This window comes from Zhongshania aquatica, assembly GCF_027257955.1.
Taxonomy (GTDB): Bacteria; Pseudomonadota; Gammaproteobacteria; order Pseudomonadales; family Spongiibacteraceae; genus Spongiibacter; species Spongiibacter aquatica.
This window is the reverse complement of sequence record NZ_JANZNQ010000006.1, coordinates 115,344-173,014: the sequence shown is the minus strand read 5'-3', so window position 1 is coordinate 173,014 and position 57,671 is coordinate 115,344. Positions and strand designations below refer to the sequence as shown.

Annotated in this window: 57 protein-coding genes, 3 tRNA genes and 1 pseudogene (2 of these 61 cut by a window edge); 23 read left to right on the top strand and 38 right to left on the bottom strand. The window is 47.6% G+C overall.

Translation table 11 applies throughout. The features are described from left to right. The 3 genes in view from sdhA to sdhC are tightly spaced (at most 3 nt apart) and all read right to left on the bottom strand, a layout consistent with a single transcriptional unit that may run on beyond the window. Positions 1 to 997, bottom strand: partial view of a succinate dehydrogenase flavoprotein subunit gene (sdhA, locus tag O9X78_RS08305; RefSeq protein WP_269619170.1) — the 5' portion only. 776 nt of this gene lie to the left of the window's left edge; the window shows 997 of its 1,773 coding nt (coding positions 1-997); it begins with the start codon at positions 995 to 997; its stop codon lies off the left edge, out of view. A 3-nt stretch (positions 998 to 1,000) separates the two neighbouring features. Next, on the bottom strand, positions 1,001 to 1,369 hold the full coding sequence (gene sdhD, locus O9X78_RS08300; RefSeq protein WP_269619169.1) for a succinate dehydrogenase, hydrophobic membrane anchor protein: 369 nt from the start codon (positions 1,367 to 1,369) through the stop codon (positions 1,001 to 1,003). Beyond that, positions 1,363 to 1,737 (bottom strand): succinate dehydrogenase, cytochrome b556 subunit, encoded by a 375-nt coding sequence (sdhC, locus tag O9X78_RS08295; protein ID WP_269619168.1) that lies wholly within the window; start codon positions 1,735 to 1,737, stop codon positions 1,363 to 1,365. Before sdhC ends, sdhD begins: the two co-directional genes overlap by 7 nt. Before the next feature lie 526 nt (positions 1,738 to 2,263). On the opposite strand from sdhC, the gene gltA reads away from it, so the two are divergent. Then, positions 2,264 to 3,547, top strand: a complete 1,284-nt coding sequence (gene gltA, locus O9X78_RS08290; protein WP_269619167.1) for a citrate synthase — start codon at positions 2,264 to 2,266, stop codon at positions 3,545 to 3,547. A gap of 86 nt (positions 3,548 to 3,633) precedes the next feature. On the opposite strand, the gene O9X78_RS08285 is transcribed toward gltA, so the two are convergent. After that, positions 3,634 to 4,086 (bottom strand): hypothetical protein, encoded by a 453-nt coding sequence (locus O9X78_RS08285; protein WP_269619166.1) that lies wholly within the window; start codon positions 4,084 to 4,086, stop codon positions 3,634 to 3,636. Between the two features lie 122 nt (positions 4,087 to 4,208). Here O9X78_RS08285 and O9X78_RS08280 point away from each other — a divergent pair, with 122 nt between their 5' ends. Continuing rightward, complete coding sequence (locus tag O9X78_RS08280) at positions 4,209 to 4,982, top strand: glucose 1-dehydrogenase (RefSeq protein ID WP_269619165.1); 774 nt, start codon at positions 4,209 to 4,211, stop codon at positions 4,980 to 4,982. An 89-nt stretch (positions 4,983 to 5,071) separates the two neighbouring features. Next, positions 5,072 to 5,305 (top strand): DUF2789 domain-containing protein, encoded by a 234-nt coding sequence (locus tag O9X78_RS08275; RefSeq protein WP_269619164.1) that lies wholly within the window; start codon positions 5,072 to 5,074, stop codon positions 5,303 to 5,305. 247 nt (positions 5,306 to 5,552) lie between these two features. Here the strand turns inward: O9X78_RS08275 and O9X78_RS08270 are convergent, their stop codons facing one another. After that, positions 5,553 to 5,939, bottom strand: a complete 387-nt coding sequence (locus O9X78_RS08270) for a hypothetical protein (RefSeq protein ID WP_269619163.1) — start codon at positions 5,937 to 5,939, stop codon at positions 5,553 to 5,555. A 149-nt stretch (positions 5,940 to 6,088) separates the two neighbouring features. Between O9X78_RS08270 and O9X78_RS08265 the strand changes: the two genes are divergently transcribed. Next, a complete protein-coding gene (locus O9X78_RS08265; RefSeq protein WP_269619162.1) occupies positions 6,089 to 7,357 on the top strand; it encodes a CinA family nicotinamide mononucleotide deamidase-related protein in 1,269 nt (422 codons plus the stop codon). 39 nt (positions 7,358 to 7,396) lie between these two features. Here O9X78_RS08265 and O9X78_RS08260 read toward each other — a convergent pair whose 3' ends face one another. Further along, positions 7,397 to 7,825 (bottom strand): SRPBCC family protein, encoded by a 429-nt coding sequence (locus tag O9X78_RS08260; RefSeq protein WP_269619161.1) that lies wholly within the window; start codon positions 7,823 to 7,825, stop codon positions 7,397 to 7,399. Positions 7,826 to 8,048: 223 nt separating this feature from the next. Here O9X78_RS08260 and O9X78_RS08255 point away from each other — a divergent pair, with 223 nt between their 5' ends. Continuing rightward, positions 8,049 to 9,971 (top strand): B12-binding domain-containing radical SAM protein, encoded by a 1,923-nt coding sequence (locus O9X78_RS08255; RefSeq protein ID WP_269619160.1) that lies wholly within the window; start codon positions 8,049 to 8,051, stop codon positions 9,969 to 9,971. Between the two features lie 22 nt (positions 9,972 to 9,993). Here the strand turns inward: O9X78_RS08255 and O9X78_RS08250 are convergent, their stop codons facing one another. The 8 genes from O9X78_RS08250 to O9X78_RS08215 all read right to left on the bottom strand — a co-directional run bounded on the left by O9X78_RS08250 (position 9,994) and on the right by O9X78_RS08215 (position 18,404). Next, the gene (locus O9X78_RS08250; RefSeq protein ID WP_269619159.1) at positions 9,994 to 10,386 is read right to left on the bottom strand and encodes an HIT family protein; all 393 of its coding nucleotides are present in this window, start codon (positions 10,384 to 10,386) and stop codon (positions 9,994 to 9,996) included. Continuing rightward, positions 10,383 to 12,467 carry a GNAT family N-acetyltransferase gene (locus O9X78_RS08245; RefSeq protein WP_269619158.1) on the bottom strand — a complete coding sequence of 695 codons (2,085 nt, stop codon included), beginning with the start codon at positions 12,465 to 12,467 and terminating at the stop codon, positions 10,383 to 10,385. The genes O9X78_RS08250 and O9X78_RS08245 overlap by 4 nt, the downstream gene beginning before the upstream one ends. A 33-nt stretch (positions 12,468 to 12,500) precedes the next feature. Continuing rightward, positions 12,501 to 12,809 (bottom strand): hypothetical protein, encoded by a 309-nt coding sequence (locus tag O9X78_RS08240; protein ID WP_269619157.1) that lies wholly within the window; start codon positions 12,807 to 12,809, stop codon positions 12,501 to 12,503. Next, a complete protein-coding gene (locus O9X78_RS08235) occupies positions 12,806 to 13,114 on the bottom strand; it encodes a DUF2288 domain-containing protein (RefSeq protein WP_269619156.1) in 309 nt (102 codons plus the stop codon). The genes O9X78_RS08240 and O9X78_RS08235 overlap by 4 nt, the downstream gene beginning before the upstream one ends. Positions 13,115 to 13,195: 81 nt before the next feature. Then, positions 13,196 to 13,900, bottom strand: coding sequence for a pseudouridine synthase (locus O9X78_RS08230; RefSeq protein WP_269619155.1), 705 nt, complete (start codon positions 13,898 to 13,900; stop codon positions 13,196 to 13,198). Between the two features lie 7 nt (positions 13,901 to 13,907). Continuing rightward, positions 13,908 to 16,064, bottom strand: coding sequence for a FimV/HubP-related protein (locus O9X78_RS08225; RefSeq protein WP_269619154.1), 2,157 nt, complete (start codon positions 16,062 to 16,064; stop codon positions 13,908 to 13,910). A gap of 335 nt (positions 16,065 to 16,399) precedes the next feature. Then, positions 16,400 to 17,671, bottom strand: coding sequence for an MFS transporter (locus O9X78_RS08220; RefSeq protein WP_269619153.1), 1,272 nt, complete (start codon positions 17,669 to 17,671; stop codon positions 16,400 to 16,402). A 451-nt stretch (positions 17,672 to 18,122) separates the two neighbouring features. Continuing rightward, positions 18,123 to 18,404, bottom strand: coding sequence for a fatty acid desaturase family protein (locus tag O9X78_RS08215; protein ID WP_269619152.1), 282 nt, complete (start codon positions 18,402 to 18,404; stop codon positions 18,123 to 18,125). A 515-nt stretch (positions 18,405 to 18,919) separates the two neighbouring features. Here O9X78_RS08215 and O9X78_RS08210 point away from each other — a divergent pair. After that, positions 18,920 to 20,434 carry an AbgT family transporter gene (locus O9X78_RS08210; protein WP_269619151.1) on the top strand — a complete coding sequence of 505 codons (1,515 nt, stop codon included), beginning with the start codon at positions 18,920 to 18,922 and terminating at the stop codon, positions 20,432 to 20,434. Between the two features lie 38 nt (positions 20,435 to 20,472). Here O9X78_RS08210 and phoU read toward each other — a convergent pair whose 3' ends face one another. The 10 genes from phoU to O9X78_RS08160 all read right to left on the bottom strand — a co-directional run bounded on the left by phoU (position 20,473) and on the right by O9X78_RS08160 (position 31,654). Beyond that, a complete protein-coding gene (gene phoU / locus O9X78_RS08205; protein WP_269619150.1) occupies positions 20,473 to 21,189 on the bottom strand; it encodes a phosphate signaling complex protein PhoU in 717 nt (238 codons plus the stop codon). 31 nt (positions 21,190 to 21,220) lie between these two features. Continuing rightward, a complete protein-coding gene (pstB, locus tag O9X78_RS08200) occupies positions 21,221 to 22,063 on the bottom strand; it encodes a phosphate ABC transporter ATP-binding protein PstB (protein ID WP_269619149.1) in 843 nt (280 codons plus the stop codon). A 35-nt stretch (positions 22,064 to 22,098) separates the two neighbouring features. Continuing rightward, entirely contained in the window at positions 22,099 to 23,799 is a 1,701-nt protein-coding gene (pstA, locus tag O9X78_RS08195) for a phosphate ABC transporter permease PstA (RefSeq protein WP_269619148.1), read from the bottom strand. Between the two features lie 56 nt (positions 23,800 to 23,855). Beyond that, positions 23,856 to 26,087 (bottom strand): ABC transporter permease subunit, encoded by a 2,232-nt coding sequence (locus O9X78_RS08190; RefSeq protein WP_269619147.1) that lies wholly within the window; start codon positions 26,085 to 26,087, stop codon positions 23,856 to 23,858. A gap of 125 nt (positions 26,088 to 26,212) precedes the next feature. Then, positions 26,213 to 27,181 (bottom strand): PstS family phosphate ABC transporter substrate-binding protein, encoded by a 969-nt coding sequence (locus O9X78_RS08185; RefSeq protein ID WP_269619146.1) that lies wholly within the window; start codon positions 27,179 to 27,181, stop codon positions 26,213 to 26,215. Between the two features lie 94 nt (positions 27,182 to 27,275). Continuing rightward, positions 27,276 to 28,577, bottom strand: coding sequence for a phosphate regulon sensor histidine kinase PhoR (phoR, locus tag O9X78_RS08180; RefSeq protein ID WP_269619145.1), 1,302 nt, complete (start codon positions 28,575 to 28,577; stop codon positions 27,276 to 27,278). A gap of 13 nt (positions 28,578 to 28,590) precedes the next feature. Then, positions 28,591 to 29,298 carry a phosphate regulon transcriptional regulator PhoB gene (gene phoB, locus O9X78_RS08175; protein WP_269619144.1) on the bottom strand — a complete coding sequence of 236 codons (708 nt, stop codon included), beginning with the start codon at positions 29,296 to 29,298 and terminating at the stop codon, positions 28,591 to 28,593. Positions 29,299 to 29,382: 84 nt separating this feature from the next. Beyond that, complete coding sequence (gene purU / locus O9X78_RS08170; RefSeq protein ID WP_269619143.1) at positions 29,383 to 30,237, bottom strand: formyltetrahydrofolate deformylase; 855 nt, start codon at positions 30,235 to 30,237, stop codon at positions 29,383 to 29,385. A 50-nt stretch (positions 30,238 to 30,287) separates the two neighbouring features. After that, the gene (locus tag O9X78_RS08165; protein ID WP_269619142.1) at positions 30,288 to 31,136 is read right to left on the bottom strand and encodes an SPFH domain-containing protein; all 849 of its coding nucleotides are present in this window, start codon (positions 31,134 to 31,136) and stop codon (positions 30,288 to 30,290) included. A 41-nt stretch (positions 31,137 to 31,177) separates the two neighbouring features. Next, a complete protein-coding gene (locus O9X78_RS08160) occupies positions 31,178 to 31,654 on the bottom strand; it encodes an NfeD family protein (protein ID WP_269619141.1) in 477 nt (158 codons plus the stop codon). 173 nt (positions 31,655 to 31,827) lie between these two features. On the opposite strand from O9X78_RS08160, the gene O9X78_RS08155 reads away from it, so the two are divergent. Both O9X78_RS08155 and O9X78_RS08150 read left to right on the top strand, forming a co-directional pair. Next, complete coding sequence (locus tag O9X78_RS08155; RefSeq protein ID WP_269619140.1) at positions 31,828 to 33,975, top strand: YgiQ family radical SAM protein; 2,148 nt, start codon at positions 31,828 to 31,830, stop codon at positions 33,973 to 33,975. A 200-nt stretch (positions 33,976 to 34,175) separates the two neighbouring features. Next, positions 34,176 to 34,382: a cold-shock protein gene (locus O9X78_RS08150; RefSeq protein ID WP_103684599.1), complete on the top strand. Its 207-nt coding sequence runs from the start codon at positions 34,176 to 34,178 to the stop codon at positions 34,380 to 34,382. A 121-nt stretch (positions 34,383 to 34,503) separates the two neighbouring features. On the opposite strand, the gene rlmKL is transcribed toward O9X78_RS08150, so the two are convergent. Further along, a complete protein-coding gene (rlmKL, locus tag O9X78_RS08145) occupies positions 34,504 to 36,681 on the bottom strand; it encodes a bifunctional 23S rRNA (guanine(2069)-N(7))-methyltransferase RlmK/23S rRNA (guanine(2445)-N(2))-methyltransferase RlmL (protein WP_269619139.1) in 2,178 nt (725 codons plus the stop codon). 250 nt (positions 36,682 to 36,931) lie between these two features. Between rlmKL and rmf the strand changes: the two genes are divergently transcribed. Further along, positions 36,932 to 37,135: a ribosome modulation factor gene (gene rmf / locus O9X78_RS08140; RefSeq protein ID WP_159268486.1), complete on the top strand. Its 204-nt coding sequence runs from the start codon at positions 36,932 to 36,934 to the stop codon at positions 37,133 to 37,135. A gap of 60 nt (positions 37,136 to 37,195) precedes the next feature. Here the strand turns inward: rmf and rluB are convergent, their stop codons facing one another. The 5 genes from rluB to O9X78_RS08115 all read right to left on the bottom strand — a co-directional run bounded on the left by rluB (position 37,196) and on the right by O9X78_RS08115 (position 41,238). Beyond that, positions 37,196 to 37,987 (bottom strand): 23S rRNA pseudouridine(2605) synthase RluB, encoded by a 792-nt coding sequence (gene rluB, locus O9X78_RS08135; RefSeq protein ID WP_269619138.1) that lies wholly within the window; start codon positions 37,985 to 37,987, stop codon positions 37,196 to 37,198. Beyond that, positions 37,987 to 38,736: an SMC-Scp complex subunit ScpB gene (gene scpB, locus O9X78_RS08130; protein WP_332108518.1), complete on the bottom strand. Its 750-nt coding sequence runs from the start codon at positions 38,734 to 38,736 to the stop codon at positions 37,987 to 37,989. Before scpB ends, rluB begins: the two co-directional genes overlap by 1 nt. Then, positions 38,733 to 39,578 (bottom strand): segregation and condensation protein A, encoded by an 846-nt coding sequence (locus tag O9X78_RS08125; protein ID WP_435056051.1) that lies wholly within the window; start codon positions 39,576 to 39,578, stop codon positions 38,733 to 38,735. The genes scpB and O9X78_RS08125 overlap by 4 nt, the downstream gene beginning before the upstream one ends. A 171-nt stretch (positions 39,579 to 39,749) precedes the next feature. Then, positions 39,750 to 40,379: an L-threonylcarbamoyladenylate synthase gene (locus O9X78_RS08120; RefSeq protein ID WP_269619137.1), complete on the bottom strand. Its 630-nt coding sequence runs from the start codon at positions 40,377 to 40,379 to the stop codon at positions 39,750 to 39,752. A 31-nt stretch (positions 40,380 to 40,410) separates the two neighbouring features. Beyond that, positions 40,411 to 41,238, bottom strand: a complete 828-nt coding sequence (locus O9X78_RS08115) for a PHP domain-containing protein (protein WP_269619136.1) — start codon at positions 41,236 to 41,238, stop codon at positions 40,411 to 40,413. Between the two features lie 89 nt (positions 41,239 to 41,327). Here O9X78_RS08115 and O9X78_RS08110 point away from each other — a divergent pair, with 89 nt between their 5' ends. The 6 genes and pseudogenes from O9X78_RS08110 to O9X78_RS21020 all read left to right on the top strand — a co-directional run. Continuing rightward, on the top strand, positions 41,328 to 42,029 hold the full coding sequence (locus O9X78_RS08110) for a VC0807 family protein (protein ID WP_269619135.1): 702 nt from the start codon (positions 41,328 to 41,330) through the stop codon (positions 42,027 to 42,029). Between the two features lie 8 nt (positions 42,030 to 42,037). Beyond that, positions 42,038 to 42,337 (top strand): YciI family protein, encoded by a 300-nt coding sequence (locus tag O9X78_RS08105; RefSeq protein ID WP_269619134.1) that lies wholly within the window; start codon positions 42,038 to 42,040, stop codon positions 42,335 to 42,337. An 82-nt stretch (positions 42,338 to 42,419) separates the two neighbouring features. Next, positions 42,420 to 43,091, top strand: coding sequence for a TIGR04211 family SH3 domain-containing protein (locus O9X78_RS08100; RefSeq protein ID WP_269619133.1), 672 nt, complete (start codon positions 42,420 to 42,422; stop codon positions 43,089 to 43,091). A gap of 2 nt (positions 43,092 to 43,093) precedes the next feature. Continuing rightward, complete coding sequence (locus O9X78_RS08095; RefSeq protein WP_269619132.1) at positions 43,094 to 43,663, top strand: peptidylprolyl isomerase; 570 nt, start codon at positions 43,094 to 43,096, stop codon at positions 43,661 to 43,663. Positions 43,664 to 43,697: 34 nt separating this feature from the next. Continuing rightward, on the top strand, positions 43,698 to 44,456 hold the full coding sequence (locus tag O9X78_RS08090; protein WP_269619131.1) for a pyridoxine 5'-phosphate synthase: 759 nt from the start codon (positions 43,698 to 43,700) through the stop codon (positions 44,454 to 44,456). 497 nt (positions 44,457 to 44,953) lie between these two features. Beyond that, positions 44,954 to 45,076: pseudogene (locus O9X78_RS21020) on the top strand (ISL3 family transposase); the annotation flags it as partial. Between the two features lie 158 nt (positions 45,077 to 45,234). On the opposite strand, the gene O9X78_RS08085 reads toward O9X78_RS21020, so the two are convergent. The 3 genes from O9X78_RS08085 to O9X78_RS08075 form a co-directional block, all read right to left on the bottom strand. Further along, positions 45,235 to 45,310, bottom strand: a tRNA-His gene (locus O9X78_RS08085). Positions 45,311 to 45,333: 23 nt separating this feature from the next. Continuing rightward, positions 45,334 to 45,410: transfer RNA gene (locus tag O9X78_RS08080), tRNA-Arg, on the bottom strand. A gap of 28 nt (positions 45,411 to 45,438) precedes the next feature. Further along, positions 45,439 to 45,515, bottom strand: a tRNA-Pro gene (locus O9X78_RS08075). 171 nt (positions 45,516 to 45,686) lie between these two features. On the opposite strand from O9X78_RS08075, the gene folD reads away from it, so the two are divergent. Genes folD through O9X78_RS08060 form a run of 3 tightly spaced genes read left to right on the top strand, consistent with a single transcriptional unit; the run spans position 45,687 to position 47,571 of the window. Then, entirely contained in the window at positions 45,687 to 46,532 is an 846-nt protein-coding gene (folD, locus tag O9X78_RS08070) for a bifunctional methylenetetrahydrofolate dehydrogenase/methenyltetrahydrofolate cyclohydrolase FolD (RefSeq protein ID WP_269619130.1), read from the top strand. Between the two features lie 14 nt (positions 46,533 to 46,546). Beyond that, complete coding sequence (locus O9X78_RS08065; protein WP_269619129.1) at positions 46,547 to 47,194, top strand: lysophospholipid acyltransferase family protein; 648 nt, start codon at positions 46,547 to 46,549, stop codon at positions 47,192 to 47,194. Next, positions 47,191 to 47,571, top strand: coding sequence for a VanZ family protein (locus O9X78_RS08060; protein ID WP_269619128.1), 381 nt, complete (start codon positions 47,191 to 47,193; stop codon positions 47,569 to 47,571). Before O9X78_RS08065 ends, O9X78_RS08060 begins: the two co-directional genes overlap by 4 nt. Here the strand turns inward: O9X78_RS08060 and O9X78_RS08055 are convergent. From O9X78_RS08055 to O9X78_RS08045, 3 genes are all read right to left on the bottom strand, one after another. Continuing rightward, entirely contained in the window at positions 47,550 to 48,260 is a 711-nt protein-coding gene (locus O9X78_RS08055; protein ID WP_269619127.1) for a hypothetical protein, read from the bottom strand. The two genes, O9X78_RS08060 and O9X78_RS08055, sit on opposite strands and share 22 nt — an antisense overlap. Before the next feature lie 64 nt (positions 48,261 to 48,324). Then, entirely contained in the window at positions 48,325 to 49,728 is a 1,404-nt protein-coding gene (gene cysS / locus O9X78_RS08050; RefSeq protein WP_269619126.1) for a cysteine--tRNA ligase, read from the bottom strand. A 122-nt stretch (positions 49,729 to 49,850) separates the two neighbouring features. Then, positions 49,851 to 51,524 carry a glutamine--tRNA ligase/YqeY domain fusion protein gene (locus tag O9X78_RS08045; protein ID WP_269619125.1) on the bottom strand — a complete coding sequence of 558 codons (1,674 nt, stop codon included), beginning with the start codon at positions 51,522 to 51,524 and terminating at the stop codon, positions 49,851 to 49,853. Between the two features lie 160 nt (positions 51,525 to 51,684). On the opposite strand from O9X78_RS08045, the gene O9X78_RS08040 reads away from it, so the two are divergent. From O9X78_RS08040 to O9X78_RS08025, 4 genes are all read left to right on the top strand, one after another. After that, a complete protein-coding gene (locus O9X78_RS08040) occupies positions 51,685 to 52,179 on the top strand; it encodes a peptidylprolyl isomerase (protein ID WP_269619124.1) in 495 nt (164 codons plus the stop codon). Positions 52,180 to 52,186: 7 nt separating this feature from the next. Beyond that, positions 52,187 to 52,918 (top strand): UDP-2,3-diacylglucosamine diphosphatase, encoded by a 732-nt coding sequence (locus tag O9X78_RS08035; RefSeq protein ID WP_269619123.1) that lies wholly within the window; start codon positions 52,187 to 52,189, stop codon positions 52,916 to 52,918. Positions 52,919 to 53,558: 640 nt separating this feature from the next. After that, positions 53,559 to 54,860, top strand: a complete 1,302-nt coding sequence (locus O9X78_RS08030; protein ID WP_269619122.1) for a CmpA/NrtA family ABC transporter substrate-binding protein — start codon at positions 53,559 to 53,561, stop codon at positions 54,858 to 54,860. Between the two features lie 5 nt (positions 54,861 to 54,865). After that, positions 54,866 to 55,435, top strand: a complete 570-nt coding sequence (locus O9X78_RS08025; RefSeq protein WP_269619121.1) for an ANTAR domain-containing response regulator — start codon at positions 54,866 to 54,868, stop codon at positions 55,433 to 55,435. 30 nt (positions 55,436 to 55,465) lie between these two features. On the opposite strand, the gene O9X78_RS08020 is transcribed toward O9X78_RS08025, so the two are convergent. Both O9X78_RS08020 and O9X78_RS08015 read right to left on the bottom strand, forming a co-directional pair. Further along, on the bottom strand, positions 55,466 to 56,074 hold the full coding sequence (locus tag O9X78_RS08020; RefSeq protein WP_269619120.1) for a MiaE family protein: 609 nt from the start codon (positions 56,072 to 56,074) through the stop codon (positions 55,466 to 55,468). Positions 56,075 to 56,180: 106 nt separating this feature from the next. Further along, positions 56,181 to 56,648 carry a DUF1289 domain-containing protein gene (locus O9X78_RS08015; RefSeq protein WP_269619119.1) on the bottom strand — a complete coding sequence of 156 codons (468 nt, stop codon included), beginning with the start codon at positions 56,646 to 56,648 and terminating at the stop codon, positions 56,181 to 56,183. 209 nt (positions 56,649 to 56,857) lie between these two features. Here O9X78_RS08015 and acnB point away from each other — a divergent pair, with 209 nt between their 5' ends. Further along, a protein-coding gene (gene acnB, locus O9X78_RS08010; RefSeq protein ID WP_269619118.1) for a bifunctional aconitate hydratase 2/2-methylisocitrate dehydratase crosses the window boundary here: on the top strand, positions 56,858 to 57,671 show its beginning. 1,814 nt of this gene lie beyond the right edge of the window; the window shows 814 of its 2,628 coding nt (coding positions 1-814); the start codon lies at positions 56,858 to 56,860; its stop codon lies beyond the right edge, outside the window.

The following is a 57,671-nucleotide window of genomic DNA, read 5'->3' as shown; positions in this document are numbered from 1 at the left end:
AAATACCAGGCAAACGGCTTTCCAATACTTCTTCACCGAGATGATCTAGCTTCAAGAATACGTGATCGCCATTTGGACCACAGCCACGACCTTCGAGAATTTCCAACGTCATAGAACGCGCTACGACATCACGGCCCGCCAAATCTTTCGCATTTGGCGCGTAACGCTCCATGAAGCGCTCGCCATCTTTATTTATTAAGTAACCGCCTTCGCCGCGACAACCTTCAGTAACCAATGTGCCAGCGCCTGCAATACCCGTTGGGTGGAACTGCCACATTTCGATATCTTGGACTGGGAAGCCCGCGCGCAACGCCATACCAACGCCATCACCAGTATTGATATGGGCATTAGTCGTGGAGGCATAAATACGCCCCGCACCACCGGTGGCAAATACAGTCGCCTTGGATTTAACGTAGACAACTTCACCCGTTTCGATGCAGATAGCGATAACACCAACAACTGCGCCGTCTTGGTTTTTGACCAGATCCGTTGCATACCACTCGTTGAAAAACACGGTGTTGTTTTTCAAGTTACCCTGATAAAGCGTATGCAACAGTGCGTGACCTGTACGGTCTGCCGCTGCACAAGTACGAGCGGCCTGACCGCCCTCACCAAATGCTTTTGACTGCCCGCCGAAAGGACGTTGATAAATACGACCTTCCTCTGTACGAGAAAAAGGTAAACCCATATGATCCAGCTCAAAAACCGCCTCGGGACCAACTTGACACATATATTCAATGGCTTCCTGATCACCAATGTAATCAGAGCCTTTTACAGTGTCATACATATGCCACTGCCACTGATCCTGAGGATCCGCGCTAGCGATCGCACAGGTAATACCGCCTTGAGCAGAAACTGTATGTGAGCGTGTGGGGAATACTTTAGAAATTACTGCCGTCTTATACCCAGACTGGGCCAACTGCAAAGCCGCGCGCATACCTGCGCCGCCGCCACCAACAATTACACCATCAAAAGAAATTGTACGAATATTAGCCATTGCTTAACTCCAAAGAATCTGGATGCCCCAAACGAGGTAGGTGAACAAAACAACAGCCGAAGCTGCTTGAAATGCCAAGCGCAAAATTGTGCCTCGGCCACCCATCATTCGTTCAGTTAGGTAGTCAGTCGATACTGACCACAAACCAATCCAAGCGTGTGAAACAATGGACAACACTGCCGCGGTGCTGAAAACACGCATGAAGGTGCTGTCAAAATACGCACTCCACTCTGCATAGGTGATATCTGAACCACCGCACACCAAATAAAAACCAACTACTAACATATATGCCAGCAGAACCACACCGGACACCCGCTGCACTAACCAGTCAGATAAACCACTGCGTCCTAAATTCGTTACTGAACTTACCATATCCACAACCCCGTCAGCAGAACCAATACCGCTGTTACAGCTAGCACCAACTTCGCACCAGCTACGCCACCTTCCATAGTCTCGCCAATACCGGCATCCATGACCAAATGTTTCACACCTGCGGCCGAGTGGTAACTCAAACCGATCAACACGGCCCAAATACTTAGTTTGCCCCAGAAGGAAGCCAAGCACGCCTTCGCCTGCTCAAAGCCCTCAGGACCGTCCAAGCTAGTGCCAAGAAACCAAAACAGCAGGGCTACGCCCGCCACAAGAAACACACCACTTACGCGGTGTAAAATTGAGGTATATGCGGTAATCGGCAGCGCGATTGTTCCGATATCCAAGTTCACAGGTCGTTTATCGTTCACGGTTTTTGCCACACTTTTAATTTCTGGCCCGAAAAATACGAGCGGTTTAAAGGGAGTGGATCAATCAAATACCGAACTCTCCAATCCGGTACTGCTTCCTTAGAGACAGGAGTGTTTAAACTCCCAAAGAAACGCCGCGCATTATAGGGCCATCCAAGTGCAATTACAAACCCTTAAACAAGCGAGCAATGCGCTCAAAAAACGTGTATATCAAGGGCTTAAGCCACCATTTCGCACTATTATGGCGCCATAACAAATTTGAAAAGCGATGAAAACAGCGTACCCAATTAGCGAACATTTATTCACAAATTATAAAAAGAGATCAGACCTTGATATTTAGAATTCCATCCGAGTCAATAGCGCGCTAAAATGTGCACACCGTTGACAAAACATTTCAGCGCTCTATATTTGTCACTCCCGCGAAAGCGGATCTCCCCGTGTTACTTCTAGGCAATACCTTGCCGGATGCTAGATACTGGGAGCCAATGCCACAAGCAAGATTACAAAGTTACAGGAGCCCGTCCCCATGAGCGATAAGAAAGCAAGTCTGAGTATCGATGGCAAAACGCTGGACCTTAAAGTCCATTCCGGCACCATCGGACCAGACGTCATCGAAGTAAGCGCCCTGACGGGTAACGGCTATTTCACCTATGATCCCGGTTTTGTCTCCACCGCAGCTTGCGAGTCAAAAATCACCTATATTGATGGCGATAAAGGAATACTGCTTCATGGCGGTTACCCTATTGAGCAACTCGCTGAACATTCAGACTACTTAGAAACCTGCTACCTATTACTTTATGGTGCGTTACCAAACGCAGAGCAGAAAGAAAAGTTTGTAAACAAAGTTCGAATGCACACCATGGTCAACGACCAAATGAGCACGTTTTTCAAAGGCTTCCGCCGCGACGCCCACCCAATGGCGATCATGTGTGGCGTAGTTGGCGCATTATCAGCGTTCTATCACGACTCGCTAGACATTACCGATGAAAAACACCGCGAAATTTCAGCGATTCGCCTAATTGCAAAAATGCCTACACTGGCGGCAATGACCTATAAATACACCATCGGCCAGCCGTTCATGTATCCGCAGAATCACCTGAGCTACTCTGAAAACTTCCTGCACATGATGTTTGGCAATCCCTGCGAGCAAGACAAAGTAAACCCAGTACTCGCGAAAGCAATGGACAAGATTTTCCTATTACACGCAGACCACGAGCAAAACGCGTCAACCTCAACCGTACGCTTGGCGGGATCTACTGGCGCCAACCCATTCGCCTGTATTTCTGCAGGTATTGCAGCGCTTTGGGGACCCTCACACGGCGGCGCGAACGAAGCAGTACTAGACATGCTTAACGAGATTGGCGACGAATCAAGAATCGAAGAGTTTGTAGCGAAAGCAAAAGACAAAGACGATCCATTCCGCCTAATGGGCTTTGGTCATCGCGTTTACAAAAACTTCGACCCGCGCGCCAAAGTGATGAAACAGGCTGCGGACGAAGTACTAGCTGAACTAGGCTTGGAGGACGATCCACTGCTGGTCATTGCTAAACGTCTTGAGCAGATTGCCCTTGAAGACGAATACTTTGTTGAAAGAAAACTTTACCCGAACGTTGATTTTTACTCGGGCATTATCTTGAAGGCAATTGGTATTCCTACTAGCATGTTTACCGTTATTTTTGCTCTAGGGCGCACGCCAGGTTGGATTGCACACTGGAACGAAATGATCAGTGGCAGCTACCGTATCGGTCGCCCTCGCCAGCTTTATACCGGACCAGTTCAACGCGACTTCGTACCGCTAGATAAGCGTTAAGAAACGAAAAAAGGCCGCAAATGCGGCCTTTTTTATGCGCTACCCAATAGTAAAACATCATTTAAAACTCAGCTAAGCATCAAAGATTAGCGTGTCTTATACTCAAACCCCATCTCAGCGCCATCTACCGAATCACCATAATTACTGAGATTACTATTTTTATCGAATTCGACACCGTCTTTCATACGCAATTTAGTTTTCAATGTTAGACGCTTGTCGTCCTCGTTACTTTTTTGATCGAACCAAGATTCCACCCCGTAACGACCACCCTCATCGCTCTGCCAATCTCGAACTTCAGACTGACTTTCTCGGGGTACGCTCAGATCTAGTGTCACTTCACTCTTAGATTCAGGTGCGGATGACTCTGAGGACACTATACTTGCATCGACTTTGCTCAGTTCGACAGCGATATTTTCCTCAACAGAAGATATAACTTCAGTGTTAGTCACGTCTGCCGCCTCACGTTCTATCGCAGGTTTTTTCCCACAGGCGACAAGGGTTAGAAACAGTAGAGCGATAGAATAACGACGATTAAACATACTTTTTACTACCTAATTCAAACACAGATCTAACAACCATCGTCCGATTGGACAATGGTTAACATAAAAGGTGACGTATAAATTATGCCCATTTTACACAATGACGGTTCAACGGGGATCAAATGAGCAGACTTGCGGGAAAAGTAGCAATTATCACGGGCGCTGCACGCGGGATGGGCGCAGTAACGGCAAAATTGTTTGCTGAACATGGCGCACAAGTAGTTATCGCCGACATTCTTGACGAGGCTGGAGAGGCACTGGCCGCTTCAATCGGCAAAAATGCGCATTATGTTCACACAGACGTTTCAAATGAAGCTGACTGGCAACGTCTAGTTGAAAAAGCAGAATCCCTTGGCCCACTCAATATTCTAGTAAATAACGCCGCCATTCTGCACGCCTCGTCGATTGCGGACTCAGACGGTGATGACTATATGCGCGTCATCAAAATAAACCAACTTGGCACCTACCTCGGCATTCGCGCCGCAATCGAACCGATGAAAAAGGCAGGTAGCGGATCTATCATTAACATTTCTTCCATCGACGGACTGCAAGCAAAAAATGGGCTCTCGGCCTATGCGTCGAGCAAGTGGGCCGTAAGAGGACTTAGCAAGTCAGCCGCCATTGAACTTGGGCCCTATAACATCCGAGTTAATACCGTCCATCCCGGTGGTATTTTCACAGCGATGCATGGTGCCGAAGGCAAAACTGAGCCATCAGAACAAGACAATGCGTTTTACGTAAACCACGCTCTTCCACGGGTTGGTCTCCCTATAGAAGTGGCAAATATGTCCTTGTTTTTAGCCTCAGATGAAAGCAGCTATTCCACTGGTGCTGAGTTCTTAGTGGACGGTGGCTGGCAGGCCGGGATGAGGCTCAGCATGTTACCCAGCTCATGAATTAATTCCGTACAAAACAAACACTGGAAAGCGATCAAAGGGTCTTCTATATTGGGCATGTAATTTTAATTTAGTCTGCGGAGGACCCAATGGACACCGATCTACACACAATGAACCTGCTCTTTGACCAGCTTGGTCTACCAAGTGAAGACAAAGAGATTGAGCGATTCATTGTCCGACATCGCCCGCTGCCAAGAGGCTTGCAAATACACGAAGCCAGCTTTTGGAAGCCAGCACAAGCTAAGTTTCTGAAGGAATCTTTAGATATAGACGCAGAATGGGCCGAACTTGTCGATGAACTAGATGCGCGCCTGCGCTATTAGCGCAGGCGATGCTGTCGGAAAATTAGCTATTTCCCTCATCTAAACCTATATAGCTAATTTTGGGATATGACACCCATTTAAAAATCTGCTGATAACTGCAGATCATACACTTATGTGGAATCTCACCGGTGGTGGGATTCATCTCTCCGGCGCTTACCATCATGCCATGCCCGCATTTGTCGCAGACATAATTTACCTCTATCGGTTGAACTGGGCGTTTTATTTCAGGCATTACTAGCGTCTCGTATTAAAGCGAACCCTGACCATTTATCGGCGCGGGATCAGCGGATGGCGATGAATTATCTGGTGCTGCACTCGGGATTTTCTTATCAATCCCCCTCTTCGCACGCTCAAGCTCTTTTTCTACAGAATTAATCATGGCTGACCAACCTTCGATTAAGGCGTCATTCGCACTTTCAATTAAGCCTCCCAACGAATTTTGTTGGATTTCGTCTAACTCATTTTTAGCAATCCGTACTCGCTCGTCAATGCCATTAACGCGTTCTGATAAAAGTATTAATTGTGCATCAACGGTTTTCCTATAGGCCTGCGCATCCCTGTATTGCCAATACTCAAGACCAAGTAATACGACAACAATGATCGCCGCCATAAAGACACTCATCGACGTTCTCATTTCTTACTCCTAAGTTACGTCAAAACACAAAAAATTAGAGCTTACTAAGCAAAGACATTACTATGCTATGACAAGAAAGCATAGCGCTCAAATCATGCATCGCAAAACACAATAACGACACTGATTTCAGTATCGGGAAACATCACAAAATGAAATTGAAGTTACTACTGACCGGCAATGAACTCATGGCCGGCGACACCATTGACTCAAACTCCTCAATGATTGCAGAACTTATTACCGATTATGGTTGGCGGATTGAGAAGAAAGTCACCGTAGGTGACGACATGAAGCTGCTTGCCAAAGAAATCGATGAATTAAGCCGAAACTGTGATGTGTTAATTATAAATGGCGGCTTGGGGCCGACCGTCGACGACATGACTTCACAGGCGCTGGCCAATGTTAGCGGTAATAGGCTAACTGAGCATCCCGAGGCCCTCACCCACCTGCGCACATGGTGCGAACAAAAAGGGTTTCGGCTCAACGCATCGAATCTCAAGCAAACCATACTACCTGCGGGCTGCAATATCATTGCCAACGTTAGGGGCAGCGCAGTGGGAATCCACCTCGTGCACAATCATTGCATTATCCTAGCGACTCCGGGGGTGCCAAGCGAATTACGGGTAATGATGAAGAATGAAATTCTGCCATTGCTGGAATCTCAGTTCGAATCCGACCACATTCAAACACAGCGCTTAGCTGTATTTGGACTGGGCGAATCCTCTATTCAGGAGAAGGTAAACGCACAATATCCAGACTGGCCCGAAGATGTAGAACTTGGCTTTCGCGCCTCTATGCCAGTACTTGAGGTTAAGCTCACGACAAGGGGCGAAAACGCTGGTGCCAAATTGAATGAATGGCGCGGCAATATCATCCGTTTGATTGACGACCACTTACTAGGAGATATGCCGCTAACACTAGCGGAAGCGGTAATTTCCGCCGCTAAGAAACACAACCTTACAGTGTGTACAGCCGAGTCTTGCACAGGGGGCAGAATTGCAGCTGAATTGACCAGCGTCGCAGGATCATCGCACGTATTTCCCGGCAGCGTGGTCAGCTACTCCAACCAAATAAAACAGCAATTTCTCGATGTTTCAGAAACAAGCTTAGCCAATCATGGCGCGGTCAGTGAGACCGTCGCACGAGAAATGGCGTTAGGTGCCTTAGCTAAATTAGGGGCAAACCTTGTTGTTGCTGTGACCGGCATAGCCGGACCAGACGGCGGCTGCGAAGAGAAGCCCGTTGGGACAGTTTGGATTGCATGGGGCACTGCCAAGGACCTCCGAGTAGAAAAGTTCTTACTCCCCGTCGACCGCGCATTATTCCAGACACTGGTCACCGCCCTCGGTTTAGACCTCATCAGGCGATACATCTTAAATATCCCTGGTCTACCGGAGCTTATGACTAGACGAAGGGCCTAATTTAATTCGGGATAAAAGACGGCGGCAAACCGGTCAAGGCTAGTTACCTTTGGCCGAAAACCAATCGTCAATCCACTGTAGCAACATTTCATAGGCGCCAGCGATCATCGCAATAGCGTCTTCCTCGCTCACGCCCGTTGGCTCTGCACGACCATACCAATCTACACGACAGCGCGTGTCATCGAGCGCAGTCACTTTCGCATTGGCTGAATAATCCGTTACCGGCATTGGAATGCCTCGCGGAATATCATAAGCAAAAGTCATTGCCGACGAGTCCTGTGCAGTCAGTTGCTCATCTATCGGATCCATGCCGGTAATATGCAATCGGCGAATCATTCCAATTCCTTCACCGATAATTTCTATTTTATCGATGCCTGGCGCCCAATTGATGTCGCCAAAATTTTCTAATAGCCCCCAGATCTTACTCGCTGGAAAATTAAAATCTCGCGTTAAATGCGCTTCAACCATAATCGATACTGCCCTGCTAAATTATTTATTTCGGCAATCATGCCCCAACATCCTTCACGGCACCTCACCCGAACGGCCTAGCTCATTCATTCCTAACGCTTTTGTAACATTCTCACTCGACAATTGGCGCCCCCTTTAAACACTGGTACTCTTAAAACAGGTAACAAACCAATAACTATACACATACAACATCAATAAAACGCCAATCGGCCGGAACAACATTATGAAGGGTAAACCTGCCACGCCTGTGCTGCTGTTTAGTATGGACTCAGATCAATTTTGGGCAGCACCAACAACCACCGGCGGTTTAAAAGCCTACTATGAAAAATACGGCGAAAATAATGACAGCTATCATATCGAGTTAATTCATTTTAAAAATGAAAACGCCATTGTTACTTGGCAACAGCGCTGGCAGGAGCACTATTTACCGCTGATTAAAAAGGCATGTTTACAGAATGAAAAGGCTATTATTGGCTTTAGCATGTACACATGGAATGCCGCCGAATTCCTCGACCTAATCCACAATATCAAAACGGACTGCCCCGATATCCTGTGTATCGCAGGCGGACCGCATGTACAGCAAGCCGAAGACTATCTGGGCGAAGACCCTATCGACATTATTATCCTCGGCGAAGGCGAGACAACGTTTCAGGAGATTCTAGACAACCCCTCGCGTAATGAATGGCACACTATCATGGGAATCGCCTATCTTGAAAACAACGTCATTACTAAAACAGCAGAACGCCAGCGTAGAAAGCTGCTTGATGAACTGCCTTCTCCACTCGATGTTATCGATCTGTGCGATGCCCAAGGTAAACCGCTCTACGATTCCATATCCTACGAAACAAGCCGCGGCTGCCCCTTTAAATGCGCATTCTGTGAATGGGGCACTGGCGCCATAGGGTCTAAAATGTATCAATTTTCTATGGAGCGAGTACGCAGTGACTGGCACCGAATTGTTGATGCTGGTATCAAAGATATCTGGTTAGCAGACTCTAATTTTGGCGCGCTCAAAGAAGATCTTGCAAAAGCTCAGCTTATTTGTGAGCTAAAAGAAAAGACCGGATTACCGAGTAGCTTTGCAACGTCTTGGTCTAAAAAGCACAGCCCTCGGGTTCAGGAAATAGTGCTGCTGCTACATAAAAATGGACTGCTCCCCCACTACCAATTAGCGCTGCAAACACTAACGCCCTTGGCGTTGGAGCTGAGCAATCGTCAAAACATGGCGGCAAATAAATATGAGCCCATCGCGCGCCAAATGGCTGAAGAAGGTGTACCCATCGCCGCCGAACTTATTTGGGGATTACCGGGCGATAATCTTGCCGACTTTGAAACCAATTTAGATCAGCTTCTAAGAACATTCCCTAATCTCAATATATTTGCTTATACCTTGCTGCCCGGCACAGAGTTTTATGAAAAACGCATAGAATATGAAATTGAAACAATCCCAGTAGCTGGCTACGGAAAAGCGAAGGGAGAATATGTTGTTGCCTGTCATACCTTCGACAGAAACGAGGGAATTGAAGGCTATTTTCTGATTACCGCGCACATTCTTTTTGCCCACGGCCATCTGATTCCATTAACCATACGCTATTTAGCGTTACACAACAGCATCACCACTGCACCGCTGCTTCGCGCACTGCTGCGCGCCGTTTGCACTCACTACCAAACAGATATGCCCTCATTAAACCTACAAGATAGAATGACGGTGTATGAAAGCCGAGCCGATATCTTCACCACCATTTTGGCCGATCCAATACGCTTGTATTCATTACTGGAAACGGAAATAGTGCATTATCTGGAACAAACAGAAAATACACATTTGATCTCAGCTAGTCGGAACATATTGGCATTGGATCGCGCACTCTCTCCCCGCCGTGGTGAGGCCAGTGAACTAGATTATGAATTTAACTTTGATGTTATTAGCACAAAAGCCGCACTCGACTGCCTTAGCCTTCCCGACGCAGAGGACTTAAGTACGCAAACGCTGCAGATCCTGACAGTCAAATCACCGGGGGGTGTCGGCAGTATTTTAAAAGATCCAGATGGCGGCGCTTGGCTAAGAGGTGAAATTCAACACAGACCACTCGATGTGCAGACCGTGCGAATTGTTCACCCCAATGTTAAACCTGCTCTACCCATGTGACCGGGCAAAGATGGCACAGCGTTTAGTTTAAAGCAGCTCGTATTTTCTCAGCTGCAGCGGCTAGCGCTTCGCCATCAGCTCGCTTGGCATTGCCGATATTTGCATCAGCCATCTCATTAATTGGCGAAAGATGAATATGGGTATGAGGCACTTCTAAGCCAATAATCATCATACTCACGCGTCGACACTCAAACGCTTTCTTCAATGCTTTCGCTAATATTTGCGAAACCGACATCAGATGGCTAGCTAGGTCCTCTGGCAAATCATCCCAATGGTCTATTTCTAGTCTGGGTATGAGTAAAAGATGTCCTTCCTGAATAGGTTCAATGGTCAAAATTGCGAAAGCGTGTTCATCTTCCCAAACGCAATGACCGGGTAATTCACCCTGAATAATTCGTGTAAAAATGCTAGTCATTCTTTTTCCTCTTTGTCTGATAACCGTGCTATTTGAGCGAATGTCACTCGCAATTTATCCTCAACCTCAGCGCGACCATTCAAGTTATAATCTACAGAAACGCGAGGCCAACTCCTACCTAGCAAGAGTACGCTAACCGCTAATTCGGCATGCTCAAACAGTTGCATATTAGATCGACAACACAACCTGATCATACTCGCCGCAGCCTGCTCAAAAATTAACTCTTTATCGCAATAACGTTTAACCGTTCTAAGGTCGAATTCAACATCGCTATTATTTGCTTCATCGCCAATTAGCAGTGCCACTAACGTATCAGCGCTCATATCTGAATGCACATGTCGCAGGGTTAAAGGCACATCCATCATCAGTCGACGATGCATTAAGTCAAAATCGTGAACAAGTTTGGCATCAAGGCTCTTCGCGACAATTAACGAATATACGCCACTAGAAGTGTCACGACGACTGCCAAGCCACACGGATGTGAATCCACTATGCTGCCAAAAATCAATAACATCTGGAGTCGCAGCAAAACTGGACGATAGATAGGCCGCACCTATATTTCGCGTATATCTTTCTGCCTGAGATAATAATTCTCGCCCTACTCCCAAGCGACGCTGACCTTCTGCAACAGCAATTCTATTCACCCGGTAGCTCAAGCACTCCGCATAATAGGCGCGCGCATTTATGTGCGCCAAACGTTGGGCAACCAAATGTCCCTTTGGTCTGCGCTCACCGCCAATAACCCCTTTGACAAGTTCAGCGCCTAATCGCCCTTCCGGTAGCAGCTGACAGACACCCACGATCCATCCTTCGCACTCTGCAACAATGAGAATGCAGGACGAATCCAACAAATACTGCAGATCTCTTGGCGAGGTTTGATAGTGCGCCTGCACTAATAATCCAAAGACCTGTTTAACCATGGCTTCCTGCGTCAATTCCTCTTTATCAAGAACGCGAAATTGAATTGCGCCCAGATCTCCACAATCAATCAATATTGGTTCAGCGTTTAATAAAAAAGCCTCACTCAAATAATGCTCAAGGGGATCATCCACCGCCCAGCGCACAGGTTCTCGCAACTCAGCACGACGCCATTGCGGAAATTGACTATCTAAAATCTCCTTAAAACGAATATCAAAACCACGACCGCTGCCTTCGTAGCCATGCACCGTCGTCGAAAAAACGAGTCTTGGGTGCTGGCGTACCAGCTTTTCTAATACCACAATAGGTAAAGCGGCGGCCTCATCGACAAACACCAAATCCCAAGCAGTTTCGTCACAAAGCTCAAACGCTGGCAGAAATGTCATCTCACAGTCGTCAATCTTGTAGTGAGAACCCGAGAGTTCTCCACCAGGAAGCTCTTGATGAAGTTGTCGAAATGCCGCCGCAACCGCGTCTTGATGTGGGGCAGTAATGGCTATTCGCTGACAATCACCCGCTTTAAAAAGCGCCGAAGCAGCAATACCCAGCGCCGACGTTTTGCCACGCCCCCTGTCGGATCGGATAACCAGCGGTCGTTTTGCCCTGCCGCGAACGACTTTTAGAATAGCTTCTACTGCAATCTGCTGATCTCGACTTGGCAGCATCGGCTCCCATGTATATGTTAACGAGGGAAGTTGAAATTCAGAGGAATTGCTAACGCTGTCACGTTCGCTGAGGTGATAAACACCATCACTCGCTGACACGTAAGACAGAACGCGTTGTATAAAAAATGAATCACTTTCATCATTTGATAAGTCAGAACGCGATTGAAAATAAGGCGGCCATTCATCAAACTCAGGACACATAAAAATTAAAATACCACCCGCCCGCAGAGTGCCCACTGCCGCAAGCCAGTCGTCGACAGATTGCCAAGAATAGGCATCAATCACGACCGTGCTGAATTCCTGACCTAAATGTCGTTTAGCAATATTAGGAGATAGACCGCACACTGCGCTCTCAGCCAGTAATAAACTCTCATCATTGGCTAGATCTAATTCGCCAAGTTGCGCCTGCGCCCAAGATGACGAACCACTTAAAAACAGGAGATAACGATGTCCGTTGTGCTTACCTACCGAGCGAAGTTGCTGAATAAATGTGTTCATATCAGCATTGTCATACAGAAAATAAACTCACGATTAGGTCGACGGATATACCGGCGCTTCCGGCATACATACATGAAGTATTATCCGATCGTCGCTACGATAAACCATAGCGGAATCAGCCCCCGTATAGTGCTCTGCGAATGCAATTAGACGATCCCGCATTTCTATCTTTGTAACAAAGCCGGATACAACTCCAGCTTCAATAAAGCCCTCTAGCCGGTATAAGACCGCAGGAGGAATATCAAAGCCCTGGGATTGATCACTGAAAAAAGACTTTAACCTAGCCTCTAGCTGGAAAAGATAGTTTGCCGATGCATCACCAGCACTCGCATTGAGCGTCACACCGACACCCGCTCGCGCTGCACTAATACCCAAGGCGCGACAACCACCGCCCACACTTCGCAATTTTCATCCAACCAACTAATCGCGATATCTTCTGTCGCCTTTGTTAACTGATTCGACTTCATCCACGCTGACACCGCAGTGGCATCGTCATTGGCAACTGCCGCTGCGGTGGCAACAAGATCAAGCTCTCCAGCAACAATCAAAACTGCACCCTGCGCGTAAAATCGTTGTAAATCTTTCCACAGAATTCGCGACGTTTCTCGGTTTAGTTTCACCATCACGTCAGAGGATTCGTCTAACATCTCGTATTAACCTTAACTTTGTCATTTTATATTCGATTGGAAAAACCATTGTGCGGTGACACTCGCGAACTTAAAACATCGCTAGTTCAAATCTGGCCACGCCATGTCCCAGGGCGAGCCACAGTTTAACAACACTGCTTGCAAGCCTCCATCAAGAAACACTTCACCGCTTGAAGGCATGGACACATAACTACGCTCAGTACCGCGAAAATGGAATCGTAATGCCATGGCGTGCAGATACATTCGATCCGCGTCTTGAACACTAGGGCCATAGCGACGATCACCTAATATAGGCACACCGAGACTTTTCATTACTACACGTAATTGATGGGTTTTACCTGTGCGGGGCTTTAAAAGATAGGCACGTCGGCCATCCTGAGTAGCATAACTAAAAAATTGAGTTACCGATGGATTCGTTCGTGTGCGACTGAGTAAATAACTGCCACTGCGACTCTTTTTTATGTCTCCAACAATCATGCCTTGCTTTTTAAGTGGCTTCCCATCGGCTATCGCGAAATAGTATTTTTCAATCTCCCGATTAGAAAACAACTCACCAAATTCAGCAGCTGCAGCTGGACTTTTAGCCAGTAGAAGCAAGCCGGATGTTGCATCATCGAGTCTATGCACCAAATGAAATGATTCGCTGGGAAAGTCTGCGTGAACTACATCTATCAAACTTTGGGCATGCTGATTACGATGTAAATTAACGCCTGGCTCTTTATCAATAACGAGGTAGTCCTCATTATTTTCTATCACTCGATAGCCCATCTCACGATCAGTCGCCATGAATACGTTAATCAGCTCGACCTTTACCTAAGAAAAAGACATTACTTTTCAACTGATCGCGCAAGCTTTCAATCTCGCCAAGTAATCCGCTATCAGAATTCGTAATTTCCATCTGCGCGGCCAAACTTTCAAATTCGTCTTGGTCGCCACAGCGGGCATAAACATCCAACAAGTGCATTTTAAGATCAAAATCATCGTTGGTGGCGATATTCTCCTCCAGTATCTGACGAGCCCCCTCATAATCACCCAATTCAATACACGCCGAAACCCTAGCAAGTGTATCTGATCCTTTTTCGGGCTTTTGCAAAGACCAACTTTCACCTGCGTCTGGAAGGTCGAAATCAGGAATGTCTAGCGCTAAAAACTCTGACTCGTCTTCTAACCCACCCCCCTGTAACAAGGCATCCTCATCGAGATCTGCAAAAAAGTCATCATCGATATCAGCCAAGCTGGTAGTGGCTGCTCGACGCGCCGACGACAAGGCAATGTCATCTAGTTCGGCCGTGGTTTTCCTGTGACTCGCCGTTGAAGAGGTTTCTGCCAAAGACTCTTGGCCTAACGTTTTACTTGGGGACGTAGCTACACCATGGCGAGCTCCGACGGTTTTAGCATCAAGCGCCGAGAATATATCGTTAAAGTGGTCTTTGGAAAGCGCTCTTTGAGCCTGCGCGTGGGCCGCCACTGCGGCATTCACGTCAGACAGACTTTCGGAATCTTCATCTTCATGCGAATTATCAACGAGAGAGACGGCCTGCTTGTCGCCACGCTTGCGCAAAAACAAAAGAGCACCAGCAAAAAGCGGGAGCAACCACCAAAGCCAAGTCCATGACTGACGAGGTATTACTGGGTTAACCGTTGCGTCACTATTTAAAGTCGACTGATCATCTGACGCCGCAATAAATTCAGCTTGCGCGGCACTATTCGTAGTTTCACTCTCGCCTATTAAGCCCGTTAGATCTATTTCATCGGTTTGCGCTGCACCTAGTAGATCAGCCCCGATCTCCTCGTCGCTTGGCATCCCGTCGGTTACTTGCATTATATCGCCATCAAGCTGCACAGCTGTCGGTACTGACATGGGAACTAAATCCGCGCTATCGGAGCTATTTAACCTAGCGTATTCAAGGTTCAGACTTTCCAATTGCGCCTGCAATGCGACTAATTTTTCGCTCATCGCCACAATACTGGCTGAAGCGTCAGCCACCTGATTTCGCACGTCATTTAAATTCTGGAGAATGAGCTGCTGTTCGGTTAGCGCCCCAGTGCTCTCCTCGGCCAGCGGCTCCAAATCCCTGCGAGAGACTGTCGGCGCGCGAACAGCGCCTGCCAAAGGTTTTTCAAGTGGTGTAGATTGCAACACGTGTTCCGCTTTCTGTTTCAAACCGACGGACTCGTCTTTGTAGGCCAACGTAGATTCCGGCTCGACAACGCTTTCAAACAAATCGAGCGTCACACGCTCTTTTAATAAGTTTCTATTATTGCGAATAAAGGCCTTTGGATTATTTCGGTACAAGCGCTCCATCCAAACCGACGCATTCCCGCCCTTCGCGTTAGCGACACGTTTGGAAATGCTCCACAGATTATCGCCCCGAACACTGGTATAAAATGAGGTATCAGCATTGATCGATTGGGCAGCAGAGTCGCGTCTTATTATATTCGACGAGTTAGATACGGTGGATAAGACTTCAGCAGATGTATTCCGGGCGCCAATAATAGAACTAGCGGTACTTATCGCTTGAGTATTGTTAACGGCGTCGCTGGCAAGATTCTCCGGTAAATCCAACAATAAAGTATACGCCCGACTTAGCTCGCCACCGGGCCAACGCACACTGATAAGAAAGTGGAGATAAGGCTCTTCAACAGGACGATTGCTGCGTAAGTAGATGGTGCCCGTCCCCGATTCATTCATTTCACCCACAGCTGAAATCGAACGAGTATCAACACTACCTATCTCGACGCCTGTTTTTGCATCGGTAACCGACCGTAAACTTACCCTAACATCCTCACTACCAATGCCTTCTGCACCAAAAATCGGAATTCGAGCAAACAATGGCTGCCCCAGCTTGGAATCTAAATTGGCAGATCCCAAACCCAAGCCCAAGGCATCCCGTGCCATAAACACCGCTAAGCACAGGGGCAACATTGTTGGTAATTTACGATAGCCCATGACAAACATCTCTACTTTTTCTGGTATCAAATACCGACTTAAATAACAGCTTACACAAAACGGCTAAAAAGGTTTCGCCTCTCCACCTTAGCTAAAACCTATTAAACGCCTGCAAAAACGTGAAGACAATCACAATCTTGAGTTATATCTGTGATATTACGCCTATTAAGTCCTGCAGACAGCCCTATGTGCATAACTATTTGATCTACACCAGCGCAAATCAGAGTTTTCCCCAATTAAGGTGAATAAGGCTGTGGATAAGCATGTAGATTACGTGCTTGAGGTAGCGTTCACGGTGGATGCGTAAATCAGCATAAATTTTAACCAGACTGTCATCAAACTGTGCTTTGTTTGCGCCACGACTTTTCAAAAACAAGCAAGACTAAAATAATGAGTACCATTACTATCGCCGCACACCAGTAGGTATAGCTTGGAGAAATTCGGTACAGAGTTCCGCCAAGCAATGGCCCCAGCATAAAGCCTAAACCAGCAATGGCGCCCGTCAAACCCGCCAATCCACCCTGTTCATGGGGTTCCACAGACATCGTCGCACTCGCAGCAAAGGACGGCCCCGTTAGCCCCATCCCAAAACCAAAAAAGCCCATAGCGATATAAAGCATAGTTAAGGAGTGCGCATTCGCCAATATTAAATAAGATATCAGCATAAAGGGTAGACCAAGCCGTAATAAGCGCATGGGCAATCCTCGGTACCGCCTAACAACAGCTATCTGTGCGACAAGAATCAAAACAGAAGAACACACCATTGCGGTTGAAAATAGCTGAGCGGCTCGAATACCGTCAAGCTGCAAGATATCTTGGAAGTAAAAACCCAAGGTTTGCTGAACCATGCCGACCAAGCTAAATATAGAAAAGCCAACAAACATAAATAATCGATATCGCGGATCAAAAAATGACATTTTAACGGTCTTTCTGTCACTTCTGTCTGCAGGCGGTATGCCGGGAAGGTAGCGCCAAACGAGAAGACCAGCAACAAAGAATATGCCTGCTTGAATATAAAGTGGCGCGAGGTAATGTATGCTAACAAACCAGGCTAATGCCGGGCCGATCATTACGCCAATCTGGTTAGCCGCCTGTAGCTTACCCATGCCTTTTGTTCGCTCATGAACAGAGGTTACATCCACCATATACGCTGTCGACGATGGGTGTGAAGCGGACATAACCAAGGCGTGGAAAATACGACTAATAATCAAACAAAAGAATAACAAGCCCCCAAACCAAACACCGGTCAAACCCAAGTACGCGATACCGTTAAACAGCAGCGTTCCGACAACATAGCCAAACAAACCAAAAATAATCAATGGCTTGCGTCCAAGTCGGTCGCTAAGACGCCCCCATTTAGGGGCTGCAATAAAAAACACAAACGCCGTCAATGCCGACAGAGAGGTTATTGCCAGCTCCTTGGGCTGTACAACCATGTCTAGGAAAGGGAATTGAAATACCAACAAATCGAGATGAAGTTCACGGCCAAGCATAGGCAATATGGCAAATACGACGGTCTGTCCCATCCCAACACTCATCATCGCGAGGTACAGACTAAACATTGCTTTATTGTTGGGCTTACCCACATTTACTTCGGAATTACCCAAGTGAAACATCCTCATCTGCCAAGCATGCTAGGAACACGCAGCATTACATTGTTAATGGCTGTCACAAAAATTCAATATTTGCCTGCTTACACCGGGCAGTAGGTTCCCGTGAATACGATTAGGCAGTTAATGATTAAATTTTTGAAGGGCAGTTTAGCACGTCAGAAACTGACAATACTGTGATGCCTTGCTATTAGAGCAACTCTACTTAATTTGAAGTAGTTCTGACATTGAGAGGAAATAACGAGATGGGGCAAGAGGCGCGATTTGAACAGTCAGATTGATATTAAGAGAGGCTCTCAGTAAACCGCAATCCAAGCTGGGTGACTCACCCAAACTTGGACGCGCTCGCATGGTTTGTTATTTTAAAGGCAACCACGCGACTCATCGACCTCAGATGATTCCAAACATGGCGACGACCAACTGGCATGCTAGAGAGGCGAACTTGACCTTAATGTTGGTAATAGTTAAATGTCTCAATCCAGAGGCGCGCAATACTTGCACCAGCTAAACCGCAAATCGCTGCATCTGCACCACCATGTTCAAACAAAACAAAATCGAACAATACAAAGGCTAAAATCGCTCTCCACACTCGATGGTGTACTGGCCAGCGGGATCTACGGCGCTTCATCATCACTTCACTTTCTAAGCGCCAAGCAACGACGATACTTTCGTATACAACTAAGAGCAAAAAAATAAAGATTGGCCCCTCGAGACGCAGTATCGCAATCATCCAGTGTTCCAACATCCAAGTGGTGACCAATTCGATGTCAGATATCCCTAGAGGCGTCCAGATAGATTACCTTGCAGTAAGTTCCAATAAACTTCATCAACGTACGCTGCTTACGATAAAGCTCATGAGTATACCTATGATTACGCCCAACCATGACACCGATATCATTCGTTAACCGAGGAAGACGTGGCGCCAACCATGCTTGCTAGCAAACGATACCTGGCAAGGCGCTTGGACGCAGAGGAAACAGAATTTAGAGAAGTTGGCGACAATGCCTTTTCCTCCCTTGCGACGGGGTATTTACTTGATACGTAGCTCTCTGTAGATACGATTGCGATTCTATTAAACTACCGCGACGGCTCCAACTTTAGACGCATATTTATGCGTTGGTACTCAACTCCACCCGAAGCATTCAGGATGAAAAACAAAACTTAAGGCCAAAGATAACTAATAATTCTGTGGGCTATCGTTATACTGTTGAATAAATGACGCTAAGCTAAATACAGGCAAAGGATATGAGTGATACCAGAGTGCGCCAGTCATTCGTTCAACGCTGGCTAAACGGCCTAGAAGCGATGGGCAATCGACTACCACACCCCGTCCTACTATTTATTTATTTTTGCGCAGTCATCATAGTTTTCTCTGCGCTCGCTCAATACCTCAGTTTTACCGCTATACATCCTGTAACGCACGAAACGATCGCCGCAAAGTCTTTGCTCAGCGGCAACGGCATAAAATGGATGGTGAGCAGCGCAGTTAGTAATTTCATACATTTCGCCCCAGTCGGTTCCGTGCTCGTCGCAATTTTGGGTATCGCGGTGGCTGAGGATTCGGGCCTTTTAGGACATGTTCTAAAACGGTTGGCGGCAAACGCACCACCGAGAATACTAAGCAGCTTTGTCGTATTTGCTGGCGTAATGTCTAGCATAGGTTTCGACTCAGGTTATGTTGTGCTTATTCCGTTGGCGGCACTGATATTCCGCGCCGCAGGCCGATCACCACTGGCCGGCATCGCCGCCGCATTTGCTGGAGTATCCGGCGGATACAGCGCCAATCTACTGCTCGGCCCCGTCGATGCAATTCTTTCAGGCATAAGTTCAGAAGCCGTGGAATTAGTAGCGCCTGGCCGAGAAGTACTAACCAGTGCGAATTATTATTTTACCGTGGTCTCTACCCTGTTTATTACGATTACTGGCGCGTGGATAAACGAAAAGCTTGTTGAACCCCGCCTAGCAAAACCTACCGGGAATTATATCGACGAAGATCAAGAAACAACGATTGATAGTCAACGTTTATCTAAGGCTATCAGACGCGTGGGCATATTCAGTATCGCCTTTGTTTTACTTTTGTTCTGGCTGGTCATGCCAAGTGACGGATTAATGCGTAACACCGACCCTAACGGTCTGGCCGCCCTACCACTCCCCAACGGCATCGTCGTTTTCATTGCACTTTACGCAACTATAAGTGGTTTAATTTTTGGCTATACAACAGGTAAATATCAGCGTCATAACGACTGGATAGCCGGCATGGAAAAAGGCGTTACTACCCTTTCTGGTTATCTCGTCTTGATGTTTTTCGCCGCGCAGTTTGTTAATTATTTTAACTGGACTGGACTCGGGGCAATTTCTGCCATAAATGGCGCCACTTGGCTTGCAGGGTTGGCGCTATCTAAAACAAGCTTATTAATTAGTTTTATTTTAATTAGCGCCAGTATCAATCTGTTAATTGGTAGCGCATCGGCAAAATGGGCCTTAATGGCGCCCATTTTTATTCCCATGCTATACCTTCTGGGGGTTGATCCTGAATCAGCGCAGATGGCCTATCGAATCGGCGACTCAAGCACTAACATCATCACACCGCTCATGCCCTACTTCGGCGTTGTGGTGGCGTTTATGCAACGTCATGACAATACAGCGGGAATGGGCACCTTAATCGCATTAATGCTGCCCTACTCGGTAATATTTTTACTTGGCTGGTCGGTATTGCTCAGCCTGTGGTTAGCATCTGGCTTACCGTTAGGGCCGAGCTAGTAACTTTACTAGCCCAGCACTTGATGATGCGGAGCGACCTACTCTTGAATGGTCGCTGCCATTTCGTCAATATCAACATGGCGAACATTGGCGCCCTTAACAAGATAGATAACATGCTCTGCAATGTTACGGGCATGGTCTCCTACGCGCTCCAAAGAGCGTAACGCCCACATGACCTGCAGCACAGACGAGATTGTGCGTGGATCTTCGATCATATAGGTCACTAAACTGCGCATTGCCGTGCCATATTCTAGATCAACCGCTTTATCTTCCTCAGCAACTTCCAAAGCCAAGTCGAGATCAAGACGCGCGAACGAATCTAAGGCATTACGAACCATGCCCGAAACATGATCGCCGATATGGCGAATTTCCAAAACACTGCGTGGCAAACCACCAAGTTCAGTTAGTTTAATCGCGCTATCAGCAACCTTGCTGGCCTCATCGCCCATTCGCTCAAGATCGCTTAAGATTTTGCTAATAGATAACACCAAACGCAAATCACTGGCCGCAGGCTGCCGACGCGCCAAAATAATGGTGCACTCTTCATCAATAGACACTTCTAAGCTATTAACGACCTTATCGCCCTGCTTAACATCCGTAGCTAAACCGGTATCTAAATTCATAAAGGCATTCGTCGCATCGGCAACTTGCTTCTCAACCAAGCCACCCATTTCCAGCATCCGAGTTTTAATATCGTCGAGTTCCGTGTTGAACTGCTGAGATATATGGTGCGCATGTGAAATCTTGTCTTTCATTATTAATCTCCCAAAAATCTATCGGCAAACCTTAACCATAGCGACCAGTAATATAATCTTCGGTTTGCTTGTTACTGGGGTTTGTAAAAAGGATATCCGTATTATCAAACTCTATTAACTTACCCATATACATAAACGCTGTATAGTCAGAAACACGGGCCGCCTGCTGCATATTATGGGTAACAATAACAATCGTGTACTTGTCTTTGAGCTCGTAAATTAGCTCTTCAATTTTAAGGGTTGAGATAGGATCAAGTGCGGACGCGGGCTCATCTAGTAGTAGTACTTCTGGCTCTACGGCAATCGTACGCGCGATTACAAGACGTTGCTGCTGACCACCAGACATACCTAAGGCATTATCATGCAAGCGGTCTTTAACTTCTTCCCACAACGCAGCTCCTCGAAGGGAGCGCTCAACAACTTCATCAAGTACACGTTTTTTATTTATTCCCTGAATCCGCAATCCATACGCAACATTTTCGTATATAGATTTAGGAAACGGGTTTGGCTTTTGGAATACCATGCCAACGCGACGACGCAGCGTTGCAACATCAACCCGCTTATCGAAAATATTTGAGCCATCCAGCGAAATCCCGCCGTCAACTCTGCAGGTGTCGATCAGGTCGTTCATGCGGTTAAAACAACGCAACAACGTCGACTTACCGCAGCCACTTGGTCCAATAAACGCGGTTACCTTTTTACGCGGTATAACCATATTGACGTCGAACAATGCCTGTTTTTCACCGTAGTACAAATCGAGGTTGTCTACTGTCAATGTAATGTCTTCGTCGTGAATAGATTGTTCCACTCTATTACGTCCCAGCGACTCTATATTTATAGCGTGCGCCTTTACATTTGATTTGTCACTTGTCATAAAATTCGCCGCCTTATCGTTCACATCATTCACGCTTACATTTCCAGTGATTTATATTTCTCGCGCAAATGATTGCGCAAAGCCACCGCACTTAAGTTAAGCAGAGCGATGATAACTACCAGCAGCAAGGCCGTGGCATACACCAAGGGTCGCGCCGCTTCGACATTTGGACTTTGGAAACCGACATCATAAATGTGGAAACCCAAATGCATAAATTTCTGGTCTAAATGAAAGTAGGGAAAATTTCCATCTACGGGTAGCGATGGCGCCAGTTTAACCACACCCACGAGCATTAACGGTGCAACCTCACCTGCCGCTCTAGCGACCGCAAGTATCAACCCTGTCATCATCGCCGGGCTAGCCATCGGCAACACAACCCGCCAAAGGGTTTCTGCCTTCGTTGCACCTAAGGCCAAACTACCTTCGCGCAAATTGCGCGGAATACGCGCCAACCCTTCTTCTGTGGCAACGATTACGACCGGCAAGGTCAAAAGCGCCAAAGTTACCGAAGCCCACAACAAACCAGGCGTACCAAAGGTCGGCGCTGGCAAAGCCTCTGGAAAGAAAGCTTTGTCCATTTCTGAACCGAGAAAGTAGATAAAGAAACCTAAACCAAAAACACCGTAAACGATAGAAGGTACCCCAGCGAGGTTATTCACCGCTATCCGGACTACCCTAGTCATAAAGCCCTGTTTAGCGTATTCACGCAAATAAACTGCAGCCACCACACCAAAGGGAGTCACCAGCACAGACATGATTAATACCATAATCACCGTGCCAAAAATGGCAGGAAATATGCCGCCCTCGGTATTGGCCTCGCGGGGTTCGTCGGTCAAGAACTCAGCAAATTTAGCGAAGTAAAAACCCAATTTCTGAAAGACATTCATACCATTGGGTTGATAGGCATGCACCACCGTCGCTATGCGTTGTTCTTTGGTCTGCCCAGACGCCGTTTTCACGGTAAAGGTGTCGCGATGCCACTGCTGATAAAGATCCGCAAGCTGTTGCTGCATCCCCTTATATTGCGAATCTAACTCGGCACGCTCCAGAGCGATATCAGCTTTTTCTTGCTGGCGTTGAGCGTCGGCCATTGACGTATCTAGCTCTAAGCCGCGATCTCTTAGTCGTAGTTTTTCGAGACGATAATTAATCGAACCAATATCTTTCTTTTCTATTTTTGTGATTTTGTCATGGATTTCATTGGCGCGGCTAACCCGAGCTTGAAACTCACTCCACGCGTCGCCCTCTTCTAGACTGGCAACAATCTGGCCTTGCTGTTTTACATTCTGTAAGAAACCATAGAAATTACCCCATTCGCGACGTTCAATAACGACCGCGTCTTTGGGATAGCTTACGTCGCTTAAATAACGGGAGATAACCCACTTAAAGTCCGCACCACCGATATCTCTGTTGCCCAACTTAACTAGTTCACGTTTAACAAAGGCATCGTTTGTATCAATCTTAAACCCTGCACTAAGCAGTTGTTCAATCGGCACCTGTTCTGACTCGACTCGCTCTGCCAGAATTGACGCTACAGTTTCACTGGGAAGTTGATACTGCGCTTGCATAACAGATGCAGGCCAAAAATGGCCCATGCCCCGAACGGTCAACAAAAGTAACAACCCGATGACCGCTAAAGTGCTGACTGTCACCGCTGCGGCATTCAACCAAATCATTGGCTCACCGCGTTTACACCACTCTATAAAGCCTTGCTTGTTATCATCGTGCAATGACATGACTTAATTTCCTGTATCTCTTGCGCTGGCACACTGGCGAATTTAGCAATAACAAATCAAAGATTTCCATAACGCATACGCAGACGTTGGCGCACGGTTTCAGCAATCGTATTCACCGCAAAGGTAAACATAAACAGCACAAATGCTGCTAAAAACAGCACGCGATAATGAGAGCTATCTACTTCGGTCTCGCCAATCTCGACAGCAATATTTGCTGCCAAGGTCCGCATTCCCTCAAATATATTGGCATCCATAATGGGCGTATTACCGGTGGCCATTAGTACGATCATAGTCTCACCAACTGCGCGCCCCATGCCTATCATCAGCGCGGAAAAAATCCCCGGGCTAGCCGTTGGCATCACTACGCCAACCAAACTTTGCCATGGCGTTGCACCCAATGCTAAAGAGCCGTAACTAAGGTGCTTAGGCACAGAGAAAATCGCATCTTCAGCAATTGAAAAAATAGTCGGGATAACCGCAAAGCCCATCGCAATACCGACTACAAGCGCGTTACGCTGATCGAATGACACACCAATATCGTTTGTTAACCACGCCCGCATATCACCTGCAAAAAACAAACGCTCCATGGGTGCACTCATTTCTACACAGCCTAAAACAACCGCAAGCACAATCGGCACCAGTAGCAGTGGATGCCAACCATCTGGAATATGACGACGGAAATTAGCGGGTAATTTTGACCAGCACCAGGCGAAAAGCAAAATCCCAACGGGTAAAAGCAGGAACAGTGAGAAGATAGCGGGTAGATTTTTCTCTATAAACGGCGCCAACCAAAGTCCCGCCAAAAAACCGAGAATGACCGTTGGCAATGCTTCCATCAATTCGATTAAGGGTTTGGTTTTTCTACGCAGTGCAGGAGCCATAAAATACGCAGTGTAAATAGCACCGCAAATTGCTAGTGGCGCGGCAATAAGCATCGCATAGAACGCCGCTTTTAAGGTACCAAACGCTAAGGGCGCAAAACTGTACTTTGGCTCAAAATCATTACTGGACGCGGACGACTGCCAAACATAATCTGGCTCGGGGTAACTCTCGTACCAAACCTTGCTCCACAGCGCAGTCCAAGACAGCTCGGGATGTTCATTATGCAAATCGTAGGTAGCTAATCCGCCAGAACTATTTTCGACCAAAAGCTTGTCTGCGCGTGGCGAAATTGCCATGGCGCTGACCTTGCCAACATCGAGACTCTTACTTAGTAGACGCCGATGAGAGGTGGTATAGAACAAATCTAATTCACCCTCTTTATTCACATTCACAAAACCCTTTCGGCGATGCTCGGTCACTAAGGCAGCACTACCACCATTAGGAATATCGAACTGGCGAACGGGCTCGAGTTTATAGCCGGACTCGCGTTCTTTATCTCTAACCACAAACCACTGGCCTATGGAACCGTGATCGCTCGCAACAAGTAGGGAGATACCACCCAACAAAAATCGCGCCTGACTCAGTTTGCCGTTATCAAACAAATAACCACGATCACTAACCGTCTGCTTCGGCAAATCAATTAGTCGAAAACCACCATCTGCTGCTAGTACATACAGCCACTGTTGGCCCGGACCGATAAGTACACGATTTGGCACAATATCGAGTTCAGGTAAAAGCACGTCCTCTTCGCTTAAGGTCACTTCCTCACTGAGAAAATCTTCTTCTTTTACCCAGCGACGACCCAACAACTTACCTGCACTTACACCTATTAGAAGCAACGCGTCGTCGCTATCACTGATAGCGACTTGCTCAAGCCCAACACCCTCTGACAGCATGAAGGTTTGCTCGCCATAGGGATAACGCAATTCCGGCGTGATCACACGCTGATCATTCGGATAGCTACTGCGATAATCGTGTTTTGCAATCAGCACACCACCGTTGCTTAAACCTAACGCGAATAATCGACTGTCTTCTGATTCCAATGCGAAACTCAGAATATCGGCGTCATGAAGTGGTAAATGACTTTCAGAAAGTGTGTCGCCAGTACTTAACTTGAAGAAATCCGCGTTGCCATCTTTATCAAGCCGAAAGCCCACCTCGGCCTGCTCCTCTATAGCAAGGTAAAGCGACGGCGAATCAGTGCCTGCATTGAACTGCGCATCAGGTTCAAGCGACGCAGATTGAAACAAAGGCATAATTTCGTAAAGCAGGTAGAAAAAGATAAGCAATATCGCGAAGAGCACACTAATGCCCCCAGCAGTGATTGTTACCGTCGCAATCCCATCCTTAACTTGCCGCCACTTGCGGTAAGCGGAGGCTGTAGCTCGTACCTCAGATTGACTCATTTCCTAGCTCTCTGAAAAAACACCAACACAATATGACACTTTTGTTACATTTTGATGACAATGGCCAATCTCAAAAAAAATGCCGCATCGAGTTCTGCGGCATTTTGATAATTAACTAGTCGCCTTTACAGCTCTAGTTTTGTCCGGATTTTTTCAACCACGCTTGCTGGCAGCGGGATATAGCCATCTTTTACAACGACTTCTTGGCCTTGTTTAGATAACACCATTTTCACAAATTCTTTTTCTAATGGCGCTAATGGCTTGTTCGGCGCTTTGTTGACGTAAACATACAAGAACCGAGACAGTGGATACCGGCCTGCGGTAGCGTTATCTGCCGTGGCTTCTACAAAGCCGCTTTTATCATCTTTGGCTAATGGAATAGCTCGAACACTAGAGGTCTTGTAGCCAATACCAGAGTAGCCGATACCATTTACCGACGTGGACACAGACTGCACTACCGAAGCTGAACCAGGCTGTTCATTTACACCATTCTTAAAGTCACCTTTACACAGTGCCGCTTCTTTAAAGTAACCGTAGGTACCAGACACTGAGTTACGGCCGAACATTTGAATATCGCGCCCTACCCATGCACCAGTCATTCCTAATGCGCCCCAAGTATCAACGTTATCAGCATGGCCGCATTTATGGGTACTGGAAAATACAGCATCCACTTGTGCCATGGTCATACCAGGAATCGGATTGTCTTTATGTACAAATACAGCTAGGGCATCGATGGCAACTGGAATGGCAGTAGGTTTATAACCATATTTAGTTTCGAAAGCCTCAATCTCTTTGTCTTTCATTTTCCGGCTCATCGGGCCGATATTTGACGTACCCTCGGTAAGCGCTGGCGGCGCAGTAGATGAGCCTGCTGCTTGAATTTGAATATTGATATTAGGGTAGATTCGCTTGAAATCTTCGCCCCACAAGGTCATCAGGTTTGCTAAGGTATCGGAACCCACGCTAGACAAATTACCGGACACACCAGACGCACTGGTGTAATCAGGCAAGGACTCGTCGACACCCGTCGACGCCATCGCTACGACAGATGACAAGGCTACAATGGTTCCTGCAACATATTGCTTTATCTTCACAATCCAACTCCCAAACCAATTAATTACTTCAACGCAGCCACTTTATAGACGAATTATGACAACTTTGTGACAGCTGCATTGAAAATGACGGGACTCACGATTTCTTGACTAGCACCGCGGCTGACCGAGGAAAAACACAGGTAAAAGTGCTGCCCTTATCCGGCACACTGCGAATACGTAATTCCGCGCGATGACGAAGCAATACATGCTTAACAATCGCCAAACCCAAGCCCGTACCGCCAGTATCTAAGGAGCGACTCTGATCCACGCGGTAAAAACGCTCAGTTAACCGAGGAATGTACTGCGGCTCAATACCGATACCGGTATCTTCTACTTCAAAATATGCGTGGTCATCGTCGCGATACCAACGCAGAGTAATCGTGTCATTTTCAGCGGTATATCGGGCCGCATTAATCGCTAAATTAGAAAATGCACTGCGTAATTCATTGGCATTGCCATTTATTGCAATATTATCGTCACAATCGATAACAATGCGCCGCTCTCCCTTTGCTGCAGAACCGCACTCTTCTCTGATCATTTCCATTAATGGCCGCAAGCGAATCACAGTATCATCGCCGGCCTTTGGGACGGCCTCTAAGCGGGACAGCAACATGAGATCCTGAATAAGCAAATGCATACGACGGGATTGCTGCAGCATTTGACTCACTGCACGATCCCACCGCGGATTTTCACCGCCATGCTCCGAGAAGGTTTCTAAATAGCCATTGATGACCGTCAAAGGAGTACGCAACTCGTGGGAAACATTCGCCACAAAGTCTTTACGCATTTTTTCGAGCCGATGAGTTCTTGTCACGTCCCGAGCAAAAAGTAGACGGTTACCTTGACCAAAAAAGCTTAGGCTAATGCTCAGGCTCAGGGTGCTATTCACCGGTGACGGCATCTCCAAAGGTGCTTGATAATGCTCGGCGTCAAAATAACGGAGAAATGCTGGGCTACGAATCAAATTAACCAGCTGGCGCCCCTTGTCGTCGGATTCACGCAAACCTAACAAATCGTGCGCGGAGGCGTTACACCACTCGATATTACCCTGCTGATCTAGCATCACCACGGCATCTGACATAGAGGCAAATGACGAGTGAAGATAGTCGATCATTGCCTGTAATTTGTTCGTATTCTGCGTACCATCACGCTGCATGTCATAGATGACATCAAAAACTTGGCCCCACATACCTGTTGCCTCTGGAGGCTCTTTATCTACGTCGTTGTAAAGCCAGTCAGACAGGTGCTGAAGATTGCGCAACAACCAAGCACAGGTGAGTAGCGAAGCAATAAATAAAGGCCAAATTCCTAATTCAAAAACTGCGCAGGCGCCCGCCACAACCGTAATCGGCAGACTGACACGCAATAATTCCGTTTTCCAGTTGTAGTAGCGCATTAATCATTTTGCGCTAGGCGCAGACACCTGTCGTAGAAAAGCGGTAGCCAGTACCGCGCACGGTTTGAATGAGAAGTCCGCAGTCACGCTGGTCGGTTTGCAATGCCTTGCGCAGACGACGGATATGAACATCTACCGTGCGCTCTTCAACATAGACATTACTGCCCCAAACTTGATCAAGTAACTGACCGCGGCTATAGGCTCGCTCTTGGTGGGTCATAAAGAATTTGAGTAATTTAAACTCCGTCGGCCCCATATCTAAAGGTTGAGTATCGACAAATACGCGGTGGCTAGCCGGGTCTAATTTTAATCCCCCGACTTCTATCGACGCCTCCTGTTCACGCGTTGTAGAACGGCGCATGATGGCTTTAATACGCGCCATTAACTCACGGGATGAGAATGGTTTTGTGATGTAGTCGTCCGCACCCACATCTAAGCCCTGCACTCGATTATCTTCGTCGTCTTTTGCGGTGAGCATAATCACTAACAAGTCGCGGGTGAGATCGTCTCTTCTCAGCCTACGCAGCAACTCTAAACCACTAGTGACGGGCATCATCCAATCCAGCAAAACGAGATCTGGTCGCTGATCGACGATAATACCGTGAGCGTCCTGTGCATTGCTTGCCTCTAGACACTCGTAGCCGGCTAGTTCAAGACCGACACGGATCATTTCCCGTATTGCGGCCTCATCGTCGACAATCAGTATTGTACTCGCAGTCATCCCTCTACCCTTTTTTAACAATATATGTAAGCAGCATTAAAACGACATTTGGTGACAATTTTATGACAGAAGCCATTTTCTAGCTTAATCGAAAACAACAGTCTTGTTGCCGAGCACGAGAACACGGTCCTCTAAATGGTTCCTAAGTGCCCGCGCCAGAACCGCTTTTTCAACATCTTTACCCAGGCGAACGAGATCGTCTTTGCTATGGCGATGTGACACACGAATGACATCTTGTTCAATGATCGGCCCCTCATCTAGCTGCTCAGTCACATAATGGCAGGTGGCGCCAATCAGTTTTACTCCCCGATCAAATGCTTTCTGGTAGGGATTTGCACCAATGAATGAGGGCAAAAAGCTATGATGAATATTAATCATGCGACCGGTGTATGCACGACAAAACTCGGGTTGAATAATCTGCATATAGCGCGCTAACACCACGCAATCTGCCCCGTACTCTCCTGTTAACGCCATAATACGTGCGTGTGATGGCGCTTTATTGTCTGGATCGATGGCAACATATTCAAAGGGAATCCCGTGCCACTCCACCATGCTACGCAGGTTCTCATGGTTTGAAATAACACAAGGAATGTCACAATCGAGTTCACCACTATGCCAGCGATGCAAAATATCGGCGATACAGTGCGAGGCGTGACTCGCCAGAATAACTACTTTACGCTTCACCGACGAATCCACTAGTTCCCAGTGCATACCGTATTCTTTGGCAATCGGTGCAAAGGCAGCTCGGCAGGCTTCAGGCCCCATACTCAGGGAATCTGCACGAATTTCGTTACGCATAAAAAACCAGTTATTGTCCGCGTCGGCATGGTAATTAGCCTCGGTCAGCCAGCCGCCCTGATCTGCCACAAATTGGCTGACACGGGCAACAATACCAACCCGGTCAGGGCAACTGATGACTAAACGATATGTATGATCCATGAAAACTCTTCAACCCTTTATTTCAGTTTTCTTAAATAGCAATAAGGGCCTTATCCCTTATTCAATATTCCGCGCAAAGCCTGTGGTAAATCTGCTGGCAAAACGACGGTTTTTGCATTCCCGGACGTCGACAGTTTCACCAGTGCATCGGCGTATTTTTCACCTAATAAATACAACACCGGCAATTCGTCGTTTCCGACGGCTTCAGATACCAAGGTAATCGCGGCACCGCTGGCTTTTGCCAAAACGACTTGCGCCTGTGCATCGCGACGAGACGCCTCAAGACGGCCATCGGCTTCTAATATCGCCGCCTGCTTCTCACCTTCCGCCTTAGTTACCGCAGCGCGACGTTGACGTTCCGCCGCAGCCTGTTCTTCCATCGCGTGTTGCATGGTCATCGACGGATTTATGTCTTGAATTTCTACTGTTTTAAGGGTGATGCCCCAATCAGCAATATCGTCTGAAATAGCGGCTTTCAATTTCGCTTTTATCTGATCACGTGACGACAGCGCCGAGTCCAAGGCCATTTCACCAACAATCGAACGAAGCGCTGTTTGCACCAAGTTTTGAATCGCAAAGGTATAGTCCTCCACTCCGTATACTGCCTTTTCAGGGGACACAATATTTATATACGCCACGGCATTAGCAATAATGACCGCGTTATCCTCGGTGATAACTTCCTGAGACGGAATATCAAGCACGATATCTTTGGTGGTAAGTTTGTAAGCCACTGCATCGATGTAAGGAATAATAAAATTCAAACCGGGATTAAGCGTAACGTGATATTTTCCCAAGCGCTGAACAATGTGTTTATACCCTTGAGGAACAGTACGCACCCCTTTAGCGATCGTCACAACAACTAAAATTGCCAACGCCACTGCTACTGCTAAGCCATCCATCGCACTTCTCCTTAAATTAACTACTGTCTAGATAAACGCATTTATGCCGGAGTCTGACCGATTGCGAGTTTTACAATAAGCGAATTGCCGGAGACATCTTCGACTACAACACGATCGCCAACTGAAACAGGGTCTCGACATATAAACAGCCACTCGTCGCTACCTAACATAGGAATCGAAAATCGCAAGGTGCCATGACCAAATTCTGAGCCTAGTTTAATAACCATCGCCTCCTGCCCTACTACCTGCTCACGAGACATTCCGGACAGTGTTTTGTTTTTCATTTTGGGGTGTACAAACTTAAACCACACCGCCAAATCAATCACCGACATTAGCAACCAAATCAGTATTTGAACGCTAAATGACATCTCTATTGCGGCCAAAATTAGCCCGACCGCAATGCCACTGGCACCAAACCAGATCATCACAAAACTGGGTATAAAAATTTCACTTGCCACCAGCAACATACCGAAAACCATCCAGTGCCAGTATGCAATATTGGTGTTTAACCACTCCATTTTGCGCCCCTTTACAAAATGCCAACCAACTAGTCGACTATTTACTAATTATTCCTTTAAATATTCAAGCACTTACTGCTCAATTTTATATTTTAAGGTGAGTTCGAACAGACCAGCAACAAGCCACATTATCACGTATAATGCCTCCTCATTCAGAATTCTGCGTCAGCACCATGTCATCAGTTATGCAAACACCCAAAGTAATTTTTAGTCATCGCCAATATTGGGCCGAATGTTTCGGCACCGCGACCTACCTGCCAACATCTCGAGCCGAGATGGAAGCTTTAGGCTGGGACAGTTGCGATATTATTATTGTGACCGGCGATGCCTATGTCGATCATCCCAGTTTTGGCATGGCAGTCATCGGCCGAGTTCTTGAAGCACAGGGCTTTAGGGTGGGTATTATATCGCAGCCTGACTGGCAGTCGGCTGAGCCCTTCAAGCAGCTAGGCCAGCCCAATCTGTTCTTTGGCGTTGCTTCCGGCAATATGGATTCTATGATCAACCGCTATACAGCGGATCGTCGCCTGCGTCATGACGATGCTTATTCACCAAACAACGAGGGCGGAAAACGTCCGGATCGAGCCGTCATTGTCTATTCGCAACGCTGTCGCGAAGCCTATAAAGACACACCGATTATTATTGGCTCGATAGAAGCCAGTCTTCGCCGCATAGCGCATTACGATTACTGGAGCGACAAAGTTCGTCGTTCTGTTCTGCTAGATTCCCGAGCTGATTTGCTGCTTTACGGGAATGCGGAGCGCGCCATTATCGATGTTGCCCATCGGCTCGGCCGTGGCGATGCTATCGACACTATTACCGATTTGCGCGGCACCGCCTATGTAATCCGAGAAATTCCAGCCGGCTGGACGGTCATTGATTCGGCAAGCGTCGATCAACTCGGCAAAGTCGACCCTATCACCAGCCCCTATGTCGATACCAGTGCGACAGAAAGCTGCAAGAAAAACGATGAAGAAGCTGTTGCGAAAACGGTAGAAGACATTCAAACCGTTCGCATAATAGACCCTTTGCAGGCACGCAAAGCTGGAACTGACGCCGCAAAAACCGTTATTCGTTTACCCGATTACGACGTCGTGAAAGACGACCCAGTAAACTATGCCCATGCAGCGCGAGTTCTTCACTTAGAAACTAACCCAGGTAATGCGCGCGCGTTGGTTCAGCGTCACGGTGATCAAGAAGTGTGGCTGAACCCACCACCAATTCCACTAACCACCGAAGAGTTAGACTGGGTATTTGAGCTGCCTTATCAGCGCAAACCACATCCAGTTTACGGTAAGGCAAAAATACCTGCCTACGACATGATACGTTTCTCGGTAAATATCATGCGAGGCTGTTTTGGTGGCTGTAGTTTTTGCTCAATTACAGAACATGAAGGCCGCATAATTCAAAGCCGCTCGCACGAGTCAATCGTGAAAGAGGTAGAAAAAATCCGTGATAAAACCCCAGAATTTACCGGGGTAATTTCAGACCTTGGCGGCCCCACCGCCAATATGTGGCGCCTGAATTGTAAGAGTACTGAAATTGAACAGCGCTGCCGCAGATTGTCCTGCGTGTACCCCGGTATTTGTAAAAGTCTAAACACCGACCAAACACCACTAATCGATTTGTACCGAGACGTTCGCTCATTAGATGGCGTCAAAAAAGTACTTATCGCATCTGGGCTACGTTACGATCTAGCAATAGAAACCCCAGAATACGTAAAGGAGCTTGTGACTCACCATGTTGGGGGCTATTTAAAAATAGCGCCTGAGCATTCCGAGGACGGGCCGCTGTCAAAAATGATGAAGCCCGGCATGGGCAGCTATGACAAGTTCAAAGCCATGTTCGACAAATATTCAAAACTGGCAGGAAAAGAGCAATATTTGATCCCCTACTTTATCGCGGCGCATCCAGGCACCAGCGACAAAGACATGATGAATCTCGCCATGTGGCTGAAAAACAATGGCTTCCGTGCCGATCAGGTTCAGGCGTTTTATCCATCCCCCATGGCGAACGCGACGGCCATGTATTATTCCGGCAAAAACCCGCTCAAAAAAGTATCTCGTACCAGCGAGGACGTGGTGAGTGCAAAAGGATTAAAACAGCGACGCCTGCACAAGGCCTATTTACGCTACCATGACCCCGAGGGTTGGCCGTCAATAAGAGAATCACTACTCAGCATGGGACGCAAAGATCTTATCGGTTACGGCAAAAAGCACTTAGTGCCGCCGCGCCAGCCAGCAAACTGGACGCCCAAAAACGGAAAAGGTCGCCGAATACTAACTCAGCACACGGGATTGCCGCCCCGCAAAACGAAATAAAAAATTCATTATTTTAGGTGCAAAAGTCTTCCTATTGTGCTTTTGAGTATGTATATAATGGATTTGCTGGCTACGGATGCAGCTTGGTTTTATGTATATAGCACCACGAAGTCGATTTTAGTACCTCGTTCTGTTTCATAAGTCCCTGCCTATCTCAGCTCAAGCACCAAAAAAGGCAACCACGTAACGAGGTACACAACATGTCCAGAAGCACTGGAAAAGTAAAATGGTTTAACGAAACTAAAGGCTTTGGTTTTATTGAGCAAGACTCCGGCCCAGATGTTTTTGTTCACTTTAGCGCCATTGGCGGTTCAGGCTTTAAAACACTGGCAGAAGGTCAAGCAGTTGAGTTTGACGTAACTACCGGTCAAAAAGGCCCACAGGCAGCTAATGTAACTGTCCTTTGAACGCTTAGCGGCGGTCGCAACGGCCGCCGCTTAATTTATACTCCTCTCTGCAAATCTAATCAGTTACTCACACCATAAAATCCAAGTACCCACTCAAGCTTTGAAATCTCAGTAGAGCTATTTATTTATGCTCGATATACCAGCAGTAGTGTATTGGCTTACCGCCGCGTGAAAAATCCTCGTCTAAAGACCACCGAGTTTTGTCTTCAATTTTATATTTCTCAGCCACGTTTTCATCAAGAACAAAATCGCGCTTATTCGTCGAAAATATCAAAACGCCATCGGGCGCCAAACAACGCATAGCATCTGCAATCAAATCAGGATGATCTTTTTGAGTATCCAAAACATCATCCATACGTTTTGAATTTGAGAATGTCGGCGGGTCCAACAAAATAAGATCGTATTGATCTTCGCAGTCTTTTAACCATTTTCTACAGTCGGCATGCTCCGTTCTATGTCGAGATTCACTTAACCCATTTAAAGATAGATTACGCCGAGCCCACTGCAAATACGTACGAGACATGTCTACTGAGGTGGTAAAACGTGCGCCGCCAATGCCAGCCTGCACTGACGCAACCCCGGTATAGCTAAACAAGTTTAGAAACCGTTTACCCCGCGCCCGCTCGGCAATATCTAAACGCACAGGCCGATGGTCTAAAAACAAACCAGTATCGAGATAGTCGAAAAGATTAACTAATAACTTTGCCTGCCCTTCGCTTACTTCCATAAAAGAATTGCGTGGTGCCTGGCGCTGGTACTGATCTTTTCCGCGCTGACGTCGACGCTCTTTGATTGCAATATTTCCCGCTGACACTGAAAAAACCTGGCTGACCGCTTCAATAACTTCGCGCAGCCGCCGCTCGGCGTCTTCTTCTGAAATCGTAATGGGCGCCATGTATTCAGCAATATGTACCGAGCTACCATAGCAATCGACAGCTACTGAATACTCCGGCATATCGGCGTCGTATACACGGTAGCATTCAATCGCGTTTTTATTTTTCCATTTACTCAATCGCTTTATATTTTTACGAAGTCGATTGGCAAACATCTGCCCGCCCGCAGTGAGAGGCGCATCGGATACAGGCTTATTGTCTTTTTGGGGCGCGTGATCACGCTCGACCACAAAAGCGTCTGGCGTAATATTAAAAAGCAATAATTTTGCTGGAATGGTGCCATTTAATAACTGATATTGTTTATTGCTTCGCAAACCCATGCGCTTACCGAGATCGGGGTTACCGGTAAATATGGCACCCTGCCAACCAAGAAAATGTTCTTTCATTGCTTGGCCTAGGTGGCGATACAAATGCAATAATTCTGCCTGCTCACCTAAACGTTCACCGTAGGGTGGATTAGTAATTAATAAACCCTCAGGTAATGCCTTGTGAGTCGGCATAGACAGTTGCGCCAATTCACGTCGCGACACTTTTACAAATTTTTCTAAGCCCGCATTAGCGATATTTTCTTCTGCCTGTGCAACGACTTTGCCATTGGCGTCGTAGCCGCGAATTTCTGGCCACTCACGCATTAACGACTTCGCGCGCCGGGTTCTTGCTTCGTCGAGAAGATGCTCCCATGTTTTTGGCTCGTGACCGCACCAACCTGTAAATCCCCAACGAGTGCGAAGTAAACCGGGTGCTATATGCATCGCCATCATCGCCGCCTCAATAAGCAGCGTACCGGAACCACACATGGGATCAATTAACCCTCCGCCACGACTTGCCATACCAGGCCAGTCCGCGCGCAATAACAAAACCGCGGCAAGATTTTCTTTAAGTGGCGCCATTGCACCACTGCTGCGGTAGGCGCGGCGATGCAGGCTTTCACCGGACAAATCCACTGCAATGGTTATATAGCCTTTGCGCAGACGCACATTTATGCGCACATCGGGATTGTCTTTATCAACACTCGGACGCTGTGCGCCCTTCGCCATAAAATAATCAACGATCGCATCCTTGCTTTTCAAAGCGCCAAAATGGGTGTTGCGAATATCATCAGACTGACCATTAAAGTCTACGGTAATGCGACTGGTGGCCGCCAAATGCTCGCTCCATTCAACCGCCAACATACCTTGATACAAAGCATCCGCATTCTCTCCTCTAAACTCAGAAAGAACGAGTAAGACCCTATTTGCTAACCTCGACCATAAGCATATGCGGTAAGCAGTGGCGATATTGGCAACAAAACTGATTGATCCAACACTCTCACGACCGACTTCCGCGCCCAGGCTAGCAATTTCTGATGCCAATAATTGCTCCAAGCCCTTTGGACAGGTAGCAATAAATGAATTGGTTTGACTCATAAAACCTCTACTGAGCACTAGTGAAATGTATATTTAATAAACTAAACAACGACTTAACTACTTATACACCTAGCGAATAAGGGATCCCCTACTTAGAAGTAATAGGTCTTCGACTAAGTGTATGAAAATTTGATTACATAAAGATCCTGTCGCGATACGACGAATCGCGATGGTGACAGAAAATCGGTTGTTGCGCGACCAAGCGATACCGTAGCGACATGTTGACTAAATACGTGGAGGCAGATGCCCTATGAGAAGACAGAAACGCGACATGACAGAAAGAGCATATCAACGTGGTTATCAAGCCGGCATTTCCGGTAGACAAAAAGACAATTGTCCCCATAATCAAGAGCAACTTAAACAGGAGTGGATGTCAGGCTGGCGAGAGGGACGCACCGATCACTGGGATGGTATAGATACCGCCACTGCTCTTCAAAAACAGGCGTTTCACTAAGTAAATACCAAACATCAACACCAACAACAAAAGGCCTAACAGGCCTTTTGTCATTTCTGCCTAACGCGTTCTACGTCCGCGACCACCCGGAGGCGCCGCAGTCACTGGCACAGGTAAATCCGCCATCGCGTAAACGTCGGCAATATCTTTGTCGTCCAATTCTGTCCACTGCCCCACCTTCACCTTCGAAGGAATAAAAACTGAGCCGTAGCGCACGCGCTTTAAGCGGTTAACCTGCAAATCTTGCGATTCCCACAAACGTCGCACCTCTCGGTTACGCCCTTCCATAATAACGACGTAATACCAATGATTAATGCCTTCGCCACCACCATCGACAATATCGGTAAAGCGCGCAACACCATCTTCTAATTGCACACCTTCTTTTAGGCGCTTTAGGGTATCTTCATTGGCTCCACCCATAACGCGACAGAGATACTCACGCTCGATTGTGGTTGACGGATGCATCAACTTATTTGCCAGATCGCCATCTGTGGTGAACAACAACAAACCTGTAGTATTAAAATCTAAACGCCCCACTGAAATCCAACGCTCACCTTGCAAACGGGGTAAACGATCAAATACCGAGCGACGACCCTCTGGGTCTTTACGGCTACAAATCTCACCCTCTGGCTTGTTGTAGAGCAAAATACGCGGCCTTGCGGCGGCAGTTTCTAGGCGCAACGGCTTACCATCTACCTGAATCTTGACCGCACTCGTTACACGATCACCGAGGGTCGCAACTCTGCCATCAACAAGAACACGTCCTTCGCTGATAACTTTTTCCATTTCTCTGCGCGAACCCAAGCCAGCACGAGCCAGTACTTTTTGTAATTTTTCATCTGTTTGTATCATTAAAAGTTTGTCTCGGGTGGGTATTCTTGATCGTAGACTTGATCAGGCAGAATGCCATTATCAGGCTCGGCATCGGCATCGGCATCGGCATCGACATCGGCATCGGCATCGGCATCGGCATCGGCATCGGCATCGGCATCGGCAGGATTAGTATCGGTGCCAGCCGACTCAGCGACAAACTCTCCGGTGTGCAATTCAAGTTCGCCGTTAAGCGTATCAAGATCTGTAATTTCTGCCAGACTTGGCAGCTCATCTAAATTGCGCAAATTAAAATAATCTAAAAATTTGCGCGTCGTCGCGTACATCGCCGGACGACCAGGCACATCTTTATGGCCAACAACCCGAACCCATTCGCGCTCTAACATGGTCTTAATAATTTGCGAGCTCACCGCAACACCGCGAATATCTTCAATATCGCCACGGGTAATGGGCTGGCGGTAGGCTATAAGCGCCAAGGTCTCTAGCATGGCCCGCGAATAGCGTTGAGGCTTTTCTTCCCATAAACGGCCGACCCATGGCGCTAAGTCTTCACAAACCTGCAAACGGTAGCCACTGGCAACAACTTTCAACTCAAAGCCTCGGCCTTCGCAATCTTGACCGATGGCATTAAGCGCATCTTGAATATCACCCGTTGTCGGACGATCTTCTGCGTCAAACAACTCGGCAATATGTTGCAGCGACAAAGGTCGGCCGACAGCCATTAAGGTCGCTTCGATAATACGCTTTAACTGCTGTGAATCCGGCATCATATAACTTTCGCTTTTACGTGAATTGGCGCGAAGGCCTCTGATTGAACAATTTCCACCAATGACTCTTTAATTAATTCCATGATCGCTAAAAAGGTAACAACAACGCCTAAACGCCCCTCCTCAGCTTTGAACAAGGTAACAAAAGGAACAAAACTATCTGAGCGCAACACGGCCAGCACCTGCGACATACGCTCACGCGTAGATAGCTTTTCACGTTGAATCTGATGGCTTTCAAATAGATCGGCTCGACGCAGCACCTCGCCAAGAACAAGCAGTAGCTCTCTTAAATCTACATCGGGTTCGGCGCGCAGCTTAGACATTGGCGGCGGTTCGATAACCACCGCATAATTGTCACGGCCCATTCGCGGCAGCTGGTCGATATTTTCAGCCGCTTGTTTGAAGCGCTCATATTCTTGTAGGCGCCGAATCAATTGGGCGCGGGGATCTTCTTCATCATCAAGTACATCGGCTGAGCGCGGCAGCAACATACGTGACTTAATTTCTGCAAGCATTGCGGCCATAAGCAGATATTCCGACGCCAACTCGAACTGCATCGCGCTCATCATATTCACGTACTGCATGTACTGCTCAGTGATCTGGGCGACGTTTATTTCCAGAATATCGAGATTTTGGCGCTTTATAAGGTACAAAAGTAGATCAAGCGGCCCCTCGAATGCCTCAAGAAAGACTTCTAGGGCTTCCGGCGGGATGTATAAATCTTTAGGTATTTCAGTGACTGGCCTGCCCTGCACCACGGCAAAGGGCATTTCGCCCTGCTGAGGTTGCTGCCGAATTGCTTTGAGACTGACGATATCAATCGCTTCCAATACGCCTTCTGGCACTGGCTCTAAGCGGCCCGCCGTTATTTCAGACGCAGCGTTTTGCCGCTCTTCTGGCGGAGCTGCTCCTAATTGCTTTACGGCGGGCTTTTCTGAGGATTCTTCTTGCACTGTTACTGAGATCTCACGATATCATTTACCAAGGGCGCGATTATACGTTGATCTTGGCGCAGGTCACAGCGAATCCTCAAATTGACTGACATCACCTAGGCCACGGCGAATTACGACGGGGACATCGTCCACCAAATCAATCACTGTCGTTGCTTCCATTCCGCAATACCCACCATCGATAACGAGGTCGACCAAATTACCAATGGTGTCGCGGATATCGTAGGGATCTGTCATTGGCAGATCCTCTCCCGGCAGAATGAGCGTAACACTCATAAGTGGCTCACCCAGCTCCGCCATTAAATCTAAACATATTTGATTTGCGGGCACACGCAACCCAATACTCTTTCGCTTTGGATGCAAAAGACGCTTGGGCACTTCAGGCGTCGCACGCAGTATAAACGTGTAGGGACCGGGGATATGCGCCTTTAGCAGTCGAAACGCACTGTTATCTACCTTGGCATAAGTACCAAGTTCAGATAGATCACTACACATCAATGTGAAGTTATGTTTGTCGTCAAGCCGGCGTATTGCCCGCACACGCTCCATTGCCGTTTTATCGCCCAAATGGCAGCCCAAGGCGTACGCCGAGTCCGTAGGATACGCTACCACACCGCCGCCACGAATAATGTCCGCAGCTTGCTTTATCAAACGAGCTTGCGGATTTTCTGGATGTATTTGAAAAAACTGACTCAATGCCATATCCCCAATGGGTTTATACAAATAATTAAGCGGGCAACCATCGCGCCCATACCGGCTTACAAGGTGCAATAATAGCCGCATCGCAACCCAATTCTAACCAACTAGTAGGCTGATGAAAGTCACTACCAGCAGAGGCTTCAAAATCGTAGTCGTTACACAGCTGTCGTAAGTAGTTTAAATCCGACGGTGAAGGACGACCGTTACACACCTCAAGCCCTTCACCGCCGGCCTCTTTAAACTCAGCCAACATTCGCCGCAATTTCGCATTGGTCAGTTTGTAATGCAGCGGGTGGGCCAAGACTGCCACACCGCCCGCAGCCCTTATCCACCCAACGATGGCTTCTAATGAAGGCCACATCGCTTTGACATCACCGACTTTTCCGGCGCCCAAATACTTATCAAAGGCTGTCGCCATAGTGTCGACATAACCCTGAGCAACCATAAACCGCGCAAAATCCGGACGACCTATTGCACGCCCACTCGCTAGTTCAGAGGCACCCTCGTATGTACCTTCAAATCCCAACTTTGTTAATTTACTGGCAATAATCTTTGCGCGCTCGCCACGAGCTTCTCGCTGATCAGCTAACTCCTTTCGCAAGGCCTCGCTGCTTACGTCAATCCCGAGACCGAGCACGTGGATATTCACACCTGACCAGGTGCAAGATAGCTCAATACCGGCAACAATCTGCAAGCCTTCGCTGTTCAAGCGAACGATATCATCATAGCCATCAATGGTATCGTGGTCGGTCACCGCGAGTAATTGAACACCGCGCTCCTTTGCCCTAAGAATCAATTCTTCAGGACTCAGTCCACCGTCCGAGGCAGTGGTATGGGTATGCAAATCGACTATCATGCCAATTCCTCTCCTAGACTAGTGGTGAAAAAGTAAAATGGGTATAGTGGGCGGATTACCGTCTTCCAAAATAACCGACAGGAAACACCATGCCGGAGCAGGCAAATTCTCCCCAACGACACAGCGTTGTTGTTAATCTATTATTCAATATCATCATACCCACCCTGATACTAACCAAACTCAGTGGCGATGAGTATCTGGGGCCCCGCTATAGTATCGTGATTGCCCTCGCCTTCCCATTAGCTTTTGGCATTTATGATTTTGTAAAAACCCAACGCGCCAATGCCTTTGCCATTCTGGGTTTTATCAGCGTACTGTTAACCGGCGGTATCAGCCTACTGGAGCTAGACGCCGAGTATATCGCGATAAAAGAAGCCAGTATTCCGGCCATTATCGGCATCGCAACTCTAGTATCTCTGTATACACCTTATCCATTGATCAAAACCTTCCTCTTCAATGACCAAGTAATCTACACGGACAAAATAAGCGACGCGCTAGCTCAACGCGGTAATGCCTCCCTATTCGATGCCGCACTCCGCAACGCCACGTACTTAGTCGCTTTCTCGTTTTTCATGTCATCCGCACTTAACTATATTCTTGCCAAGGTGCTACTGGTCAGCCCACCGGGGAGCGCGGAATATAGCGCGGAACTAGGTAAAATGACGGGGTTAAGCTTTCCAGTAATCGCCCTACCTTGCACTTTAGTCATGGTCGGCGCGCTATTTTACTTGGTAAAACAAATAGAAAAATTAACCGCACTTAGCTTTGAAGACATATTCAGAATAAATTAGGAAACATTATGCTTTACGCCATAATTAGTGAAGACGTTGCCGATAGCCTTAGTAAGCGACTGGGCGCTCGTGCTGCACACATCGCTCGTTTACAAGAACTCAAAAATCAAGGGCGTTTAGTCTTAGCCGGACCACACCCAGCAATCGACAGTGAAGATCCCGGTGAAGCAGGATTCACCGGCAGCTTAATCGTTGCCGAATTCCCCTCTCTGGAAGATGCGCAATCATGGGCAGACACAGACCCCTACATTGACGCAGGTGTATACGGCAAAGTTACCGTTAAACCCTACAAAAAAGTGCTGCCGTAGCAAGCGGAATTGAACTACTCTTGTAAGTGCTTTATCCTTGCTTGTTAATTATTTAGCGCAGCTTATTAACGTGGAAAATACAGTGAAGAAATCTATTATATTTGGCGTTTCAGCACTCTTACTTAGCCTCGCAAGCGCATCCATCGCCGAAACCCGTTTCATCAGCGATAAAATTTATGTACCACTCCGTGTCGGTGATGGATCTAAATATCGAATTATTCACCGCGGCCTACCCAGCGGCGAAAAGCTAGATCTCATCAGCAGTAACGAAGACAGCGGCTATTCAAAAGTAAGAACTGACAAAGGCATAGAAGGATGGCTGCCCAGTCATTACCTAGTTTCTACACCTGCCGCAAGAAGCCAGCTGGCTGAAAATAAAAAACAGATCGAAGAATTAGCCACCGCAAATAAAGATTTACGCGCACAGCTTGAGAACACTACGCAAAACAGCAAAGAAACCAATAGTATCGTCGACGAACTCAAGTCAGAAAATAAATCACTGGTCGATGAGCTTGAGGAAATCAAACGAATCTCTGCAAATAGCATTAAGCTAGACGACGACAACCGTCGCCTACTTGAGTCTAATCAAATGTTAAGCAGCGAAGTTGACGTATTGAAAACTGATAACGCTCGCCTGCGCGAAAACAAAGAAAATGAATTCTTTTTAAATGGCGCTTTTGCTGTACTGATCGGCGTCTTTATCGCACTCTTCGTGCCGAGAATGATGCCTAAACGTCGCTCGGACTGGGGTTGATCATGCGACTGATTCCAGCGCTGCTACTCGTTATATCTGGCCTTTTCTCTACCTTTGCGATGGCTGAGGAACCGGCAGCCAATCCAATTGTAGTTCTAACTACCTCAAAGGGTGACATCACAATTGAGCTATTGCCTGCCAAAGCGCCAGTGACGGTTGAAAACTTTTTAGGATATGTAAAAAGCGGTTTTTACAACGGCACTATTTTCCACCGCGTTATACGCCGCTTTGCAGTGCAGGGCGGCGGCTTTACTGCTGACATGGTCGAAAAGCCCAACGGCGAACCCATTATTAACGAATCAAAAACCAGCAAACTCAGCAATGACCGCTGGACAGTTGCAATGGCTCGTACAGACGATCCAAATAGCGCCCGCTCACAGTTTTTTATCAATATGCGCATGAACCTAGACCTAGATTCTCGTATGGGACGCGATGGTTATGCCGTATTCGGTAAAGTTATTGACGGCCAAAACATAGTTCGCGATATTGCCATCAGCAAAACTCATTCCGTCGGTCACATGGACGACGTGCCAGTAGAACCGATACTGATTATTAGCACTACACTGAAGTAAGCGACAATATTGCGCCTAGGCGCGAGGGGTCATTTTGACTGCGCTAAGTATCAACCTAAATAAAATTGCATTAATTCGCAATTCTCGTGATACCGAATACCCAAGCGTGGCTCTACATGCAGCGAGATGCATTGCAGCAGGCGCTCACGGCATCACGGTTCACCCTAGGCCTGATCAGCGACACATTAGAGCAGACGACTGCTATGAATTAGCAGGCATGCTTGACGTAGAATTCAATATTGAAGGCAACCCATTTGCGCCGGCAACGAAAAGCGATAGACGCGGCGTAAGCGACTATCCGGGGTTTATGGAGATAGTCCGCGTAACAAAACCGGCGCAGTGCACGCTGGTTCCTGATACCGACAGCCAACTTACCTCAGACCATGGTTTTGACTTACGTAAAGACGGCGACCGAATTGCCCCCATAATTGACGAACTCAAACGCTTAGGTGTGCGAGTAAGTTTATTTATGGACCCCGATGAAGCGCAAATACGGCTAGCCAAACAGGTCGGCGCTGACCGAATAGAGCTTTACACCGGCCCCTACGCCGAAAACTTTGGCTCAGTTCATCAAGATGCGGTTTTAAATCAGTTCATAGCCGCGAGTAATACAGCCGCTGAAGAAAACCTCGGACTAAACGCCGGGCACGATCTCAATCTTCATAATCTATTCTTATTTAAAAATAGTGTTCAAAACTTGCTGGAAGTGTCTATTGGTCACGCATTCACGGTAGACGCCATAGAGCTAGGCTTGGACAATTGCGTAAAATCCTATCTTAACTGCCTGCGCTAAATATTAAAAAAAGCTGACCGCCGTCGACAATGCCAGAAATGCAAAACGGCGACATTAATTTCCTGCTTATAAGAGAGTAAAAACACCACGCTCAAATAATTAACTAGAACACCTTTTTAAGCACAATGTAAAAGTCAGCTTCCAGCTTTTCCAGCTCATCCTATGAGCCAAACCCATCGTCCATGACCAATGTTGCCACCACAGCGTCAACGCTACACCCCAGACCAATTTCGCAGCAATACGGCCACCGACGTCCGTGAGACTTCTCTCATCATCCAGGATGCCGCTCCCATTCTCAAAGCGCGCAGTTCCGTATTGGCTCTTCATCATTAACGGCGGACACCGGCATTCATTAAAATGATTTTGCGACGATCCATTTCATGGAGAATACCGATGCCTCACGCAGAAAGAATTATAGGCATACTTGGCCTTTAGATTGACCGTGTAATACGTAGGAAAGAAATCAAGGTCTGGGCAAAGGCTGCGCGCAGACCGCCCTGCAAGCACTGTATGCGGCCAAGCAAGGATTAATCCGGTTTGTGTTGCTCAAGACCCTGACGCGTAAGAAAGCCAGTATCAAGTTGCCGGTGTGTATGAGATTGCTTGATGAGTTAGCTGAGAGCCCGCCCACTACGAGCGCTAGTGAACACATTGCGCTAATGGTTGAAGCCCATCTTGGGTGGGACGGTGTGATTAACAGGGTTTAATAAGTGCCAAGCCCCGTTGATTGGGTAGAGCTGGAGTAATTTTATCTTGGCGTTGAGGTTGAAAAAATGAATGGGGTGGCCGACGGGGCTCGAACCCGCGACAACAGGAATCACAATCCTGGACTCTACCAACTGAGCTACGGCCACCATTGGAAATACTGTCCTGTAAATGGCGCGCCCGACAGGATTCGAACCTGTGACCGACGGCTTAGAAGGCCGTTGCTCTATCCAGCTGAGCTACGGGCGCAAAACCGACCGAACTGAGTTACGAAAAATGGTCGGGGTAGAGAGATTCGAACTCCCGACATCCTGCTCCCAAAGCAGGCGCGCTACCAGACTGCGCTATACCCCGTTTTTCGTTTCCCGTGTGCCCCGCTACAGGAGCTGCGCATGATACGCAGACCTTTTTGCCTCGTCAACGATTTTGAGAAAATTTATTCGTTTGATTTGTTGGCCAGCGGTTTAAGCCCATGAGACAATAACACTCTAATTTAAATCATCTTTTTTTGCGAGACCTATCTGAATGACGGCTTTGATTTTAGACGGCAAAACACTGGCGGCAAGCTGGGAAGAACAACTAAGCAGCCGCGTAACGGCATTAAAAAGCCGCTCAAACGGCCGCACCCCCATTCTCGCGACAATACTCGTCGGTGACGACCCCGCCTCTGCCACTTACGTGAAAATGAAAGGCAATGCCTGTCGACGCGTGGGCATGGATTCAATGGCAGTAGAAATGCCCGGCACGACGACAACAGAGCAGCTACTAGCCAAAATAGATGAATTAAATAATAACGAAAATGTTCACGGCATTCTTTTGCAACACCCGGTGCCAGAACAAATTGACGAGCGCGCCTGCTTTGACGCCATAGCGCTGCACAAGGACGTAGACGGCGTAACCTGCCTAGGCTTTGGCCGCATGGCAATGGGCGAAACAGCTTATGGCTGCGCCACTCCAAAGGGCATCATGCGCATCCTAGAGCACTATAAGATCGATATAGAGGGCAAGCATGCGGTCGTAGTGGGTCGAAGTGCCATACTAGGCAAACCAATGGCAATGATGTTGCTCGAAGCAAATGCCACAGTCACTATTTGCCATTCACGCACAAAAAACCTTCCTGACTTAGTAAAACAAGCGGACATTCTCGTCGGCGCAGTCGGCAAACCCGAATTCATAAAAGCAGACTGGATAAAAGACGGCGCTGTGGTTGTAGACGCCGGCTACCATCCTGGTGGTGTTGGTGACATTGAACTCGCTCCACTAGTCGATCGCGTCAGCGCCTACACACCGGTTCCCGGTGGCGTCGGCCCTATGACAATCAATACCCTTATATTCCAAAGCGTGGACTCCGGCGAAAAAGCCATCGCCTAACACGGACTGCAATCATGGCTAGGGTTAACAAACCACCTAAGAAAATAGGACCCGCGCAGAAGTTCGCGCGGGTTCTGCTGAGCGGCATTCTGCAAATTTTTTTCTGGGTAATGAATACCCTGCGCTTTAAAGGCCAGCTAGATATAGAACACCCTTGTGTTATGGCGGTATATCACGACGAACTCCTCCCCATCGTCCACAGATATAAAAACCAGAATATCGCAGCGATTGCCTCGCAAAATCATTTCGGCTATTCAATCGCAATGGTTATGGAACGCTATACCTATGAAGTCGCACTAGGCTCGCCCAGCCGGGGCGGCAAAGACGCTTTTGTGCAATTACTTAAAGCGGCGAGAAAGGGAAAAACCGTCGCTTTTGCCGTCGATGGCTCACGCGGGCCGCGTCATGAAATGAAAGCTGGCGCGATCGTGCTGGCGATGAGAGCAAAGGTGCCGCTCTACCTCATTCGTGCGGAGTACCAAGGCTGGAGAATCGAATCGACCTGGGATAAATCTAAATTCCCAAAACCCTTCGGCCATGTGACCTTGCACAGCGAGCGTTTTCCACTGGAAGACTTTGAAGGCCAAGACACAGATCAAATTGTTAGTGCTGCCGAAGTGCGATTAGCAGCACTTTTACCAGACGATTATCAGGCCAAATGAAATATGTCATCAACACCCTAAGAGCCCTGCCACTTCTAGGCTACGCGGTCTTCATCGGGTATGCATCAACACTGCCATCAGCAGAAATGCCAGACCTTAATGTGTGGGACAAACTTCAACACTTTGGCGCCTACTTATTGTTTGTATTATTGGCATATCCGCTAACGCTTCAGCCTCGCAATTTACACCTGATCGTCATTGCAATTTGTGCTTATGGCGGCGCATTAGAACTAGCCCAAGTCTTCTCACCCGGTCGCTATGCCTCGTTTTTAGATTTCATTGCCAATAGTTTGGGGGCACTTTCCGGTTTATTACTTTTAAAAATTTTTCTATCAACTAACAAACCAAGACCTATTCAGGATTCACTGGGACGATAAAGTAGTAAGGCCGCAGCAAGACTTGCAAGTCTGCGTCGCTCAATAAGCGGCAATGTGTTGCCAACCCATACCCCGCCTTCGTTAACTACTTGAATTGCAGCAACTTGAACGCCGTCACGGTAAATCAGGTATCCAGCAATCTCGCCGATAGCCCATGCAGCTCCTTCTAGCTCGACGCTGCTAAGTACCTCGTATACCGGCAATGCCTTATTTTCAGAGTACAAATAGCCGCGTAAAAGTTCGCCTTTAGAGGACATCAGCAGCTTCCAGCTAAGGGTTTCACCCCATTCTAGTATCGAGCATTCTAGAAACGAGTCAGCATCAACGATCCATCGAGCATCGCCGCCAAGCACACCTCGAAGATTCACATGATCAGTATCATCGCCATTTTTGCAGTCAAGCTGGGCGACATTGTCTTCGCCATCGGAGAACGAAAAGCGATATGCACCGGCTTGGCGAACACGTTCAAATCCGCCAATCGCCAGTGTGTCAGTGGTATCCCAATCTCGATCCACTTTTCCAGATACAAACGTGCCGAATCCAAGCCGCTGATTGAGTAGCCAGCCCTGCCTGCCCGTCACCGGAAAATAATCTGCAGAAGCTAAAAAGCGACTATCCAACAAAAGATTAGCTGTTGTACACGCAGCTAATAGCACGACCGCCGACATCAGAAATATTACTTTCTTCACCGCAACGACCCCACAGAATTTTAAGCAGAACTATGAAAGATAATCCCATGCAACAGAAACGCCGCTATTCACGTCGCCAAGTAGTACCCTCGCGACTGTCTTCCAAAATGACACCTTGGGCCTTAAGTGAGTCACGAATTTCATCAGCGCGTGCAAATTGGCGATCTTTTTTGGCTTGAACGCGCTCCGCGATCAACGCTTCAATATCCGCGGCCGCTAATTGATCACCGCTACCGGCTTGTAAAAAGGCATCGGCAGACAATTGTAAAATACCTAGCAACGCCGCCAACGATTTAAGCGTTATTGCTAAATGAGCGACACGTGCATTATCTGCGGCCTCTTTCGCACTATTTAATTCGCGCACCATGTCGTAGAGCACGGCCAAGGCAACAGGCGCATTGAAGTCGTCAGCCATCGCAGCATCAAAACGTTGAACAAATTCATCACTCAGGTCCAACTCTGCGTACGGTAATGCCGCAGCGACATCTAAACCTTTGAATGAATGGTAGAAGCGTTCTAAATTTTGCTTGGCGATAAGCAAATTATCTTCCGAATAATTGATAGCACTGCGATAGTGACTTGAAATGAGAAAATAACGCACTACCTCTGGGTGATAGCGGTCGAGAATTTCCCGAATAGTAAAAAAATTGCCCAAAGATTTAGACATTTTTTCGTTATCGACCCTAACCGCACCCGCATGCATCCATGTTTGTGCGTAACGCTGCCCAGTCGCCGCTTCCGACTGGGCAATCTCATTTTCATGATGAGGGAAAACCAAATCTGGCCCGCCACCATGAATATCGAAGGTATTGCCTAGGCAGCAGGTAGACATCGCAGAACACTCTATATGCCAACCTGGGCGACCGTTACCCCATGGCGAAGGCCAACTTACGCTATCGTCTTTAACAGCCTTCCAGAGCGCGAAATCGCGGGGATCATCTTTTGCTTCGTCAACAGCGATACGCGCACCCGAAAGCAATTCATCTGGATTCTTACCAGACAGCTTGCCGTAGTCGGCAAATGACGTAACTCGATAATACACATCACCATTTGAGGCTGTGTAAGCAAATCCCTTTTCAATCAGACGCGAGATCATGTCTAAAATATCTGCTATATGCGCGGTGGCCCTCGGCTCTTGATCTGGAGGCATAATATCTAAGCGCGCCGCATCTTCATGCATTGCCTTAATAAAGCGCTCAGTTAACGCTTCAAAGGGTTCATTATTTTCATCAGCACGCCGTAAAATTTTGTCGTCAATGTCGGTGATATTGCGCACGTAATTGACGTCAAAGCCCTTGGCTCGTAAGTAGCGCGTGATCACGTCAAAAGCCACCAACACCCGCGCATGACCAAGATGACAGAAGTCATATACCGTCATACCGCAAACATACATGTTAATCTTGCCGTCTTGTAGCGGAACCAGTGGCTGCTTACTGCGGCTAAGGGTGTTGTAAATTTGAATCGTCATAAAGATCGCTTAAAGCTCTGGGGTAATTGCCTAGCCCGATGGCCAAACTATTCCCGTATTAAATTAACGTCGTCGTTTAAAAATTAAACTTATTTCGACAATGAACCGTATTTCTAGGGAGGCTACTCCCCACCATTCCATGTATCACGCAGGGCGATAGTGCGATTAAAAACTGGCGCTGCAGCAGTATGATCTACACTATCGGCAACAAAATATCCGGTGCGCTCAAACTGAAAACCCGCTTCTGGCGCAGCATCAGCAAGCCCAGGCTCGATCCAACAATTTTCAATAATACTTAGAGAACCTGGATTAACGTGGTCGAGAAATTCCTCGCCACCGCGATCTGGCGCCTCATGTGAAAATAGACGGTCGTATAGGCGCACAGTCGCTTGCTTGCCGTGACTGGCAGACACCCAATGGATAACACCTTTAGGTTTTACACCGTCAGAAGGATCAGCGCCGTGGCTGGCATCGTCATAGCTGCAGTGAACTTCTAGTATATTTCCAGCCTCATCTTTCACGACCGATTCCGCTAGCAACACATACGCGCTTCTCAGGCGTACTTTTTTACCCAGTACTAAACGCTTAAACTTTTTATTTGCCTCTTCGCGGAAATCCTCACGCTCAATATATACCTCACGACTGAAGGGCAAACTCCGCTCACCAAGATCATCGCGATTAGGATGACCCGGTGCGGATAGCCATTCCACTTTATCTTCAGGATAATTAGTGATAACTAGTTTCAATGGATCCATAACACACATGGCACGCGGCGCATTTTTATCGAGGTCATCGCGAATAGCGTGTTCAAGCATTGCCACATCGACAACACCTTCACTACGCGCAACCCCCACCATCTCGCAAAAATGGCGCAGAGACGCAGGGGTAAAACCACGACGACGCATGCCGGCAATCGTCGGCATGCGCGGATCATCCCATCCATCAACCACTTTTTCATCAACCAACATTTTCAGCTTACGCTTGCTGGTCACAGTGTAGTTAAGGTTTAAACGGGCAAACTCATACTGCTTTGGCTGCGCAGGCACCGGCAAATGTGCAATAAACCACTCATACAAAGGACGGTGATCTTCAAACTCAAGTGTACAAATTGAATGAGTAATCCCCTCCAACGCATCTGACTGACCGTGGGTAAAATCATAGGTTGGATAGATACACCACTTATCGCCCGTTTGGTGATGCGCAACCTTGCGAATACGATAAATAATAGGGTCACGAAGATTAATATTCGGCGCCGCCATATCGATTTTAGCCCGCAGCACCCTGCTACCCTCGTCAAACTCACCATTGCGCATACCCGCAAACAGCGCGAGGTTTTCGTCTACACTGCGATCCCGATAGGGGCTGTTCTTTCCGGGCTCGGTCAACGTGCCCCGATACTCACGGGCCTCGTCGGCGCTCAAATCACAGACGTAGGCATTACCTCCGCTTATTAAATGCAGGGCATATTCATACAAGGTATCGAAATAGTCAGAGGCATAACGAATTGGACCAGACCACTCAAAGCCCAACCAGCGAATATCTTCCTGAATAGCATCGATATAGGCCTGCTCTTCCTTGGCCGGATTGGTGTCGTCAAAACGCAAATGACAGCGACCGCCAAACTGTTCGGCAAGCCCAAAATTTAGACAAATCGATTTAGCGTGGCCAATGTGCAGAAAACCGTTGGGTTCTGGCGGAAAGCGAGTGACGAGCTCACCGCTTAAGCGACCAGAAGCGATGTCGTCCTTGACGATGGTACGAAGAAAATTATTGCCAGATACTGCATTGTCAGTCATTGATTGTTTCCAAATGTTCAAAATCGGCCATTTAATGTAAACAGCCGCGACCACAGAATTTGCGAACAACAAACATGAAGGTTTATCGCTGGTTTCGCCCTGCAGCCAAAAGCCTTATTATAGCGGCTTTAATTTCCGGTTATAAGCGAGATCAGCGTAAATGATTATCTTCACTACAAATTTCGGCGACATTAAAGTTGAGCTAGACTTCGAAAACGCCCCTAGAACCTCAGAAAACTTTAAACAGTATGTTGTCGATGGTTTCTATGATGGCACCATCTTCCACCGCGTTATCGATGGATTTATGTTGCAAGGCGGCGGTTTTGAGCCAGGCATGAAACAGAAAACCACCCGCGCGCCTATCGAAAACGAAGCTGATAACGGCTTAAAAAATGATGTCGGCACCCTGTCTATGGCCCGTACATCAGACCCACACTCAGCCAGTTCACAGTTCTTTATCAACGTAAAGAACAACGACTTCCTTAACCACAGCAGCAAAACCATGCAGGGCTGGGGATACGCAGTATTTGCAAAGGTCGTCGACGGTATGGATGTTGTGAATCAAATCAAAGCCGTTAAAACCACCAGCGCTGCAGGCCACCAAGACGTGCCAGCTGAAGATGTGGTCATCGAAAAAGCAGTATGGGTAGATTAATCTCCATATGACAACACTCTTTATCTCAGACCTACATCTGGATGAAACGCGCCCGGACATCACCCGGGCGTTTTTTGAATTCCTGCAAAACAAAGCGGCGAACGCAGAGTCACTTTATATTCTTGGCGATTTCTTTGAAGGTTGGGTCGGCGATGACGACAGCTCGCCACTGATTGAGTCTATAAAATCGGCGTTAAAAGACCTGACTCAACGCGGCGTATCCCTGTATTTCATGCACGGCAACAGGGACTTTATGCTGGGCGACGCTTTTTGCGCTGATGTTGGCGGCAAACTTCTTGCCGACCCGACCATTATTTCGCTAGCTGGCGAGCAAACTCTGCTAATGCACGGAGACGGGCTCTGTACCGACGACCAAGAATACATGAAGTTTAGAAGCATGATACGGTCTCCCGCTTGGCAGCAAGCAGCTCTCAGTAAGCCACTAGAGGAGCGTCGCGCCATCGCAAAACAGATGCGCATGGCTAGCAATGAAGCAAACAGCAACAAAGCTGAGGACATCATGGATGTCAACGCGGACGCTGTTATTGATGCACTTAGTAGGCACCGCTGCAAACGCCTAATCCATGGCCATACTCACAGACCAAACCGACACACACTCGTGGTCAATAACGAGACCGCCGAACGTATAGTGCTTGGTGATTGGGATAGTAAAATCTGGTACCTAACGGACGAGAACAACGCTCTAACTCTCCGTTCAAGCCCTTTTTCAGATCAGTAGATCTCGCAACCACATATCAAAGCGCACCTGTTCCGGACAAAAATCACCCGAGACAGGTACGCGCGTCACTTCAGTTTCGCCGGAGCAAGACACGCTACCCTTCCTAAACTAAAACACCGTATATTTTGAACAACATAAAGTTAAAAAATCTGGCCCAGATCGTGCAAACGTACTTACCGGCACGCGAATGAAGTGCTTCGATGACGCGCCCCCAAAGGCAGCAAAGCGACAACCGAATGGTTCATTATAGACAAGCGTTTACCGCCCCAATACGACCCAAGGGGTAGGAGAACACAAGATTGGCCAATAAATTTAGATCAACTATTCACAGCCCGAAAAGAGACCTGGTGAAACAAAACAAGGTGACGGAACCGGGCTAAGCAAGGTGAGAAAACCCGCCGCCGGTGATGATGACAAGACCGAGTCGTACTGGAGTATTAAGGTAGTATGATCACATCGACTCACCAATCCCATAAAGCAGGCTCGGCCCCGAACATCAGCCGACAAGGCTAGAGGAAGCGAGCGCACCGCACCAAAATGAGGCAAAAAAAAACCATTGTAGCGCCAATTAAAATGTCCGAATTACAACTTACCGGCAGCAAAGAACAAACAACATAGCGAAAAGCCAAAGGAGCAGTAAATGGCCATCATCAATAACAAGAAAGGAATAGCCTTAGAAAAATCGGATATTATCCTTGGCTTCATTCCGCTCACAGACTGCGCCCCCTTGGTAATAGCGCATGAAAAGGGCTATTTCCGCAACGAAGGCCTTAACGTCACCCTGTCGAGGGAAACCTCATGGGCTGGCATCCGCGATAAAGTTGGCCTCGGTATACTGGACGGCGCGCAAATGCTTGCCTCCATCCCAGTGGCATCACGTCTCGGCGTCGGCGGCCCCAAAATTGATATGATTAGCGCCATGGTCTTGGATTTAAACGGCAATGCGATCACCGTGAATAATGGCCTCTATGACCACCTATACGCGATAGATTCACGCAGCGAATTCAGCCCGCTCATTGCAGCGCAGGCACTGCAATGTGTTGTCGAAGAAAATAAGCGTAGCAAGCGCCCCAAATTACGCTTTGGTGTTGTATACCCCTGTTCGACCCAAAGCTATGAATTACGTTACTGGTTGGCCAGCGCGGGTATAGACCCGGATCGAGATATAGAAATTGTGGTGATTCCTCCGCCGAAGATGGTTAGCGCAATGACCGACGGCGATATTCATGGCTTCTGTGTAGGTGAACCTTGGAATACCCTCGCAGTGCAACAGCAGCTCGGTCACGTGGTGGCCACCAAATACCAACTGTGGAATAACAGCCCCGAAAAGGTATTTGCCGTTAGCGAAAGCTGGTCAAACGAAAACCCCGCTACCCATCAGGCCATTTTGCGCGCTTTGATTAAAGCCTGCATTTGGCTAGATAAAAAAGAAAATCGAAAAACTGCAGCAAAGATGATTAGCCAAGCTCCGTATATCGCCCTTCCCGAAGAAACCGTCGCCTTATCACTGACAGGTTTGTCGCTAAAACACTACGGGCAGATGCCCGAAAAAGTTGACGACTTTCACGTATTCCATCGCTACTCAGCCAACTTTCCATGGCTTAACCACGCGGAATGGTTTATTTCGCAAATGTATCGCTGGGGTCAGTTAACGACACCGATTAACATCGAAGAAACGGTTGCCGCGGTTTATAAACCGGCTTTATTCCGTATCGCCGCAGAGGCAATCGGACTAGAAAGTCCGAGTATAGACAGAAAAACCGAGGGCAATTTACACGAGAAGAATATGCTCACGAAATCCCAGCACATAGGGCCGAATCAATTTTTAGACGGCCAAGTCATTAGCGTCGGCGGCATTATTAAATACTTAGAACAACAAAGCCTTTCCAAAGCCGACATTCCAGCATTGCGGCTTATTAACACACAAAATGAGGCCAAATAGATTCCATGAAAGTATTGCTGATAGATATCGACGATACCCGCGCCAACATCATTGCGCCTGTATTTGCATCTACGGGAATTGATCTGATTAACCTGAACAATCACGCCAACGACTTATATCAACTCGTTGGCGAGATGCACCCGGAAATTATTTTGGTCGACACCAATTCATCCAACCGCGACACCCTTGAGCACATGGCTCAACTCAACAAATCAAGCCCACGCACAGTCATAAAATTAGGGAATAGTCGTTCAGAAAGTATAAATCGTCTTGCAGCAGATGCGGGCATTAGCATTTACGCAATAGACGATATTCCGCCTTCCCTACTGCAGGCACTAATCGATATCACATTAAGTTATTTTTATAGCATTGACCGCCTAAAAACCGAGGTACAAGCGCTGAAGCCTGAAGTCGATGCGCGGCAAATTCTAAACAATGCCAAAAAATTTATAATAGACACCTACGGTCTTACTGAAGCACAGGCCAATGATTTACTAAGCAAGAACGCCAACCGTCAAGGCCGCTCCATGACTGATATTGCCCGTCAGCTAATAGAAACGGGTTCCTTTTCATAACAGCAACTTAGCACTAACCTAGTGTGTTAGTTAAGCCGCCAATGGGCCGCTGTGGAAACGAAATATCTCATCTTCGCTTTCGATTAATTCTTGTTCTTTCTTCTTAAATAAGGCAATACGAGGCGCAATATCTTCGTCTGCATAGCGGACTGCCAAATTTAAATAATCTTTAAAATGACGGGATTCCGACTTAAGTAGCGAGGTGTAAAATTTACTTAATTCGGAATCTAGCAAGGGCGCAATCCGCGCGAACCGTTCGCATGATCTCGCCTCAATCAGGGCACCAATTATCAAAATATCTATGAGCTTATGCGGCTCACTTGTGCGGGCGTCCACGCGTAAACCATTCGCATATCGCGAGGATGACAGATGCCGATATTCGATACCGCGTTTTTTCATAATCGCCATGACTTGTTCAAAATGACGCAGCTCTTCCCGCGCCAATTTCGACATCCTGCTCAATAAATCGGGCTTATCAACGTAACGGAACATCAAATTCAAGGCCGTGCCCGCCGCTTTCTTTTCGCAATTAGCGTGGTCGATGAGCATTTCTTCGGGATGCGCCAAGGCGGCCTCTACCCATCGCTGCGGCGTTTCACAGGGCAAAAATGCTAAAATCTCACTTATATCGACAGACATTACACAGGCATCCGGCTGATGAAAAACGGGCGCAGTATAACAAACTCCGGCCACGTGTCTGAATTACGCCAGACGAAGCCCTAATTTGTTTCGATAGCGAACGAAATCAATTGTCAGACTTAAGGTACATACCGATGTATCGCTGATAATAGGCTTCAGAGAGCAGATAAAACTCTCGATCAATAATGTCCCTTAGCTCTATTAATGGTACGTGTTGATACGGAGAATCAACAACAAACCCAAACTGAGCGGTATCGAGAATTTGGCCTGCACCAGCGCGAAGAAGCTGAAATAGCCAAATATAAGGGCTTTTATGGGCGGGAAAACGAACGCGCTGGGTCTGGCACTGCCACTGCAATATTGAGGCATCACGAATATGTAGCTTACTCGACATAACTTGAACAAGAAACCCGTCTAAGCGTTCGTCAATAATCTGTTTTTGTTTGTCGGTATAGCTATTCCAATCAATAACCTCGTGGCTATAGCGCTTGCAACCACGACACACGTCATCTCCCAGCGCAGTAGAACAGACGCCAATACATGGTGTTACGACTCGGGGTATAACTGCTGACAAAGAAAGCTCCCAAAAATCGAATTAATGACAGGGAGCAAAGAGTAAGCTACCGCCGCAAGCGCTGGCAAGTGCAGTAATTCACTTAACCTCCGTGTGGTTTTTAAGTATACTTGCAGCCCCCTATTTCGCATCGATGATGGGCATCGATAGCCCCGGCCCCGGCGATCCCGGCGGATACGGGTACCGAAACTGAAAAGAGGAGTTACACTGTGCTCGAAGCATACCGGAAACACGTTGACGAACGCGCCGCGCAAGGCATAGTTCCACAGCCGCTGAACGCTGAACAAGTTGCGGGACTTATTGAACTACTGAAAAACCCACCTGCCGGTGAAGAAGAGACACTCGTTGACCTGATCTCCAACCGAGTACCGCCAGGTGTAGATGAAGCAGCCTATGTTAAGGCTGGCTTCCTATCCGCCATCGTTAAAGGCGAAGCTAGCAGCCCACTACTCAGCAAATTAGACGCGGTAAAATTGCTTGGCAATATGCACGGCGGCTACAACATCATTACCCTCGTTGACCTCCTCGACAACGAAGAATTAGCAGAAGCTGCAGCAAAAGAACTCAAGCACACCCTGCTGATGTTTGACGCTTTCCACGATGTAGAAGAAAAATCTAAAGCAGGTAACGCGCTTGCTAAAGAAGTTATCCAAAGCTGGGCCGACGCCGAGTGGTTCACCAACCGCCCAGAAGTCCCAGAAAGCATTGTAAACACCGTATTTAAAGTCACCGGCGAAACCAATACCGATGACCTATCACCTGCACCCGATGCATGGTCACGTCCAGACATCCCGCTTCATGCGCTGGCGATGTTCAAAATGGAACGAGATGGCATCAAGCCAGACGTACAAGGCAGCGTTGGCCCGCTAACATTGATCAAAGAACTTGAGAAAAAAGGCCACCCGATCTCTTTCGTCGGTGATGTTGTGGGTACTGGTTCTTCACGTAAATCAGCGACCAACTCGGTGTTGTGGTTCTTCGGCGACGATATGCCTGGCGTACCTAATAAGCGTTCTGGCGGTG

Coding starts and splice junctions, on each gene's coding strand:
- O9X78_RS08270 (WP_269619163.1), bottom strand. CDS start 5,939: ATGAGAACGTCGATGAGTGTCTTTATGGCGGCGATCATTGTTGTCGTA.
- scpB (WP_332108518.1), bottom strand. CDS start 38,736: ATGATGCCGGATTCACAGCAGTTAAAGCGTATTATCGAAGCGACCTTA.
- O9X78_RS08030 (WP_269619122.1), top strand. CDS start 53,559: ATGGCCATCATCAATAACAAGAAAGGAATAGCCTTAGAAAAATCGGAT.
- O9X78_RS08155 (WP_269619140.1), top strand. CDS start 31,828: ATGTCATCAGTTATGCAAACACCCAAAGTAATTTTTAGTCATCGCCAA.
- O9X78_RS08225 (WP_269619154.1), bottom strand. CDS start 16,064: ATGGGCTATCGTAAATTACCAACAATGTTGCCCCTGTGCTTAGCGGTG.
- O9X78_RS08160 (WP_269619141.1), bottom strand. CDS start 31,654: ATGGAGTGGTTAAACACCAATATTGCATACTGGCACTGGATGGTTTTC.
- folD (WP_269619130.1), top strand. CDS start 45,687: ATGACGGCTTTGATTTTAGACGGCAAAACACTGGCGGCAAGCTGGGAA.
- pstA (WP_269619148.1), bottom strand. CDS start 23,799: ATGTCATTGCACGATGATAACAAGCAAGGCTTTATAGAGTGGTGTAAA.
- O9X78_RS08255 (WP_269619160.1), top strand. CDS start 8,049: ATGAAGGGTAAACCTGCCACGCCTGTGCTGCTGTTTAGTATGGACTCA.
- rluB (WP_269619138.1), bottom strand. CDS start 37,987: ATGATACAAACAGATGAAAAATTACAAAAAGTACTGGCTCGTGCTGGC.
- phoB (WP_269619144.1), bottom strand. CDS start 29,298: ATGACTGCGAGTACAATACTGATTGTCGACGATGAGGCCGCAATACGG.
- O9X78_RS08115 (WP_269619136.1), bottom strand. CDS start 41,238: ATGATAGTCGATTTGCATACCCATACCACTGCCTCGGACGGTGGACTG.
- O9X78_RS08020 (WP_269619120.1), bottom strand. CDS start 56,074: ATGTCTGTCGATATAAGTGAGATTTTAGCATTTTTGCCCTGTGAAACG.
- O9X78_RS08105 (WP_269619134.1), top strand. CDS start 42,038: ATGCTTTACGCCATAATTAGTGAAGACGTTGCCGATAGCCTTAGTAAG.
- O9X78_RS08285 (WP_269619166.1), bottom strand. CDS start 4,086: ATGTTTAATCGTCGTTATTCTATCGCTCTACTGTTTCTAACCCTTGTC.
- rmf (WP_159268486.1), top strand. CDS start 36,932: ATGAGAAGACAGAAACGCGACATGACAGAAAGAGCATATCAACGTGGT.
- O9X78_RS08230 (WP_269619155.1), bottom strand. CDS start 13,900: ATGGCGACTGATCGTGAGATGGGCTATCGAGTGATAGAAAATAATGAG.
- O9X78_RS08210 (WP_269619151.1), top strand. CDS start 18,920: ATGAGTGATACCAGAGTGCGCCAGTCATTCGTTCAACGCTGGCTAAAC.
- sdhD (WP_269619169.1), bottom strand. CDS start 1,369: ATGGTAAGTTCAGTAACGAATTTAGGACGCAGTGGTTTATCTGACTGG.
- O9X78_RS08245 (WP_269619158.1), bottom strand. CDS start 12,467: ATGAACACATTTATTCAGCAACTTCGCTCGGTAGGTAAGCACAACGGA.
- O9X78_RS08150 (WP_103684599.1), top strand. CDS start 34,176: ATGTCCAGAAGCACTGGAAAAGTAAAATGGTTTAACGAAACTAAAGGC.
- O9X78_RS08250 (WP_269619159.1), bottom strand. CDS start 10,386: ATGACTAGCATTTTTACACGAATTATTCAGGGTGAATTACCCGGTCAT.
- O9X78_RS08065 (WP_269619129.1), top strand. CDS start 46,547: ATGGCTAGGGTTAACAAACCACCTAAGAAAATAGGACCCGCGCAGAAG.
- O9X78_RS08095 (WP_269619132.1), top strand. CDS start 43,094: ATGCGACTGATTCCAGCGCTGCTACTCGTTATATCTGGCCTTTTCTCT.
- O9X78_RS08215 (WP_269619152.1), bottom strand. CDS start 18,404: ATGATTGCGATACTGCGTCTCGAGGGGCCAATCTTTATTTTTTTGCTC.
- O9X78_RS08165 (WP_269619142.1), bottom strand. CDS start 31,136: ATGGATGGCTTAGCAGTAGCAGTGGCGTTGGCAATTTTAGTTGTTGTG.
- O9X78_RS08280 (WP_269619165.1), top strand. CDS start 4,209: ATGAGCAGACTTGCGGGAAAAGTAGCAATTATCACGGGCGCTGCACGC.
- phoR (WP_269619145.1), bottom strand. CDS start 28,577: ATGCGCTACTACAACTGGAAAACGGAATTATTGCGTGTCAGTCTGCCG.
- pstB (WP_269619149.1), bottom strand. CDS start 22,063: ATGACAAGTGACAAATCAAATGTAAAGGCGCACGCTATAAATATAGAG.
- rlmKL (WP_269619139.1), bottom strand. CDS start 36,681: ATGAGTCAAACCAATTCATTTATTGCTACCTGTCCAAAGGGCTTGGAG.
- gltA (WP_269619167.1), top strand. CDS start 2,264: ATGAGCGATAAGAAAGCAAGTCTGAGTATCGATGGCAAAACGCTGGAC.
- O9X78_RS08040 (WP_269619124.1), top strand. CDS start 51,685: ATGATTATCTTCACTACAAATTTCGGCGACATTAAAGTTGAGCTAGAC.
- O9X78_RS08235 (WP_269619156.1), bottom strand. CDS start 13,114: ATGTTAGACGAATCCTCTGACGTGATGGTGAAACTAAACCGAGAAACG.
- phoU (WP_269619150.1), bottom strand. CDS start 21,189: ATGAAAGACAAGATTTCACATGCGCACCATATATCTCAGCAGTTCAAC.
- O9X78_RS08275 (WP_269619164.1), top strand. CDS start 5,072: ATGGACACCGATCTACACACAATGAACCTGCTCTTTGACCAGCTTGGT.
- O9X78_RS08045 (WP_269619125.1), bottom strand. CDS start 51,524: ATGACTGACAATGCAGTATCTGGCAATAATTTTCTTCGTACCATCGTC.
- O9X78_RS08265 (WP_269619162.1), top strand. CDS start 6,089: ATGAAATTGAAGTTACTACTGACCGGCAATGAACTCATGGCCGGCGAC.
- O9X78_RS08035 (WP_269619123.1), top strand. CDS start 52,187: ATGACAACACTCTTTATCTCAGACCTACATCTGGATGAAACGCGCCCG.
- O9X78_RS08190 (WP_269619147.1), bottom strand. CDS start 26,087: ATGAGTCAATCTGAGGTACGAGCTACAGCCTCCGCTTACCGCAAGTGG.
- purU (WP_269619143.1), bottom strand. CDS start 30,237: ATGGATCATACATATCGTTTAGTCATCAGTTGCCCTGACCGGGTTGGT.
- O9X78_RS08025 (WP_269619121.1), top strand. CDS start 54,866: ATGAAAGTATTGCTGATAGATATCGACGATACCCGCGCCAACATCATT.
- O9X78_RS08110 (WP_269619135.1), top strand. CDS start 41,328: ATGCCGGAGCAGGCAAATTCTCCCCAACGACACAGCGTTGTTGTTAAT.
- cysS (WP_269619126.1), bottom strand. CDS start 49,728: ATGACGATTCAAATTTACAACACCCTTAGCCGCAGTAAGCAGCCACTG.
- O9X78_RS08060 (WP_269619128.1), top strand. CDS start 47,191: ATGAAATATGTCATCAACACCCTAAGAGCCCTGCCACTTCTAGGCTAC.
- O9X78_RS08260 (WP_269619161.1), bottom strand. CDS start 7,825: ATGGTTGAAGCGCATTTAACGCGAGATTTTAATTTTCCAGCGAGTAAG.